54 protein-coding genes (1 of these 54 running past the window's edge) are annotated in these 57,671 nt (G+C 45.1%); 35 read left to right on the top strand and 19 right to left on the bottom strand.

The annotated features are described in order from the left end of the window. From ACLTWA_RS17375 to ACLTWA_RS17360, 4 genes are all read left to right on the top strand, one after another. Positions 1 to 1,432: the 3' portion of a DHH family phosphoesterase gene (locus ACLTWA_RS17375; protein ID WP_412329160.1), read on the top strand. The gene continues 629 nt to the left of window position 1, outside the view; only the last 1,432 of its 2,061 coding nucleotides appear in the window; its start codon lies beyond the left edge, outside the window; its stop codon occupies positions 1,430 to 1,432. Beyond that, positions 1,432 to 1,878: a 50S ribosomal protein L9 gene (gene rplI / locus ACLTWA_RS17370; protein WP_412329159.1), complete on the top strand. Its 447-nt coding sequence runs from the start codon at positions 1,432 to 1,434 to the stop codon at positions 1,876 to 1,878. The genes ACLTWA_RS17375 and rplI overlap by 1 nt, the downstream gene beginning before the upstream one ends. Positions 1,879 to 1,889: 11 nt before the next feature. Then, positions 1,890 to 3,224, top strand: coding sequence for a replicative DNA helicase (gene dnaB / locus ACLTWA_RS17365; protein WP_412329158.1), 1,335 nt, complete (start codon positions 1,890 to 1,892; stop codon positions 3,222 to 3,224). A gap of 182 nt (positions 3,225 to 3,406) precedes the next feature. After that, on the top strand, positions 3,407 to 4,066 hold the full coding sequence (locus tag ACLTWA_RS17360) for a helix-turn-helix domain-containing protein (protein WP_412329157.1): 660 nt from the start codon (positions 3,407 to 3,409) through the stop codon (positions 4,064 to 4,066). Positions 4,067 to 4,161: 95 nt separating this feature from the next. On the opposite strand, the gene ACLTWA_RS17355 is transcribed toward ACLTWA_RS17360, so the two are convergent. From ACLTWA_RS17355 to pflB, 6 genes are all read right to left on the bottom strand, one after another. Next, positions 4,162 to 4,878, bottom strand: a complete 717-nt coding sequence (locus tag ACLTWA_RS17355) for a gamma-glutamyl-gamma-aminobutyrate hydrolase family protein (RefSeq protein WP_412329156.1) — start codon at positions 4,876 to 4,878, stop codon at positions 4,162 to 4,164. Positions 4,879 to 4,970: 92 nt separating this feature from the next. After that, entirely contained in the window at positions 4,971 to 5,141 is a 171-nt protein-coding gene (locus tag ACLTWA_RS17350; protein ID WP_077613191.1) for a DUF362 domain-containing protein, read from the bottom strand. 95 nt (positions 5,142 to 5,236) lie between these two features. After that, positions 5,237 to 6,004 (bottom strand): pyruvate formate-lyase-activating protein, encoded by a 768-nt coding sequence (gene pflA / locus ACLTWA_RS17345; RefSeq protein WP_412329155.1) that lies wholly within the window; start codon positions 6,002 to 6,004, stop codon positions 5,237 to 5,239. 26 nt (positions 6,005 to 6,030) lie between these two features. After that, the gene (grcA3, locus tag ACLTWA_RS17340) at positions 6,031 to 6,276 is read right to left on the bottom strand and encodes an autonomous glycyl radical cofactor GrcA3 (RefSeq protein ID WP_412329154.1); all 246 of its coding nucleotides are present in this window, start codon (positions 6,274 to 6,276) and stop codon (positions 6,031 to 6,033) included. 36 nt (positions 6,277 to 6,312) lie between these two features. Next, complete coding sequence (locus ACLTWA_RS17335) at positions 6,313 to 6,540, bottom strand: hypothetical protein (RefSeq protein ID WP_412329153.1); 228 nt, start codon at positions 6,538 to 6,540, stop codon at positions 6,313 to 6,315. 12 nt (positions 6,541 to 6,552) lie between these two features. Then, a complete protein-coding gene (gene pflB / locus ACLTWA_RS17330; protein ID WP_412329152.1) occupies positions 6,553 to 8,613 on the bottom strand; it encodes a formate C-acetyltransferase in 2,061 nt (686 codons plus the stop codon). Positions 8,614 to 8,861: 248 nt separating this feature from the next. Between pflB and ACLTWA_RS17325 the strand changes: the two genes are divergently transcribed. Next, the gene (locus tag ACLTWA_RS17325) at positions 8,862 to 9,062 is read left to right on the top strand and encodes a DUF1858 domain-containing protein (RefSeq protein ID WP_412329151.1); all 201 of its coding nucleotides are present in this window, start codon (positions 8,862 to 8,864) and stop codon (positions 9,060 to 9,062) included. 9 nt (positions 9,063 to 9,071) lie between these two features. Here ACLTWA_RS17325 and ACLTWA_RS17320 read toward each other — a convergent pair whose 3' ends face one another. Both ACLTWA_RS17320 and ACLTWA_RS17315 read right to left on the bottom strand, forming a co-directional pair. Further along, complete coding sequence (locus tag ACLTWA_RS17320; RefSeq protein WP_412329150.1) at positions 9,072 to 9,980, bottom strand: AraC family transcriptional regulator; 909 nt, start codon at positions 9,978 to 9,980, stop codon at positions 9,072 to 9,074. Then, complete coding sequence (locus tag ACLTWA_RS17315) at positions 9,973 to 10,143, bottom strand: hypothetical protein (protein ID WP_412329149.1); 171 nt, start codon at positions 10,141 to 10,143, stop codon at positions 9,973 to 9,975. The genes ACLTWA_RS17320 and ACLTWA_RS17315 overlap by 8 nt, the downstream gene beginning before the upstream one ends. A 178-nt stretch (positions 10,144 to 10,321) precedes the next feature. On the opposite strand from ACLTWA_RS17315, the gene ACLTWA_RS17310 reads away from it, so the two are divergent. The 7 genes from ACLTWA_RS17310 to ACLTWA_RS17280 all read left to right on the top strand — a co-directional run bounded on the left by ACLTWA_RS17310 (position 10,322) and on the right by ACLTWA_RS17280 (position 18,566). Continuing rightward, entirely contained in the window at positions 10,322 to 11,662 is a 1,341-nt protein-coding gene (locus tag ACLTWA_RS17310; protein ID WP_412329148.1) for an ABC transporter substrate-binding protein, read from the top strand. A 21-nt stretch (positions 11,663 to 11,683) separates the two neighbouring features. After that, complete coding sequence (locus tag ACLTWA_RS17305) at positions 11,684 to 12,589, top strand: carbohydrate ABC transporter permease (RefSeq protein WP_412329147.1); 906 nt, start codon at positions 11,684 to 11,686, stop codon at positions 12,587 to 12,589. A 15-nt stretch (positions 12,590 to 12,604) separates the two neighbouring features. After that, positions 12,605 to 13,435: a carbohydrate ABC transporter permease gene (locus tag ACLTWA_RS17300; RefSeq protein WP_412329146.1), complete on the top strand. Its 831-nt coding sequence runs from the start codon at positions 12,605 to 12,607 to the stop codon at positions 13,433 to 13,435. A 14-nt stretch (positions 13,436 to 13,449) separates the two neighbouring features. Next, positions 13,450 to 15,660, top strand: coding sequence for an alpha-galactosidase (locus ACLTWA_RS17295; RefSeq protein ID WP_412329145.1), 2,211 nt, complete (start codon positions 13,450 to 13,452; stop codon positions 15,658 to 15,660). Between the two features lie 135 nt (positions 15,661 to 15,795). Beyond that, the gene (locus ACLTWA_RS17290) at positions 15,796 to 16,245 is read left to right on the top strand and encodes a MarR family winged helix-turn-helix transcriptional regulator (RefSeq protein WP_412329144.1); all 450 of its coding nucleotides are present in this window, start codon (positions 15,796 to 15,798) and stop codon (positions 16,243 to 16,245) included. An 8-nt stretch (positions 16,246 to 16,253) separates the two neighbouring features. Beyond that, positions 16,254 to 17,642, top strand: coding sequence for an MATE family efflux transporter (locus ACLTWA_RS17285; RefSeq protein ID WP_412329143.1), 1,389 nt, complete (start codon positions 16,254 to 16,256; stop codon positions 17,640 to 17,642). A gap of 33 nt (positions 17,643 to 17,675) precedes the next feature. After that, a complete protein-coding gene (locus ACLTWA_RS17280) occupies positions 17,676 to 18,566 on the top strand; it encodes an alpha/beta hydrolase fold domain-containing protein (protein ID WP_412329142.1) in 891 nt (296 codons plus the stop codon). 76 nt (positions 18,567 to 18,642) lie between these two features. Here ACLTWA_RS17280 and ACLTWA_RS17275 read toward each other — a convergent pair whose 3' ends face one another. After that, entirely contained in the window at positions 18,643 to 19,362 is a 720-nt protein-coding gene (locus tag ACLTWA_RS17275; protein WP_412329141.1) for an adaptor protein MecA, read from the bottom strand. A 570-nt stretch (positions 19,363 to 19,932) separates the two neighbouring features. Between ACLTWA_RS17275 and ACLTWA_RS17270 the strand changes: the two genes are divergently transcribed. The 6 genes from ACLTWA_RS17270 to ACLTWA_RS17245 all read left to right on the top strand — a co-directional run bounded on the left by ACLTWA_RS17270 (position 19,933) and on the right by ACLTWA_RS17245 (position 26,439). Further along, on the top strand, positions 19,933 to 21,387 hold the full coding sequence (locus ACLTWA_RS17270) for a serine/threonine protein kinase (protein WP_412329319.1): 1,455 nt from the start codon (positions 19,933 to 19,935) through the stop codon (positions 21,385 to 21,387). Continuing rightward, the gene (locus ACLTWA_RS17265) at positions 21,384 to 22,001 is read left to right on the top strand and encodes a hypothetical protein (protein WP_412329140.1); all 618 of its coding nucleotides are present in this window, start codon (positions 21,384 to 21,386) and stop codon (positions 21,999 to 22,001) included. Before ACLTWA_RS17270 ends, ACLTWA_RS17265 begins: the two co-directional genes overlap by 4 nt. Before the next feature lie 86 nt (positions 22,002 to 22,087). Further along, the gene (locus tag ACLTWA_RS17260; RefSeq protein WP_412329139.1) at positions 22,088 to 22,333 is read left to right on the top strand and encodes a hypothetical protein; all 246 of its coding nucleotides are present in this window, start codon (positions 22,088 to 22,090) and stop codon (positions 22,331 to 22,333) included. A gap of 199 nt (positions 22,334 to 22,532) precedes the next feature. Further along, positions 22,533 to 24,194: a glycosyl hydrolase family 18 protein gene (locus ACLTWA_RS17255; protein ID WP_412329138.1), complete on the top strand. Its 1,662-nt coding sequence runs from the start codon at positions 22,533 to 22,535 to the stop codon at positions 24,192 to 24,194. Positions 24,195 to 24,278: 84 nt separating this feature from the next. Continuing rightward, the gene (locus tag ACLTWA_RS17250; RefSeq protein WP_412329137.1) at positions 24,279 to 25,664 is read left to right on the top strand and encodes a metallophosphoesterase; all 1,386 of its coding nucleotides are present in this window, start codon (positions 24,279 to 24,281) and stop codon (positions 25,662 to 25,664) included. Between the two features lie 79 nt (positions 25,665 to 25,743). After that, positions 25,744 to 26,439 (top strand): N-acetylmuramoyl-L-alanine amidase, encoded by a 696-nt coding sequence (locus ACLTWA_RS17245; protein ID WP_412329136.1) that lies wholly within the window; start codon positions 25,744 to 25,746, stop codon positions 26,437 to 26,439. A gap of 138 nt (positions 26,440 to 26,577) precedes the next feature. Here the strand turns inward: ACLTWA_RS17245 and ACLTWA_RS17240 are convergent, their stop codons facing one another. After that, positions 26,578 to 27,279 (bottom strand): hypothetical protein, encoded by a 702-nt coding sequence (locus ACLTWA_RS17240; RefSeq protein ID WP_412329135.1) that lies wholly within the window; start codon positions 27,277 to 27,279, stop codon positions 26,578 to 26,580. A gap of 112 nt (positions 27,280 to 27,391) precedes the next feature. Then, on the bottom strand, positions 27,392 to 28,399 hold the full coding sequence (asnA, locus tag ACLTWA_RS17235; protein ID WP_412329134.1) for an aspartate--ammonia ligase: 1,008 nt from the start codon (positions 28,397 to 28,399) through the stop codon (positions 27,392 to 27,394). Positions 28,400 to 28,568: 169 nt separating this feature from the next. Between asnA and ACLTWA_RS17230 the strand changes: the two genes are divergently transcribed. The 11 genes from ACLTWA_RS17230 to ACLTWA_RS17180 all read left to right on the top strand — a co-directional run bounded on the left by ACLTWA_RS17230 (position 28,569) and on the right by ACLTWA_RS17180 (position 39,208). Continuing rightward, entirely contained in the window at positions 28,569 to 29,633 is a 1,065-nt protein-coding gene (locus ACLTWA_RS17230; RefSeq protein ID WP_412329133.1) for an L-threonylcarbamoyladenylate synthase, read from the top strand. Positions 29,634 to 29,645: 12 nt separating this feature from the next. After that, on the top strand, positions 29,646 to 30,140 hold the full coding sequence (locus ACLTWA_RS17225) for a deoxycytidylate deaminase (protein WP_412329132.1): 495 nt from the start codon (positions 29,646 to 29,648) through the stop codon (positions 30,138 to 30,140). A 1-nt stretch (position 30,141) separates the two neighbouring features. Beyond that, positions 30,142 to 31,911 (top strand): B12-binding domain-containing radical SAM protein, encoded by a 1,770-nt coding sequence (locus tag ACLTWA_RS17220; protein ID WP_412329131.1) that lies wholly within the window; start codon positions 30,142 to 30,144, stop codon positions 31,909 to 31,911. Further along, entirely contained in the window at positions 31,881 to 32,543 is a 663-nt protein-coding gene (gene nth / locus ACLTWA_RS17215) for an endonuclease III (protein ID WP_412329130.1), read from the top strand. The genes ACLTWA_RS17220 and nth overlap by 31 nt, the downstream gene beginning before the upstream one ends. Positions 32,544 to 32,560: 17 nt before the next feature. Continuing rightward, positions 32,561 to 33,268, top strand: coding sequence for a PolC-type DNA polymerase III (locus ACLTWA_RS17210; RefSeq protein ID WP_412329129.1), 708 nt, complete (start codon positions 32,561 to 32,563; stop codon positions 33,266 to 33,268). Positions 33,269 to 33,448: 180 nt separating this feature from the next. Continuing rightward, complete coding sequence (locus tag ACLTWA_RS17205) at positions 33,449 to 34,951, top strand: VanW family protein (RefSeq protein WP_412329128.1); 1,503 nt, start codon at positions 33,449 to 33,451, stop codon at positions 34,949 to 34,951. 1 nt (position 34,952) lies between these two features. Then, the gene (locus ACLTWA_RS17200) at positions 34,953 to 35,519 is read left to right on the top strand and encodes an AIR synthase (RefSeq protein WP_412329127.1); all 567 of its coding nucleotides are present in this window, start codon (positions 34,953 to 34,955) and stop codon (positions 35,517 to 35,519) included. 28 nt (positions 35,520 to 35,547) lie between these two features. Further along, the gene (locus tag ACLTWA_RS17195) at positions 35,548 to 36,030 is read left to right on the top strand and encodes an Lrp/AsnC family transcriptional regulator (RefSeq protein ID WP_412329126.1); all 483 of its coding nucleotides are present in this window, start codon (positions 35,548 to 35,550) and stop codon (positions 36,028 to 36,030) included. Next, positions 36,027 to 37,196: an aminotransferase class I/II-fold pyridoxal phosphate-dependent enzyme gene (locus tag ACLTWA_RS17190; RefSeq protein WP_412329125.1), complete on the top strand. Its 1,170-nt coding sequence runs from the start codon at positions 36,027 to 36,029 to the stop codon at positions 37,194 to 37,196. The genes ACLTWA_RS17195 and ACLTWA_RS17190 overlap by 4 nt, the downstream gene beginning before the upstream one ends. A gap of 5 nt (positions 37,197 to 37,201) precedes the next feature. Further along, entirely contained in the window at positions 37,202 to 37,699 is a 498-nt protein-coding gene (trmL, locus tag ACLTWA_RS17185) for a tRNA (uridine(34)/cytosine(34)/5-carboxymethylaminomethyluridine(34)-2'-O)-methyltransferase TrmL (RefSeq protein WP_412329124.1), read from the top strand. A 147-nt stretch (positions 37,700 to 37,846) separates the two neighbouring features. Continuing rightward, positions 37,847 to 39,208, top strand: coding sequence for a PhoH family protein (locus tag ACLTWA_RS17180; RefSeq protein WP_412329123.1), 1,362 nt, complete (start codon positions 37,847 to 37,849; stop codon positions 39,206 to 39,208). A 93-nt stretch (positions 39,209 to 39,301) separates the two neighbouring features. Here the strand turns inward: ACLTWA_RS17180 and ACLTWA_RS17175 are convergent, their stop codons facing one another. From ACLTWA_RS17175 to ACLTWA_RS17165, 3 genes are read right to left on the bottom strand one after another with little or no spacing between them, the layout of a single operon-like run. Further along, on the bottom strand, positions 39,302 to 40,708 hold the full coding sequence (locus ACLTWA_RS17175; protein ID WP_412329122.1) for a sensor histidine kinase: 1,407 nt from the start codon (positions 40,706 to 40,708) through the stop codon (positions 39,302 to 39,304). Further along, complete coding sequence (locus tag ACLTWA_RS17170) at positions 40,709 to 41,419, bottom strand: response regulator (RefSeq protein ID WP_412329121.1); 711 nt, start codon at positions 41,417 to 41,419, stop codon at positions 40,709 to 40,711. Positions 41,420 to 41,439: 20 nt separating this feature from the next. Beyond that, the gene (locus tag ACLTWA_RS17165) at positions 41,440 to 43,833 is read right to left on the bottom strand and encodes an endonuclease MutS2 (RefSeq protein WP_412329120.1); all 2,394 of its coding nucleotides are present in this window, start codon (positions 43,831 to 43,833) and stop codon (positions 41,440 to 41,442) included. 231 nt (positions 43,834 to 44,064) lie between these two features. Between ACLTWA_RS17165 and ACLTWA_RS17160 the strand changes: the two genes are divergently transcribed. From ACLTWA_RS17160 to nagA, 5 genes are all read left to right on the top strand, one after another. Then, a complete protein-coding gene (locus ACLTWA_RS17160) occupies positions 44,065 to 45,375 on the top strand; it encodes a S1C family serine protease (RefSeq protein ID WP_412329119.1) in 1,311 nt (436 codons plus the stop codon). 46 nt (positions 45,376 to 45,421) lie between these two features. Beyond that, complete coding sequence (locus ACLTWA_RS17155; protein ID WP_412329118.1) at positions 45,422 to 46,366, top strand: 3'-5' exoribonuclease YhaM family protein; 945 nt, start codon at positions 45,422 to 45,424, stop codon at positions 46,364 to 46,366. A 266-nt stretch (positions 46,367 to 46,632) separates the two neighbouring features. Then, positions 46,633 to 47,346 (top strand): response regulator transcription factor, encoded by a 714-nt coding sequence (locus tag ACLTWA_RS17150; RefSeq protein ID WP_412329117.1) that lies wholly within the window; start codon positions 46,633 to 46,635, stop codon positions 47,344 to 47,346. After that, entirely contained in the window at positions 47,318 to 49,564 is a 2,247-nt protein-coding gene (locus ACLTWA_RS17145; RefSeq protein ID WP_412329116.1) for a sensor histidine kinase, read from the top strand. Before ACLTWA_RS17150 ends, ACLTWA_RS17145 begins: the two co-directional genes overlap by 29 nt. 119 nt (positions 49,565 to 49,683) lie before the next feature. After that, positions 49,684 to 50,823, top strand: a complete 1,140-nt coding sequence (gene nagA, locus ACLTWA_RS17140) for an N-acetylglucosamine-6-phosphate deacetylase (RefSeq protein ID WP_412329115.1) — start codon at positions 49,684 to 49,686, stop codon at positions 50,821 to 50,823. Between the two features lie 266 nt (positions 50,824 to 51,089). On the opposite strand, the gene phoU is transcribed toward nagA, so the two are convergent. From phoU to ACLTWA_RS17115, 5 genes are all read right to left on the bottom strand, one after another. Continuing rightward, on the bottom strand, positions 51,090 to 51,752 hold the full coding sequence (phoU, locus tag ACLTWA_RS17135; protein WP_412329114.1) for a phosphate signaling complex protein PhoU: 663 nt from the start codon (positions 51,750 to 51,752) through the stop codon (positions 51,090 to 51,092). 35 nt (positions 51,753 to 51,787) lie between these two features. Next, positions 51,788 to 52,552, bottom strand: a complete 765-nt coding sequence (pstB, locus tag ACLTWA_RS17130; protein WP_412329113.1) for a phosphate ABC transporter ATP-binding protein PstB — start codon at positions 52,550 to 52,552, stop codon at positions 51,788 to 51,790. After that, a complete protein-coding gene (pstA, locus tag ACLTWA_RS17125; RefSeq protein ID WP_412329112.1) occupies positions 52,549 to 53,457 on the bottom strand; it encodes a phosphate ABC transporter permease PstA in 909 nt (302 codons plus the stop codon). Before pstA ends, pstB begins: the two co-directional genes overlap by 4 nt. After that, entirely contained in the window at positions 53,450 to 54,385 is a 936-nt protein-coding gene (gene pstC, locus ACLTWA_RS17120) for a phosphate ABC transporter permease subunit PstC (RefSeq protein ID WP_412329111.1), read from the bottom strand. The genes pstA and pstC overlap by 8 nt, the downstream gene beginning before the upstream one ends. A 78-nt stretch (positions 54,386 to 54,463) precedes the next feature. After that, a complete protein-coding gene (locus ACLTWA_RS17115; RefSeq protein ID WP_412329110.1) occupies positions 54,464 to 55,378 on the bottom strand; it encodes a phosphate ABC transporter substrate-binding protein PstS family protein in 915 nt (304 codons plus the stop codon). Positions 55,379 to 55,765: 387 nt separating this feature from the next. Between ACLTWA_RS17115 and ACLTWA_RS17110 the strand changes: the two genes are divergently transcribed. Next, entirely contained in the window at positions 55,766 to 57,331 is a 1,566-nt protein-coding gene (locus tag ACLTWA_RS17110; protein ID WP_412329109.1) for an IS1096 element passenger TnpR family protein, read from the top strand. Positions 57,332 to 57,671: the final 340 nt, after the last annotated feature.

The following is a 57,671-nucleotide window of genomic DNA, read 5'->3' as shown; positions in this document are numbered from 1 at the left end:
GATCTATCTGGATAATTACGAGGAAGCTTTAGAAAGCGTGGAGGAAGTCCGCCGTTCTCTGCTTACGGCTTTGATTGACCGTAAGATTACAAAGTACATCACCAACTTAAACGGAATTGTAAAAAAGCTGGAAAAGGATAAATACTTTATCGCCATAAAACAGTCCTATATGGAGGAACTGAAAGAAAACCGTTTTTCCATTCTGGAAGAGGTTAAGGCCGTCAACATCGGCAATGAGATGGCAGTTACCTTAAGCATTGGCCTTGGTATGAACGGAGACAGCTATTACCGGAATTACGATTTTGCAAGAATTGCCATCGATATGGCTCTGGGACGGGGCGGAGACCAGGCCGTTGTCAAAGACGGTGAGAGGATCCAGTTTTTCGGCGGAAAAGCGCCCCAGGTGGAAAAGACGACCCGTGTAAAAGCCCGTGTAAAAGCCCATGCTCTGCGGGAACTGATGGAGACCAAGGACCGTCTTTTGATTATGGGACACCGTCTGACCGACGTGGATTCCTTTGGAGCGGCAGTTGGTATTTACCGTATTGCCACGGCTATGAATAAAAAAGCCAATATTATTATTAATGAAGTGACTACCTCCGTACGGCCCATACAGGAACGGTTTATCGGCAATCCGGATTATCCGGATGATATATTCTTAACCGGAGCAAAAGCGGCGGAGCTGGTAGATGCCAATACGATTTTGGTCGTAGTGGATGTGAACCGGCCAAGCATCACCGATGCGCCGGAGCTTTTGCGCATGGTTAAGACCATCGTGGTTCTGGATCATCACAGACAGAGCAGTGAGATCATTGACAATGCGGTTCTGTCTTATGTGGAACCGTATGCTTCCTCTGCCTGTGAGATGGTTGCGGAAGTCCTTCAATACATTGCTGACGGAATCAAGATCAAATCAGCAGAGGCAGATGCGCTCTACGCCGGAATCGTCATCGATACCCAGAACTTCACCAATCAGACCGGAGTGAGGACCTTTGAGGCGGCTGCATTTTTAAAGAGAAACGGTGCAGACGTGGTTCGTGTAAGAAAGCTGTTCAGGGATAATATTAACGATTATAAAGCAAAGGCGGAAGCGGTTCGTGAAGCAGAGATTTTTGAAGGCTGTTTTGCAATCAGCGTATGCCCCTCAGAAGGAATCGGAAGCCCCACGGTGGTTGGGGCCCAGGCAGCCAATGAGCTGTTGGACATTTCCGGGATCAAGGCCTCAATCGTCATGTCTTATCATAACAATACGGTGTATTTAAGCGCCCGTTCCATTGATGAAGTCAATGTTCAGGTCATGATGGAAAAACTGGGAGGCGGAGGCCACCGGACCATTGCAGGCGCACAGCTTGCAGATGTCACCATAGAAGAAGCAAAAAAACGCTTGAAAGCGGTTATTAAAGAGATGATAGAGAAGGGAGACGTATCATAATGGATATTGTATTATTAGAAGACGTAAAAGCATTGGGAAAAAAAGGACAGATTGTTAAAGTAAACGACGGTTATGCAAGAAATTACATTCTCCCGAAAAAGCTGGGAATTGAAGCTACTTCCAAGAATTTAAACGATTTGAAGCTGCAGAAGGCCAATGAAGCCAGGATTCTGGCAGAGCAGCTGGAAGCTGCAAAAGAGCTTGCGAAAAAAATCGGGGAATCCTCAATCACCTTGTCCATACGTGCAGGAGAAGGCGGAAGAGCGTTTGGTTCCGTATCAGGAAAAGAGATTTCCCAGGCAATCCAGAGCCAGCTTGGCTTTGAAATAGACAAAAAGAAACTGATACTTCCGGAACCGTTAAAAACATTTGGTTCTCATGAAGTTCCTATCAAACTGCATAAAGAAGTAACTGCAAAGCTGATTGTTAAAGTAGTGGAAAGCTAGGAGGAAAAATCATGGATGATGCCCTGATCAAACGGGTGCTCCCCCACAGCATCGAGGCGGAGCAGTCTGTGATCGGTTCCATGCTGATGGACCGGGATGCGATCATCGCGGCTTCCGAAATCGTTTCTGCAGGAGACTTTTACCAGCACCAGTATGGCATCATGTTTGAGGCCATGCTGGAGCTTTTTAATGAGAATCTGCCGGTGGACTTAGTAACCCTTCAAAACCGGCTAAAGGCAAAGGACGTCCCGCCGGAAGTGTACAGTCTTGAATTCGTAAGAGACATCATCACCACAGTTCCTACCTCAGCCAATGTGAAGTCCTATGCGAACATTGTAAGGGAGAAAGCGGTATTAAGGCGGTTAATCAAGGTAAATGAAGAAATCGCCAACACCTGTTATGCTGGAAAAGAGTCTCTGGAAACCATTATGGCGGTAACGGAAAAGACCATCTTTGATCTTCTTCAGAACCGTAACTCCGGTGAATTTGTTCCGATCCGGCAGGTTGCCATGAATGTATTGGAGAAGATCGAGGAAGCATCGAAAAACCAGGGTACCGTAACGGGTATACCAACGGGCTTTATTGACTTGGACTACAAGACCTCCGGTCTGCAGCCTTCGGATTTCATCTTAATTGCTGCCCGCCCTTCCATGGGTAAGACGGCATTCGTACTGAACCTGGTGGATCATGTAGCTGTAAAAAAGGGGCTGCCGGCCATGGTATTCAGCTTGGAGATGTCCAAGGAGCAGCTGGTAAACCGTATGTTAGCCATGGAATCCAATGTAGATTCCCAGAAGCTGAGAACCGGTACCCTGTCGGATACCGACTGGGATGCGGTTGTGGAAGGAATCGGAGTCATCGGCAACTCCAAGCTGATCATCGACGACACGCCCGGTATTTCCATTATGGAGCTCCGTTCCAAATGCCGGAAGATGAAGCTGGAATACGGTCTTAGTGTGGTGATTATTGACTACTTGCAGCTTATGAGCGGAAGCGGAAAAGGCGGAGAAAACCGCCAGCAGGAGATCTCGGAGATCTCAAGGTCCTTAAAGGCCCTTGCAAGAGAATTGAATGCCCCTGTCATCGCTTTGTCCCAGCTCAGCCGGGCCTGCGAAACAAGGCCTGACCACCGCCCCATGCTGTCTGACCTTCGAGAATCCGGAGCCATTGAGCAGGATGCGGATGTGGTCATGTTTTTATACCGTGATGATTATTATAACAAAGATACTGATATGCCCAATATTGCGGAAGTCATCATTGCAAAACAGCGTAACGGTCCTATAGGTACTGTGAATCTGGTCTGGAGACCGGAGTATACGAAGTTTGCAAACATGGCCCGGCAATAAACCGGATAGAAAAAAAGCCAAGGTTAAGGAAAAGCAAATTTATCTGCTTATCCTTAACCCTGAAAATTTATTCCAATCTCCTGAAAAATTTCCATATAATATTCATAATCTGTATCAAACCAGCATATGATATAAATAGTAAGGTTATGAAAACTAAACGAACCAAAGGAGAGGATATAGCTATGGCTGAGATACATTACTTAATATCGGATGCATCGAGAAAGGTCGATGTGGAATCCCATGTCCTTCGATACTGGGAGGACGAGCTTCAATTAGACATTCCCAGAAATGAGATGGGGCACCGGTATTACACGGAGGCACACATCCATTTGTTCAAGCAGATCAAAGACTTGAAGGAAAAGGGATATCAGTTAAAAGCCATTAAAACAGCGCTTGATAAGGTCATCGAGGACAGTGAAGACCCCATTATCCCCGACGATTTACTGGAGGGCCAGATTACCCAGGAGTTAAAAGAGGGTAAGATATCTGGTCAGGAAGGCGAGACGGGCCTGGACGTACATAATACAGCGCAGGTTTCCATTGCTCAGAATAAAATGGAACAGTTTCAGGAAATCATGAATCACATCATTGGACGGGCCTTAGAGGTGAATAACGAGCAGCTGAGTCAGGATGTGAGCTGTCTGGTCAATGATAAGGTCATTAAGGAAATGCAGTACTTAATGAATTTAAAAGAAGAAAAAGAAGAAGAGCGTTATAAGCAATTGGACGAGCTTTTAAGAACCTATCAAAAGGATAATAAAGGCCGTGCAGAAGCAGCGGCTTCAAAGATCCCATTTTTTAACCGTAAAAAAAAGTTCGGGAGAAATGGAAAAAAGCTATAATCTCACACTACTTTCAGATAAAAGAAGCAGATAAACCTGCCAAGGCAAAAATCCGCAGTTGCCACTGAAAGTGTAAACTGCGGATTTTATGCAAATCAATTATTTTTACAAGCTTCTACGAAATTCTGAAACAGTCGAAACGCCATTTCATCTTTCTCCCAAAGATATTCCGGATGCCACTGCACTCCAAGAAAAAAAGGATACCCGGGCATTTCCACGCCTTCCACCATCTGGTCAGGAGAATAAGCCGTAGCTGTCAGACCCGGAGCAACGTCCTTTATTGCCTGATGGTGCATGCTGTTGACCTTTAAGGTCTTTTCTTTGGCAAGCTTTGAAAGAAGGCTGCCTTCTGTTAAAGTAACCGTGTGGCTGGGCAGGTTGTAGCGGAAAGGCTGGGAATGGGCGATGGGGAAGTCCTGCTTTACCTGAGACGGTATATCCTGCCAGATATTTCCGCCAAGGGCGATGTTAAGGATCTGGATTCCCCGGCAGATGCCAAGAACCGGCTTTCCAAGGTTCATGATGAGAGGGAGCAGGGAAAGTTCCATCTGATCTCTTTCATAAGAAACATTACCACAGTGTGCCTGTGTTTCCTCTCCAAATAAAAACGGGTGAACGTCAGGGCCTCCGGTGAACAGGAACCCGTCAAATGTCTCTGCAAGCTGCCTGAAATCATCTTCGGAAGCATCTAAGGGCATTACCACAGGAATGGCTCCAGCGGCTTTTAACGCCTTTAGATAGGTAGGACGCATTTTAATATCATGAGTATCGGTATCGTGAATAGGGGTCAGACCAATGAGAGGCTTTCTCATATAAAAACCATCCTTTCTTTTATCACGGCAGAAGACCGGGAGATACAACAAAATGCCTCTCCCAAAAGGGAGAGGCATTTATGTATTCATAATTAAGCTTCAGAAATTGCTCCAGTTGGACATACGCCTTCGCAAGCGCCGCAATCGATGCAGGAATCAGCATCAATAACAAACTGAGAATCACCCTGGCTGATTGCACTTACTGGGCACTCACCTTCGCAGGTTCCGCAACTAACACAAGCATCACTAATAACACGTGCCATGATAAATAACCTCCTTATATTCTATACATTTTTCTATATTTTATACTATTAATAAAAATTAATCAAGTAGAAAACACTGCATTTCATGTATAATTTTAGGAGCAAGAAGGGTTAGGTTTGCCTAATCGTGTGTCCCTGATCCCGCTTAAGATGATTTTCTTCGCTGCAATGCCTTCTTCCTGTGATAACGGGGGGACATCCTTTAACGGATAGTCCATTCCAAGGCTTTCATATTTCACCTTCCCCATGTCATGGTAAGGAAGAACATCCAGTGCTTTGACGTTCTTAAGCTCTCCGATGAAACGTCCAAGCCGGTATAGATCGGAAGCATGATCCGTAATTCCCGGAACAACCACATGCCTGATCCAGACCGGAACAGACTTCTCGTCTAAATACCGTGCAAAGTCCAGGATATTATCATTGGAATGTCCAGTCAGCGGCTTGTGTTTTTCGCTGTCAATGTGTTTCAGATCAAGCATGACAAGACTGGTGGATTCAAGGAGCCGCTCCATCTTTTTCAGGAGCTCTTTGTCATCCCGCCGGAATGTCACCCCTGAGGTGTCTAGACAGGTATGAATGTCCTTCTTTCTTGCAGCCTCAAACAGTTCCGTTACAAACTCAAGCTGCATGAGAGGTTCTCCGCCGGTGGCCGTCAGGCCGCCGCCCCGGTAGAAGTTCCGGGACGACTCATATTGCTTTAAAATTTCTTCAACCGTCATTTCCGTACCGCCTGCCATCTTCCAGGTATCCGGATTATGGCAGTACTGGCAGCGCATGGGGCAGCCCTGGAAAAAGACTACCATGCGCACACCCGGTCCGTCAACGGTACCAAAACTTTCAATGGAATGGATACGTCCTGTCATGATTGATCCGCCTTCTTTACTTTTGTTTATATTCTGTCGTGGAACGTACGGGAAATGACTTCATCCTGCTGTTCCTTTGTCAATTTGATAAAGTTTACTGCGTAACCGGAGACACGTACCGTAAGCTGCGGATAGTTTTCCGGATGCTGCTGTGCATCTAAAAGTGTTTCACGGGTGAAGACGTTGACGTTTAAATGATGTCCGCCTTCTTCTACATAACCGTCTAATAAGTTTACAAGATTGTTGATCTGAGATGTGCTGATATTTGCCATTGTGTTATCCTCCTTATTTGATTCGTCTGTGTGTTGTTAGTCTTCCTGGTCCAGACCGAGGAACAGGGTAGGCACTTTACATGCCTGGTCTCCCTCCCCGCAGTCTGTGGAATTCATGGTAGTTACTGTTTTCGCCATTGTTTTATCGGCGTTTATGGTACCGTCTTCTGTAACCTTGATGTTCATATGTCCGCCGTTACCGGTCATGAATTCATCAAGCATGGAGACAATATCATCAATCTGTTTGCTTTTCGGATCTGCCATAACAGCCACTCCTTACTTCTGGTCTTCGCTGAGAGCCAGCTCTAAATCAACCTCTAAATCTCCTGAGAAAATCTTGTCTTCCTTACCAAGAGCACCTGGAATGATGGAGAAGGTATTGGAGATACCATCCTGAGCATCCTTAAATGGAAGCTTTGCAACCGATGCCAGGGAAGCGACAGCACCGTGAGTATCTCTGTGGTGCATTGGGTTTGCACCAGGTGCAAAGGCATCGCCCTTCTTACGTCCGTCAGGAGTTGCGCCTGTGTTCTTACCATATACTACGTTAGAGGTAATTGTCAGGATAGAGGTTGTAGGAATACCATTTCTGTAAGTATGGTTTTCCTTTACATAAGTTAAAAATGTGTGAACCAGATCATGGGCAATTTGGTCAACACGGTCATCATTGTTGCCGTATTTCGGGAAATCACCTTCTACTTCATAATCAGTGACAATGCCGTTTTCGTCGCGGATTGTTTTTACCTTTGCAAATTTGATTGCGGAAAGGGAATCTGCTACAACGGAAAGTCCTGCGATTCCGGTTGCAAACCAGCGGGTTACTTCTTTATCATGAAGAGCCATCTGAATGCGCTCATAGCTGTATTTGTCATGCATGTAGTGAATGATGTTCAATGTGTTTACATAGACAGAAGCCAGCCACTTCATCATCTGCTTGTAGGATTCCATCACTTCGTCATAATCCAGGTATTCAGAAGTGATCGGACGGTATTTTGGACCTACCTGCTTCTTTGTGATCTCATCGACACCGCCGTTAATTGCGTATAAAAGACATTTTGCAAGGTTGGCGCGGGCACCGAAGAACTGCATCTCTTTGCCGACTCTCATGGAAGAAACACAGCAGGCAATGGCATAATCATCGCCATGGGTCACTCTCATTAAATCATCGTTCTCATACTGGATGGAAGAGGATTCAATAGAGGTCTTAGCACAGAAACGTTTAAAGTTTTCCGGAAGTCTTGTGGACCAGAGAACGGTTAAGTTCGGTTCCGGAGCAGTTCCAAGGTTGCTTAAGGTGTGCAGATAACGGAAGGACATTTTTGAAACCAGATGACGTCCGTCGATACCAACACCGCCAATGGATTCTGTTACCCAGGTAGGATCTCCGGAGAATAAATCATTGTATTCCGGTGTACGGGCAAATTTCACAAGGCGCAGCTTCATAATGAAGTGATCCACAAATTCCTGAATCTGTTCCTCGGTAAAGGTTCCTTCTGCCAGATCTCTTTCTGCATAAACATCAATGAAGGTGGAAGTACGACCAAGGGACATGGCAGCACCGTTCTGTTCCTTAACAGCAGCTAAGTAAGCCAGGTAAGTCCACTGAATGGCCTCCTGTACGTTTGCTGCCGGCTTGGAAATATCAAAGCCGTAGATGGAACCAAGCTTCTTTAAATCCTTAAGCGCACGGATCTGCTCGGATAATTCTTCTCTGTCCCGGATAACGTCAGCGGTCATTGCGCTCGGTGTGGTATTCTTCTGTTCTTCTTTGTCTTCAATCAAACGGTCGATTCCGTAAAGAGCCACACGGCGGTAGTCACCGATGATACGTCCACGGCCGTATGCATCCGGAAGTCCTGTGATGATATGGCTGGAACGGCAGTCACGCATTTCCTGAGTGTAGGCATCGAAAACGCCTGCATTGTGTGTCTTTCTGTGTGTGGTAAAGAATTCCTTGATTTCAGGATCAAGGGTATATCCGTTGTCGGCACAGGCCTTTTCTGCCATACGCACGCCGCCGTAAGGCTGCAGGGAACGCTTGAATGGCTTATCGGTCTGGAAGCCTGTGATCTTTTCTGTTTCCTTATTTAAGTAACCTGGACCGTGGGAAGTGAGAGTGGAAACAACTTTTGTGTCCATATCCAGTACGCCGCCGGCTTCTCTTTCTTTTTTCGATAACTCCAGGACCTGTGCCCATAGCTCTTTCGTTGCTTTGGTTGGTCCTGCAAGGAAGGAATCATCGCCGTCATAGGGAGTGTAATTCTTCTGTATAAAGTCTCTGACGTTGATTTCACGTTCCCAGGCGCCGCCTTTAAAGGATCTCCATTCTGATCTCATAGTAGTGTACCTCCATAAAAGTTCTTTTATTTTTATTGATATGAAAAAACAGGTGTCAGCAAAGATTATATTTCCTACAATCTTTGTATGAATACATTATATATGAATACTGTATACAATGTCAATCCTTATTATTGAGAAAAAGTTACCAAAAGCAAAACGTGTCAATTCAAATAAGTCTTGCGTATTAGGAGGAAAAGTATTATATTATAAAGACAATATGTACATTTTTTAAGGAGGTATACAATATGCAAATTGATAAAGATATGTTAATTGGCTCATTGCTTCAGGTTGATGACTGTATCGCACCGATTTTAATGCGTTCAGGAATGCATTGCCTTGGCTGTCCTTCCTCTCAGGGAGAATCTTTGGAAGAAGCCTGCATGGTTCATGGAATAGACTGCGATGTTCTGGTTTCCCAGATCAACGAAGTGCTGGCAGATAGATAATGAATTTGCTTAAGGAGGCGGTCCGTAAGGGCTGGCCTCCTGTTTTTTGCTTTCCCTTTTCTTTTCCCGGTAATGTCTGGGACTCATTCCATATTCCTGTTTAAATATCTTTGAAAATGTGAAAGGATTATCGTATCCGATGGCGGCAGCGATCTCCTGAATGGATAACGAGGTTTCTGTCAGCTGACTGGCGGCGATGTTAAGTTTGTATCTCATTAAATATTCCTTTGGTGACACATGGAGCTTCTTTTTAAAAATAGCTGTCAGATAGGAACGGTTGATTCCAATATAATCTGCGATGTTCTGGACGGTGATGTGGTCGTAATGGGATCTGATGTACTGGAGGGCATATTCCACATAAGTATCAATGGAATAATCGTATTGTTTTTTCCGGCTTTTTTTTAGGGAACTCTGCATTTCAATCAAAGTGGATAAGATTTCATATAAATATCCAACACGCCGGATCTCATTGACAAAGGTCAGCTGGTTTAGATCCAGTATCTTCTGGATCATGGGCATGTAGACCTGGGTGGGAATCTGGGAATGAATGGCAGGTGTTCCGGCAGATAAGCCGGCATAACTTAAATAGGCTTTTGCCATCTCTCCGTCAAAGGTGATCCACATATATTCCCATGGGGTTTCGTAATCCGCATAATAGCGGATAGGGATTCCTTTGGGAATTAAAAAGATATCATCGGTTTTTAAATCATACTGTTTTTCGCCGACAATCAGAGTGCCTGCTCCATCAAGAATGAAGTGAAGATGGTATTCGTTGGGAATCTTGTGATCATAGGTGTAGCCCTTTGAGCACTTTTGTATCCCGCAATGGACTAAAAACAGATCATTGGTCTGCCGCTTGATATTTCTTAAACAGCGGAATCCTGCAACATTTTTGTAGGTCGTTTGTTTTTCAGTCAATGAAATGCCACCTCCGTTCCGTCAGACATTTTTCTCCAATATCTATTGGGCCTATGATACCCAAAGCCGTTATGACCTGCAAATTATATATAAGAAAAGAAAGTCTTAATATGCCTGCTCCCATGGTCTCTACAAGCGTAAGAGCTGCGTCTTTCATATCCATAGCAGCTCAAAAGTGAAAATTGAAAAACGCAACAAAATGCCATGTAACCGCCACATAAAACTATATTATTTGTATAAATGTTTTTATATAATTATAGTATAACATAAAAAACATACAAAAAGTATTGGATTTAAAAAGAAAAACTATATAAAATAATAAGTGATTGGGAGGTAGCAAAATGAAACGTAAATGGGGATTTACAGTGGCTGCGGCAGCAATTGCTGCGGCAGTGCTTATGGGCTGCACCAGCCGGCAGGCTGCAAAAGATCCGGTATCTTCCGCTTCCGGGAATGCAAAGCAGGAGGCGGATAACTCCAAAGAACCGGCAAAGGCCCCAGGGGCAGGGACTCTTACGGTAGCAATCTGGGATAAGAATCAGGAGCCGGGGCTGACAGAGATAATGAATGACTTTACCAGAGAGACCGGGATTAAGGCTCAGATTCAGGTGACTCCATGGGAACAGTACTGGACCATGCTGGAAGCAGGAGCAACAGGAGGTTCCCTTCCGGATGTGTTCTGGATGCATTCCAATGAGATCGCTAGGTACTCCCAGTACGAGATGCTGCTTGATTTGACGGACAGGATCAAGTCCAGTGACAGACTTGAGATGGATAAATTCCCAAAAGAAATCGTGGAAATCTATAACTGGGAAGGGAAAAAGCAATATGCGGTTCCAAAAGATATTGATACCATTGCCCTCTGGTACAATAAGACCATGTTTGATGAAGCAGGAATTGGTTATCCGGATGAAAGCTGGACCTGGGATACTTTTGCAGAAGCTGCAAAAAAGCTGACCAAACCCGATGGAAGCCAGTATGGATTTGCCATCAGGCCCACCAATGACCAGGCAGGCTGGAACAACATTGTTTACGATATGGGTGGTTATGTAATAAGTGATGACAAGAAAACCTCCGGATTCAGTCAGGAAGGGACCATTAAAGCCCTGACCTTTCTGACCGATCTTATGAGGGCCGGTTATGCACCGCCTTATGAGGTGATTGCTGAGAATACGGAAGAGGCATTATTTGAAGCGGGAAAGGTGGCCATGATCACACAGGGCTCCTGGATGCTTGCGGAGCTTTGCAACAATGACTATGTAAAAGCTAATTGTGACATTGCCGTACTTCCAAAGGGTGGGAAAACCGGCAGAAGAGCCACCATCTACAACGGGCTTGGCTGGGCCGCATCGGCCAACACTTCCATGCCGGAGGAAGCCTGGAAGCTGATTGAATATATGGGCTCCAAGGAAGCGCAGCAGAAGCAGTCAGACCTTGGTGTGGTTATCTCCGCATACAAAGGAACCACAGAAAACTGGGTAAAAGCCTATCCGGACTTTCACTTAAAGGCCTATCTGGATATGATGGATGATCTGGTGATCCGTCCGTATTCAAAATCCACTCTTGCATGGAGCAACATGATTCATGAGAAGCTGATCGATGCCTGGAACGGAACAAAGAGCACAGAGGAGGTGTGTAAGGAGATCGATCAGGAGATGAATGCCATTCTGGCGGAGGAGTAGGAAAATGCAAGGAGGAGCTGCATGAATATAAAATTAAAGGGATCCAGGCGGGCCAGAAGTGAATTTTTATGGGGGTGGCTGTTTTTGCTTCCCACCATGGCCGGTCTGGTGATTTTAAACATCATCCCGATTTTCCAGACCGTTTTCCAGAGCTTTTTTAAGACCGGTGCATTTGGGAAAGGCAATATTTTCATTGGATTTCAAAACTATGAAAAACTTTTCAAAGATGCCGCCGTATGGCAGGCGCTTATAAATACCTGTAAATATGCTTTGGTGGAGGTGCCCGTTTCCATCGCCGCCGCACTTTTGCTGGCCGTATTGATGGATGGAAAGATAAAGGGAAAATCGGTATGGAGAACCATATACTTTCTGCCGATGGTGGCAGCTCCGGCAGCAGTTGCCATGGTGTGGAGGTGGCTTTATAATTCGGAGTTCGGGCTGTTGAATCATTTGCTTGACCGTATGGGGATTTCTTCCGTAAACTGGATATCCAATCCGCATATCGCCTATATATCGGTAGCAGTCGTAGGAATATGGTCTGTAATCGGCTATAACATGGTGCTTTTTATTGCAGGGTTAAAGGAGATTCCAAGAGATTATTATGAGGTGGCCCAGATTGACGGTGCAAGCGGAGTGAAACAGTTTTTTTATATCACCCTGCCCCTGATCTCCCCGACCATGTTCTTTGTGACAGTAACCAGAGTGATCGGAGCCATGCAGGTATTTGACAGCATCTATATGATGATGGACAAAAGCAATCCGGCACTGGAAAAGACACAGTCTCTGGTCTATCTTTTCTATAAATATTCCTTTATAGAAGGAAATAAAGGGTACGGCTCATCCATTGTCATGCTCCTTCTTGCGGTCATTCTTGTCATTACGGCAATTCAGGTGGTGTGTCAGAAGAAGTGGGTAAATTATGGGTAAGGAGAGGAGAAAAGGATGGATAAGAGCAGAAAATTAAAGGCAAGCCTTATTTACGTGATTCTTTTTGCAGGGTCCGTCATTATGCTGGTACCTTTTCTATGGATGATATTAACGGCTTTTAAGAGTACTTCGGAAGCAACCCAGATGAATCCTTTTATCATCTTTCCGACCATTTGGAGAACGGATGCATTTCTGTCGGTTACGGGGAAAATGAACTTTTTCCGTTTGTACTGGAACACGTTAGTATTGATTGCAGGACGGGTCTTCTGTGCTGTTTTTACAGCCACTACGGCAGGGTATGCCTTTGGACGGCTTCATTTCAGAGGAAAAAATCTTGCGTTCTCCCTGGTTCTGTTCCAGATGATGGTTCCCACCCAGATTTTTATTATTCCTCAGTATTTAATGGTAAGCAGGCTTGGAATGTTAAACAGCTGGTTTGGCCTTCTATTTCCGGGGCTGGTAACTGCTTTCGGAACATTTTTACTCCGGCAGGCATACATGGCGCTGCCGGCTTCTCTGGAAGAAGCCGCAAGACTTGATGGATGTAATATCGGGCAGACCTTTCTTTATATAATGGCGCCCCTTACAAGATCTTCTATGGTGGCGCTGGGGATATTTACCGCATTGTTTGCATTTAAGGATTTAATGTGGCCTCTGGTGGTCAATACGGAGCAGAACACCATGCCCTTATCAGCTGCCCTTGCAAAGCTGCAGGGACAGTTTGTAACAAATTATCCGGAATTGATGGCAGCGTCATTGCTGGCCTGTATTCCCATGATCATCATATACCTCTTATTTCAGAAGCAGTTCATGGAAGGAATTGCAACATCCGGAGGAAAATTGTAAAAGGAGCTTACACTATGCCAATTATTTACCACGAAGAAGCCAGACAGTTCCATCTGTCCAATGAATATTTCAGCTATATCATTCAGATTATGGGGAATGGACAGCTTGGCAATCTCTATTATGGAAAACGCATTACGGACAGGAATTCCTTTGCTTATTTATTTGAAACGGGAGAGCGTCCCCACGCGGCCATCAGCTGTTCCCGGCCGGTAGACTTGTGTCTCCAGTACACAAAGCAGGAGTATCCGGCTTACGGCACCGGAGACTACCGGTATGGAGCCTGTGTGATCAAGCAGGAAAATGGCAGCAGGATCACTGGCTTTACCTATGTGTCACATTCCATAGAAGATGGAAAGCCGTCCATCGAACCCCTGCCCTCCACGTATGTGGAATCGGAAAAAGAAGCTGAGACCTTAAAGATCCTGCTGCATGATGAGGTAATGGATACAGACCTGATTCTTACGTATACCATATGGAAAGATATGCCGGTACTTACGAGAAATGCCCGGTTTGACCACAGCGGGAAGGAATCCATTGTTCTGACAGCGGCAATGAGCGGTGGGGTGGATCTGCCTGACAGTGATTATGATATGATCCAGCTGTCGGGTGCATGGTCAAGGGAGCGGTACGTAAAGAGACGTCCGCTGGAACAGGGGATCACAGCAGTCTACAGCATGAGAGGAATCAGCAGTGCAGAGCATAACCCGTTTCTGGCCCTTGCCAGAAGGGAAACCACGGAACACAGCGGAGAAGTATACGGGTTCAGCCTGGTATACAGCGGCAGCTTTCTGGGGCAGGCGGAGGTCTGTTCCCATGACACCACAAGAATTCTTATGGGAATCCATCCGGATACCCTGGAATGGCCGTTACATGCCGGGGAGTCCTTTCAGACGCCGGAGCTCGTTATGGTTTATTCGGAACAGGGCTTAAACTTTATGAGCCAGGTCTATCACCGCCTGTACAGAACAAGGCTTGCCAGAGGATATTGGAGAGACCGGGAACGGCCGGTGCTTTTAAATAACTGGGAAGCCACCTACATGGACTTCAATGAAGAAAAGATATTATCCATTGCCAAAAAGGCAAAAGAAACCGGTGTGGAGCTGTTTGTCTTAGATGACGGCTGGTTTGGAGAACGCAACGACGATGACAGAAGTCTGGGCGACTGGTTCGTCAACAAGGAAAAGCTTCCTGGCGGCATCCGCGGCCTGTCTGAAAAAATTGAAGCCATGGGCTTATCCTTCGGGTTATGGATTGAACCGGAGATGGTCAATAAAAACAGCCGTTTTTATGAGGCCCATCCAGATTGGATATTATCTGTTCCCGGACGGTATGAGACTCCAAGCAGGCGGCAGCATGTGCTGGACTTCTCCAGAAAAGAAGTGGTGGATGCAGTTTATGGCATGTTAAAGGAGGTCATTGGTAATGCCCGGATTTCCTACATCAAGTGGGATATGAACCGGTATCTGACAGAGTGCTATTCCAAAGGAACCGATGCCGGAAGGCAGGGAATGGTGATGCACAAATACATTCTCGGAGTCTATGACCTGTACACAAGACTGATCCGGGATTTCCCAAAGATCCTGTTTGAGTCCTGTGCCAGCGGCGGCGCCAGATTTGATCCGGGAATGCTTTTCTTTGCGCCCCAGGCATGGTGCAGCGACAATACGGATGCCGTGGACCGGTTAAAAATCCAGTATGGAACCAGCATGGTTTATCCCATATCCAGTATTGGCGCTCATATTTCTGCTGTACCAAATCACCAGGTCCACCGTATGACTAATTTAAAAACCAGAGGAGATGTGGCCTTTTTTGGAGCGTTTGGTTATGAGCTGGATTTAAACCGCTTGACGGATGAGGAAATAAAGGTAGTAAAGGAACAGATTTCCTTTTATAAGGCGAACCGGAAGCTTCTGCATCAGGGGGTATTTTACCGGCTGAAAAGTCCTTTTGAAGGAAATGATACGGCATGGATGGTGGTGTCGCAGGAAAAGGACCGTGCCATTGTTTCTTATTATCAGGTATTGAACCCTGCAAACGGAGGCTGGTTAAAGCTTAAGTTAAAGGGGCTTTGCGAAGAAATGCCATATAAGGTTTCCTTATGGGGTAAAGACGGAATCTTTTATGGAAATCAGCTGATGTATGCTGGAATTCCTATAGACAGAGCTCTTTTTTCAAAGGATATTGGAGATTTTGCTTCACTCCTTTTTATGATTGAAAAAGCATAATATAGAAAAAACCGGATGAAATCGTCCGGTTTTTCTTGTGAAAAATAATGGTTGCGAATGCAACTAATATGTGATATGCTGTTTATCACCATTTGCGAAACAAGGCAGAATACAGAATGGCTGGAGGTGACATACATGAGCCAACACAGAGAAATCGGGAAATATATCTCGATGCTCCAGAGGCTGAATAATATGTACTATGCAAACGAATTATCACTGTATCAGATTGGCTGTGGACAACAGTTTTTTTTATTGCAGATTTATAAGAATCCAGGTATGAATCTGCAGGAGCTGGCGTCTTTTGGACATTTTGATAAGGCTACGGCTACACGGGCAGTCCAGAAGCTGGAGGAAGAGGGGTATGTTCTGACAGAAACGGGGACAGAGGACAAGCGGGTGCGCAGGATTTTTGCGACGGAAAAAGCGGAGCCGGTGGTAGCAAAGACATGGGAATGCGTGGAGGATTGGGAAAACGTAATTTTGGAGGGTTTTACAGAAGAGGAGCGTGACGGGGCACAGCAGATTCTTAAGAGAATGGCGGAGAATGCCCGGAATCACATGATAGACCGAAAAGGAAAGGAATAACATATTGTATGGAACAAAATAAGATAACACAAGGGGACAACCCCTTGGGATATAAACCAATCGGACAGCTTCTGATGCAGTTTGCCATGCCGGCAATCATCTCCATGCTGGTGAATTCAATTTATAACATCGTAGACCAGATCTTTATCGGACAGGGAATCGGATATCTGGGCAATGCAGCGACTACCATCGCATTTCCCATCGTCACCATTGTTTTGGCTTTGTGCACCCTTTTGGGAGCAGGAGGAAGTGCCTTTGCAGCCATTAAGCTGGGAGAAAAAAAGGAAGAAGAAGCAGAAAAGACCCTTGGTACGGTATTTGTGCTGACCGTTATATCCAGTATCGTTGTCATGGTTCTTGGCTTTCTGTTTCTGGATCCCATGCTGAAGCTGTTTGGAGCGTCTGCCAACACCCTGGGATATGCGAGGGAGTATACCTCTATAATGCTTATTGGTACTCCTTTTAACATGATTGCCGTGGTACTCAGCAACATGGCAAGAACCGATGGCAGCCCGGCCCTGTCCATGTATGCAATCCTTGTAGGCGCTGTGTTAAATACGATTTTAAATCCTATCTATATTTTTATCCTTCATTGGGGGGTCGGCGGGTCTGCGTTAGCGACCATAACCTCACAGTTTATCTCCGCAGCATTTTTGGTATCCTATTTTATCCGCAGAGGAAAGAATATGAGATTCCGGAGAAAATATATGCGCATTGATCCTTATATCTTCCGGTCAGCGCTTCCTCTTGGAATATCCAGCGGAATCACTCAGGTGGCTTCCACCATTTTTCAGGTGGTGATGAACAATTCCCTGGTGTTTTACGGAAACCATTCGGAAGTTGGCGGTGATGTGGCATTGAGTGCTATGGGCATTGTCAATAAGATCAGCATGACACTTGTGTCTCTCTGCATTGGTATCGGTATCGGTTCACAGCCGATCCTTGGATTTAACAAGGGAGCAAATAAGCCAAAGAGGGTAAGGAAAACGTTTCTTCTTGCAGCTTTTGCATCTACCGCAGTTTCTGTGGCAGGCTGGCTTGCCTGCCAGTTGTTTCCAGGACAGATTTTAAGTATGTTCGGCACTCAGGAGGTGGAATTTACCCTGTTTGCGGTCAAATGCTTAAAGGTGTATATGCTTGGAATTTTTACTGCCGGTTTTCAGGTAGTGGTGACCAGCTATTTCCAGTCCACCGGACAGCCTTTAAAGGCCTCTGTGTTATCTATGCTGCGGCAGCTTTTGCTTTTGATACCGCTCATTCTGATCCTGCCGCTTCGCTATGGACTTGATGGAGTGCTGTTTGCAGGACCGGCGGCTGATATTGTCTCTGCGTTCATTGTCAGCCAGTTTGTTATATATGAATTGAAGAAGCTCAATAAAGTCTGCAGGAATTCTTAATGCTGTAAATGCGGGAAAGGGGAGTTTTATACCATGAGTTTAAAGGCTAAGATGTCAAAGTTTTTTGCCAGAATGGAAAAAGCGGATAAGAAAATGGCACTTGAGCTGGAACAGCCAAAACGGGGGAGCGGGGAACTGGATATTGGACGTTTTACAAAAAAGGTGCGGGTCAAGACCTGGAACGTGGATGGTTTTTACGGAGTCACTGTCAATGGCAGCTATACAAAAAATACCCATATTTTCATGCTGCCGGGCGGAGCCTACACCCTGGAACCCACAGGGCGGAGCCGGGAAATCGCTGAATATTTTGCCAAAGAAGAACAGATGCGGGTATCCATCTTTCAGTATCCCCTGGCTCCTGAATATACGGCACTTACGGCTCACCAGTGTCTGCTGAATGCCTATAACCGTTTGACCGGTGAGTATCCAGCCGATGAATTTTATCTGTTCGGAGATTTTTCCGGCGGCGGGCTTGCACTTTCCTTTTTGCAGGAGCTGCGGGATATGGGAAATATGCCTATGCCGGTGAAGACGGCAGTGGTATCTCCCTGGCTGGATATCACCTTAAGCAATCCCAGAATTAAAATTGCCCAGAAAACGGATTACATTCTTCCGGTTGAAGCATTAAAGGCAGCAGGAGCCAGATACTGCGGCCCCTTAGAGCCGGATCATCCTTTTGTATCTCCGATTCATGGGGACTGGAATCATCTGGGGCCGATTCTTATATTTTCCGGAACCGAGGAGGTGCTTACGCCGGATTGTGAGTTACTGGCGGAAAAGGCAGGAGCGCTGGAGGGAACAGAAATCATCTACAAGAAAGGTGCCGGAATGGCCCATAACTGGATTATGACTGCCAGCAAAGAAACGGATGCCACGTTAGAGTTAATATCCTCCTTTTTTCAGGAAGAGCATATAGAATTTTAAAAATGAGGTTCGCCCCTTTTTCAAGGGGCGAACCTCATTTTGATGTGTGATGAAGTACTATGAACAAAGGAACGGGTTAAAGTTTGGAGAGAGACTGAAGGGCATGGCCTTCAATCAGAACCTCGTAATGTTCCTTGTAGTACGCTTCAGAAGCGTAATCCTGCCGGATCTTGGAACCGTATTCTGCAAGCAGGTTGCAGACGCGGCTGAAATCCAAAGATTTTTCAGGAGAGTTGCGAATCACCAGGTAGTACTGTCTGGTACCCGGCTTTTTATATAATGTATTCTCGCCATCGTAAACCTGTCCGATAGCCCTTGCGGCATTAGATATCTGATCTAAACTTTGAAAACAATAGATTCTTATTGAGGAAGCATATGACGATTCTTTTGGTTTTTGTGCTTCCGGTTCCTCTTTTTTATCGATTCCCAAAAGACTTAAGAGGCCGTCAGCACCTTCCAAAAGCTCGTTTGCCAGATCTCCTGGCATAGAATCCAAGTCTTCGTCGGTTGATGGTGAAAATTTAGCAAACCTTGTATCTAATTCTTCCGGATCGTCGATTTTTGTAATGACTAACATCACACTTTCGTTGGATAACGGAATTGCTTCTACCATGAGAGGAATGTCTTCTGCTTCAAATCCCACTTCGTTAGAGGCTTTCTGAATCATCTCGCGGAACAGGTTGCGGGCTTTTTCACTGCCGTAAGCAAGCTCGCCTAAATTAAGGTTTCTGGCACTTAAATCAAAGCTGGTAAGCGTACAACGGATCTGATTTTCACTGATACGTTCTATCTTCATAGGATCACTTCCTGTTCTTTTAAAAATGGTGGATAATATTACATACTTCCTCAAAATAACTATACTATATAATATAGCAAAAAGGCAATTACTATGTGAAAAAATTTATATAAATTTAAGGTTTATATGCAAAAAACCGGGTATCCTATGTATTTCATGGGATTTTCATGTTTTATTTTTTACATGATACTGATTTGATACTAATTCCTGTATTTTCTCTGCAGCTTCCATGTGGCGGTTTGGGTATCAATGGTTATGGATCGGAATATCCGTTTCCAAAAGTAAAATAAACCACAAGGAGACAGCGGGTAAAGGAATAAAGGCGAAAAAAAGCAGCAGAACGGTTATTGGGCCGACTGCCTGGAATAGTAATTACACGTTAAAATGGGATATGTTACCATAGTGATATGAGATAACCGTGTATAAGGTGGTGGGCCTCCCTAAGAAGGGAGGTGACACTAAATCCAGTGCACCAATAAAAATTTTATAAAGTAGTTGATAAAAAAGAAAGAATGAATTAGAATGTATTTCAAGAGATGATATTGGACAGGCAAAAAGGAGGTGGCTTAAATCAGCGCCGTTCTGTTTGGCAAATATCAGATATGCGGCATCTTGGGAACCGGCCGGGCAGGTACAGTCTTTCTGGCGGTTCATCTTGGGCTTGAGGAATACCGTGCGGTCAAGCGGGTACCCAAAAGCTTTCTCAATTATGATCATTTCAGAAAGGAAGCACTTGTTCTAAAGGAGCTTCGTTATCCCGGAATCCCCATTGTTTATGACGTAGAAGAAGACGAAACCTATAGTTATTTAATTGAAGAGTATCTGGAAGGAGAATCTTTATTTGACCTTGTAAAACGGCAGGGTCATTTGTCTAAAGAACTGACCATATTCTATGGAATTCAGTTGACAAACATCATTCATTACCTGCATCTCGCAGGACCAAACCCTATTTTACATTTGGATTTACAGCCAAAGAACCTGTTGTTGTGCCATGATACCGTAAAACTGATCGACTTTGGCCTGGCTGCGTCTCTTGACGAGGCAAATATACCCGGAGAACGGTATGGAACCGTTGGATGTGCAGCGCCGGAGCAGTATAGAAAAGACGGAATCCTTGATGAGAGAACAGACATCTATGCCATTGGTGCTATCCTTCATTATTTATATACAGGATCTTTTCCAAAGCTGCCTTACAAACCGGACCGGTTTATGGATTCCGATCTGTCTGCGGTCATTAAAGGGTGTATCAAAGAGAAAAAGGAAGAACGTTATTCATCCGCACAGGAGCTGGGGGAAAGGCTTTTACAGCTTCATAACATGGGAACGGCTGCAAAAGACCGTCTGCAATCATCATCTCTTACAATTGCTCTGTTCGGGAGCAAATCAGGGGCCGGAACGACTCATATTGCCGTCGGCCTGTCTGTTTATCTTAGAAATCAAGGATATCCCAACGTATTTGAAGAAAAAAATGATTCCGGCATGGGAATCGGACTTTCAGACTACGCAGGTGTCAAGCGGGACCAGTATGGCCTTTTGCGGTACCGTAGTTTTGTGTGGAAACCTTTTTATGGTCAGGGGGTAAAGCTAAAAGCACCTCCTGCGGCAGTAAAAATTCAGGATTACGGAAATTGGGGGGAAGGCGTTTTTCTGGAAGGGCCTGACGTGGTGATTCTGGTATGTGACGGAAGCCCCTGGAGCAGAATGGAGTCGGAACGTGTGGCGAGTGAGGTGGCCGCAAAAGGATTGCCTTACGTAATTGTCTACAACCATGCGTCTTTTAGTAGCAAAATCCATTTACCGGAAGGGGTACTGGCATCCCGTTGTTTTCGGGCGCCTTATGATCCTGATCCATTTGCCTTAAACAGAGAGTCCGTAGTATTTTACAAAGCACTGACAGCCAGAATCCTGGAAGAAAAAAGTTTGATAATACCAGGGCTTGAAAGGTCTGTGAATTGGCTGAAACAGCTGGTGTTTTGGATGTTAAGGAAGAAAAGGAAGACTTTCAGAAAGGATAGAATCTCATGATGGGAAAGAAAAAATCCATATGGTCCATACGAAAACACCGCAAAAATACGGAAAACCAGCAGGTCATCGGCATAATAGGCACAGGCAGATGTGTTGGAGTGACTCATTTTGCGGTCATGACAGCAGGATATTTAAGCGGCGTGCAAAGAAAGCGTTGTGCGGTTCTGGAATGGAACAGCCATGGAGATTTTGCCGGTATGAGAAAGGTCTGCACGGAAGAAAAAGGGAAGGCCGGAGTATTTCGTGTTCTGGAGGTGGATTATTATGGACAGGCGGGGATCAATACCCTTTTGCTGTGTAAAAAGTCCGGCTGCCAGACGGTAATTGTGGATTACGGAACGGTAGGAGAAGGAAATCTGGAAGAATTTTTAAGATGTGACAGACAGTTTGTTCTGGGGAGCTTAAGTGAGTGGCAGATGGAAGCATTTCTGGAGTTTGAAGGGAAAGGGAAAAAAGCGGAGAAAAGCTGGGAGACCTTCGTGTGCTTTGGAAGCGAAGAAGCCAGAAAAAATATGGAAAAGAGGCTGAAACACCCGGTCCGGAGAATTCCAGTTTCAGTAGATGCGTTTGTTGTCACAGCAGAAGTGCTTAAGTTTTACCAGAGGTTATTTTAAGGCAGGGAGAGGCGGTTGTCACGAATAAATCCTTGTGGTCCTCTCTTGCGCCTCCATACAAAAGAAAAGATACAGGGGAGATACAGATGAAAAAAGAAGATGCCAGAGAGCGGGAGAAGAGTTCAAAAAAAGACCAATATCTGGAAGGGCTTAAAAGATACCGGGAACAGGGAATTACCATTTTAATTGATGGGGAGGAACTTCCCGAGGAAGACTGGAGTAAGATTTTTGAGGTAAGGGAGGATGATTGCGTTTATATGGCCGATTATATTCCGGATGAAAAGACCGGAAAGCTGCAGGAAATAAGATTTGATAAAATCTATAACCGCTAGCTTTCGGCAAAAAAAGGGATGTGTGGGTTCGGATGCCGTCTTCAGCCTGAAACTGGCTTTGCGCGCACATCAGGGTGGGATCAGGGGATATTTAACGTAATGAAAATGTAAATTTCAAAAATGAAGAAGTGTGATATAATCTAAAAGAAAATCTACTACAAAGATAAAATGATACGATCCAATAGCAGGAGGAAAGCTGATGAATAGGAAAGCTGTGCCCGTTCTCGCGGCGCTGGGATTGATTTTGCTGGTAATTGCCGGCTTTTTCGGAGTCCGGTTTTTAGAACGCTATATCCCCACGGATGAGCAGGCCGACAGGACAGAACTGCTTGGCGTAAAGGACAATGAAGTAGCCCTTTATTTAAATGAAGAATTACAGGAAGCAAAAGGGATTTTTAAGGAAGGGCAGACCTATCTTCCTATTGATTGGGTGAACAGTACCTTGAATGAACGGTTTTACTGGGACACCAGTGAGAAGCTATTGGTATATGCATTGCCGGATTCCATTGTATATGCAGATCATACCACGAAGGGAACCACTGGAAAGCCTCTGATATGGGTAAGCGAAGACAATGTTTATTTATCCGTGGGACTGGTGGCCAATTATACAGATATCCGTGTGGCAGCCTACGACGGTGCACAGAACAAACGAATGTTTATTAATAACAAGTGGGATTCCATAAATGTGGCAACGGTTAAGAAAAATGGCAATATCCGGGTCAAGGGAGGCGTGAAGAGCCCTGTTGTGACATGGATATCAAAGGGGAGTAAGGTCACGGTTTTAGAATCCATGAAACGCTGGGATAAGGTCCGGACAGAAGATGGCTTTGTTGGTTATGTGGAACACCGCCGTCTTGGTAAGCTCAGTAGTGAAAATCCTGTCAGCACGTTTGAAGCTCCTGTTTATAAAAATATTGTTATGGATGAGCCGGTGTGCCTTGCCTGGCATCAGATGACTACTCCCGACGGGAATGCCTCCTTTGACCGCGTAATCGCCAATACAAAAGGGGTCAATGTCATATCACCCACATGGTATGAGCTTACAGATAATGAAGGCAATTACCGCTCCCTGGCTGATGCGGAGTACGTAAAAAAGGCGCATAACAAAGGTCTGAAGGTGTGGGCCCTTATCAGCAATTTCAGTAAGGATGTAAATACAGAGATTCTTTTGTCAAAGACCTCCACCAGACGCAGGCTCATTGAGTCTTTGATGGCGGAAACAGAAAAATATGGATTTGACGGAATCAATCTGGACTTTGAAGGAATTAAAGAAGAGGCCGGAGTTCCTTATATCCAGTTTATCCGGGAGTTGTCCGTTTCCTGCAGAGAGAAAGGGATAGTCCTTTCCGTAGATAACTATGTTCCAATGCCGGGCAACCAGTTCTATAACCGGAAGGAGCAGGCAGTCGTGGCTGATTATGTGATCATTATGGGATATGATGAGCATTACGCCGGAGGAGATGCCGGTTCTGTAGCCTCCATCGGATATGTCAGAAACGGAATCAAAGATACGCTTTTAGAGGTGCCTAAAGAAAAGATTATACAGGCAATTCCCTTTTATACCAGAGTATGGACCCTGGACAGTGACAATAAGACCTCTTCCTCCTCTTTAGGCATTGCAAAAGCCAAAGAATGGGTCAGTGAGAATCAGGTGGAGCTTAACTGGCTGGAGGAATCCGGACAGTATTATGGGGAACTGCAGACAGAGGAAGGTCTTAAAAAAATCTGGATGGAAGAAGAACGCTCCCTCGGGCTTAAGATGGATTTGATCAGACAGTATGATCTGGCAGGAGTGGCCTGCTGGAAGCTGGGATTTGAACCGGCAGATATATGGGACGTAGTTCAGCTGGAAAAGAAATAAGCAGAAGACAGTAAGAAATGAATCATAAGAAACAAATCATAAGAAACGAATTATTAAGAAACGAATAGACAGGAAGGTCAGGTCATGAAAAACAGGTTCCTATTGGCAGCGTTGTTCGCAGCCATATGTGTGTCCACCGGGTGTTCGGACGGGCAGCAGGTATCGGAAACTCCTGCTGCCACCCGGTCCCAGGCCACAGAAGCCATTGTTAAGCCCACGGAAAGCCCGGCAACGGAAGCGGCTTTAGAGAAAGAAAGCGCAAAAATCATGGTTGCTTCGGATATGCATTATCTGGCAAAGGATTTAACGGATTTACAGGAAAGCTTCCAATATACAGTGAATCACGGCGATGGAAAGGCCATGCAGTATATCTGGGAGATCACAGATGCGTTTATTGCAAAGGTGAAGGAAGAACATCCCGATATTGTAATTCTCAGTGGAGATTTAACCTTTAATGGCGAAAAGGAAAGCCATAAGGAATTTGCAGAAAAGCTTCATGAGATAGAAGCTGCCGGGATTCCTGTCATTGTCATGCCCGGAAATCATGACATTAACAATCCTCTGGCTGCCCGGTTTACCGGTGATACTTCCCAGCAGGCACAGTCGATCACCTCTCAGGAGTTTGAAGAAATATATCAGGATTTCGGCTACAATGAAGCAGTCAGCCGGGATTGTGCGTCATTAAGCTATGTTTACCAGATCAATGACTCCACCAGAGCTATGATGCTTGATACCTGCCAGTATGAGCCAAAGAATCTGGTCGGCGGAATGGTACGGGACGATACCTATGACTGGATTGAAGAACAGATGGAAGCAGCTTATGAGCTGGGAATGAAGGTGATTCCCGTAAGCCATCATAATCTTCTTGATGAAAGTGAAGTTTATCTGCAGGACTGTACCATAGAACACAGTGAGCAGTTGATTGACCAGCTGGAAAGCTGGGAGGTGCCTTTGTATCTAAGCGGTCATCTGCATGTCCAGCATTATAAGCGGTCATCGGAGGATTCCGGAATCTATGAGATAGTTACCGGTTCCTTATCGACGCCTCCATGCCAGTATGGAGTATTGAACTATGATGAGGATGGCAAATTCCGCTATCATACCCAGGCCCTTGATATGAAGGCCTGGGCTCAGAGTACAGGAAACACCGATAAAAATCTTTTGAATTTTGAAGATTACGGAAAGAGGTTTCTAAGCAAGGTCTTTTATAATGAAGCTCAGGATGAATTTGACCGGCTGGAATCCATGAAAGGCCTGACCAGATACCAGAGAGACCAGATGGCAAAGGTCTATGCGGAACTGAGTGCTGCCTGCTCTGCAGGAAAAGTAGTGGATATACGGGAGAATGCCATGAAAAAGACAGGGTATAAGATGTGGATGGAGGAGGGATACCAAAGCATTTTGTCCCAGTATCTGGAGTGGATTACAGCTGATGGAATCAGGGACTACAATGTATTGAATGCAGAATGATGGGAAAGTCGTCTTAAACAGTTCTTTTTTATTTCACTGAAAGATATAATTCATTAAGAATAAGTGTCAGGTAGAGAATGTGAAATTAAAAAAATGGGAACCGTTTATGGCGGTGATTTTGCTGGTATTGGTCTATGTAATCTCAAGCCATGCCGGGAAGATGACGGCAGGGGTCAGTGTAAAGGCTGGAAAAGAAAAACCAGTCGTTGTGATCGATGCCGGACATGGTGGAAATGATCCGGGAAAGATCGGGATCGATGGAACTCTGGAAAAGGACATCAATTTACAGATCGCAAACCGGCTGAAAAAATATCTTGAAGCATCTGATGTGGAAGTTGTGCTTACAAGAAAGAATGATAATGGACTTTATACGGAAAAAGACAACAGAAAAAAGATGGCCGATATGACAAAACGGTGTGATATTATCAATGAAGTCAACCCGGCTCTTACTGTCAGCATTCATCAGAACAGCTATCATCAGGAGGAGATTTCCGGAGGACAGGTATTTTATTATAAGAAATCGGAAAAAGGGAAACGGCTGGCTGAGATTTTACAGGAACGGTTTGATTATGTTCTGGGAGAAAAAAACACCAGACTGCCGAAACCTAACGATAATTATTATCTGCTCCTTCATGTAAAATCTCCGATTGTAATTGTAGAATGCGGATTTTTGACGAACTGGAAAGAAGCGGCTTTATTAAAGTCTGATGAATATCAGGACCGGGTGGCATGGACCATTCACATGGGTATTATGGAATATTTAAATGGAAAATAAGTGGATTACATAACAATTCCTGCCCCATAGGAAAAGAGGCAGAAGAGGAATGGCATCTCTTCGAGATTATGTGGATGCCTCACCCCTTCTGCCTCTTTTCTGGTTGACATAATTGAAACCGGCATTTATTAAATACTGTTATTTATCGGACACGGTAGAGGCTACAGGAACTTCCTGGCTGCCAGGTTCTGACGCATCCTCAGTCATTGCAGTAATAGACTCCATAGATTCTCCTAATTTGTCTGCGATTTCAGATGGCAGTTTTTTGGACTGGCGTTCCAAAGCCATAATTTTTTCTATCTTAGATGAAGTATTACCAAGCCCGTAATGAATTTCAGAACTCAGGACACTGATATTTCCGTCAATTCTATTTTTTACTGAGGCAATAACCTTTGCCTGATTCGTTCCATTGGACAATGCGTTCAGATTACCTAATTGTTCCTTTTGAATATCTTCTTTTGTTTTAGGTTCTTTGTAACCCGTATCTGCCTTGTCATCCTCTTTTTTGCCTGTCATGTCGTCGGTTTGAAGCTCATTAATCTGCTGGTCAATGTCTTTCATCTGCTGTTCATAATCCTTTAGCTTTGCGTCAAGACCGGAAGCTTTGCTTTCCGCTGCGGAATTTAGCAGGGATTGTTTTTGTTCCTGTAATAATTCCTTTTGTTTTAGCAACTGTTCGATCATACTCTGCTTTTTTCCTGTGGATGAAATTGTGACCGTATCGATATGAGTATTTTCCTCTTTTTTACCATTTAAAACACGGTTTTTAAGTGCAGCTGAACGGTTTATGGACTGGATATGCAAATCCCCAGACGATGCACTCAATTTTCCAATGTACATAACATGTCCCCCCCCCTTTGTATTTTCTTTATAATATATCGGTCCGTAATGACTTTATATAAGAAAAATGAGGAAATGATAAATTACCAATGGTAAATCCTTTTAAATGAAATTATAAAAGAAATATCTTGTTTTTCCTACAGATCTCCCTCATTTCCTCCGGCCAGATGCTGGCCTGTACCTCACCCACATGGGCCCGGTCAAGGAGAAGCATACAGAGCCGTGATTGTCCGATGCCTCCTCCAATGGTGCAGGGAAGTTCTCCGTTTAAGAGCATTTTGTGGTAAGGAAGCTGGCTGCGGTTCTCGCAGCCGGCCTTTTTCAGCTGTTCTGCCAGAGAAGTCTCATCCACACGGATGCCCATGCTGGATATCTCCAGGGCACAGTTTAACTGTTCAAACCAGAACAGGATATCCCCGTTTAACTGCCAGTCATCGTAATCAGGAGCTCTTCCGTCATGAGGCTCTCCGCTTTTTAATTTGTCACCGATCTTCATAAGGAAGACACAGCCGTATTCTCTGGTGATTAAGTTTTCCCGCTCCTTCGGTGTTTTTGATGGGTAGCGGTCCTCCAGTTCCTGGGAGGTGATAAAGGTAATGTCTTCCGGGAGATGTTTTACCGCGTTGGGGTATTTGTACCACACTTCATGTTCCATATGCTTGATGATCTTAAAGATGGTTCTTACGGTCTGCTTTAATGTATCCGGATTGCGTTCCTCTCTGGTAATCACTTTTTCCCAGTCCCACTGATCCACGTAGCAGGAGTGCAGGTTGTCAAAGTCTTCATCTCTCCGGATGGCGTTCATGTTTGTATAAAGTCCTTCGCCGGGCTGAAATCCATATTCATAAAGGGCCATGCGCTTCCATTTGGCCAGAGAATGGACCACTTCCATGGTTTGTCCCGGAATCCCGGCAAGATCAAACTGCACCGGCCGTTCTACTCCGTTTAAGTTATCATTTAAGCCGCTGTTTCTGTCTACGAACAGGGGAGCCGATATTCTCTCTAAGTTCATTTCCTTTCCAAGTTCCTTCTGAAAGGTATCTCTTATGTATTTGATGGCTTCCTGTGTTTCACGAACGGTCAGCCTGGGGTCATAGTTTTTCGGTATGATCAGTTTCAAGGTGTATCCTCCCAAGTAAAGTGTTTCTAACATGGTACCATTTTTAGGAAAAGGCTGCAACAATTGTTTCTGTTTTCACAGGCTGCAGGCCCCTTCTCTGTCAGCAAAGAAGTTGCATGGTGACTGGGCCTGTGATATGATAAATGGAAGTGAAAAGGAGCAATGTCATATGGTAACAGAACGAATTTATATAGAAGATAAGGAGCATCCGGAGGAAGAGCAATTAAAGAAACCTGCGGAGATATTAAAAGCCGGCGGATTGGTGGCATTTCCCACAGAAACCGTATACGGACTGGGAGCCAATGCGTTAAATGAAGAGGCAGCTAAAAAAATATATGCGGCAAAGGGAAGGCCATCGGATAATCCTTTAATTGCCCACATTGCAGATTTTAAGGACCTGCCGGAGCTCGTGTTACAAGTTCCGGAGGCTGGTAAAAGGCTGATGGAAGCTTTCTGGCCGGGGCCTTTGACACTTATTTTTCCAAAGAGCCGTCTGGTTCCCTACGGGACTACCGGGGGGCTTGATACGGTGGCAGTCCGTATGCCGTCTGATCCGGTGGCCAATGCGCTGATCCGTCTGGCAGGTGTGCCCATTGCAGCACCCAGTGCCAATACTTCAGGCCGGCCCAGTCCCACCACCGCAGATCATGTGTGGCAGGATATGAATGGAAAGATCGAGATGATCGTAGACGGCGGAGCGGTAGGCATCGGTGTGGAGTCCACCATCATTGATGTGTCCGGCAAGGAGCCCATGATCTTAAGGCCCGGAGCCGTCACAAAGGAGATGGCATCTAAGGTTCTGGGACGGGAGATCCGTCTCGATCCTGCCATTATTTCCGGCCCTATGAGCCCGGAGATGAAACCAAAGGCACCGGGAATGAAGTATAAGCATTATGCCCCGAAAGCGGATCTGACCCTGGTGGAAGGGGAACGGGAGGCTGTGGCAGAGACCATAAACCGTTTAGTAAAAGAAAAGTTATCAAAGGGATTCCGGGTAGGAATCATCTGTACGGAGGAAACCAGGGAATACTATCATGACGGCCTGATAAAAAGTATGGGATTGCGTACAAAAGAAGAAACGATCGCACATAACCTTTATGCGGTATTAAGGGATTTTGATGATTGGAATGCAGATTTTATCTTCTCTGAGAGCTTTGCAGACACCCATTTGGGACAGGCTATTATGAACCGGCTGGTAAAGGCCGCCGGTTATCATATCATACAAACCGATTAGGAGGAAATTTTTATGACTGGAAAGAGAAAAGATTATATTACATGGGATGAATATTTTATGGGAGTTGCAGTCCTTTCCGGAAAACGTTCCAAGGACCCAAGCACCCAGGTAGGTGCCTGCATCGTAAGCGAGGACAATAAGATATTATCCATGGGCTACAACGGGTTTCCCATGGGCTGTTCTGACGATGAGTTCCCATGGGGAAGAGAGAATGAGGAGGACGATCCTTACAATACCAAATATTTCTATTCCGCTCACAGTGAATTAAATGCTATTCTTAATTACAGGGGAGGAAGTTTGGAAGGGTCCAAGCTTTATGTCACTTTATTCCCCTGCAACGAATGTGCAAAGGCGATCATCCAGGCAGGTATCAAGACCGTAGTATACGCCTCAGATAAGTATGCCGGAACGCCTGTGGTCAATGCATCAAAACGCATGTTAAATGCGGCAGGAGTCCGGTATTACCAGTACCAGCCTACCGGAAGAAAAATAGAGATCGAGGTTTAGCATGGAATTTTTACTGGCGGCGCTCAATGCCAAATACATCCACTCCAATCCGGGGATTTACAGCCTGAAGGCCTATGCAGAAGCGTATGTGGAAGAACCGGAATTAAAGGATGGAAGATTTCAGATCGGGATAGGAGAATATACCATCAACAACCAGCTTGATGATATCTTAAAGGATATCTATTTAAGAAAGCCGGATGCAGTGGGATTCTCCTGCTATATCTGGAATATGGCTTATGTTTTGGAACTGGTCCGGGACCTTCCAAAGGTTCTCCCCCAAGTGGAGATCTGGCTGGGAGGTCCTGAAGTATCTTACGATGCAGCAAAGATCCTTCGCCGGGAACCGGGAGTTTTCGGAATCATGATGGGAGAAGGAGAAGAGACCTTTAAAGAAGTGGTGCGCCGCTATATAAAAGGCAGTCCCAGGGATTTTACCGGTATAGACGGGATTGCCGTAAGGGATAAAAACGGGATTCCGGTGGAAAGTCCGTTAAAAAAGGCGGTGGATATGAGCCGGATTCCATTTTTCTATGAGGATCTGTCCGGGTTTGAAAACAGGATCATCTATTATGAAAGCAGCAGAGGCTGTCCGTTTTCCTGCAGCTACTGTCTATCTTCCATTGATAAATCCGTACGTTTTCGTGATACCCAGATGGTCCTGAAAGAACTGGATTTTTTCCTTCAAAAGAAGATTCCTCAGGTAAAATTCGTGGACAGGACCTTTAACTGCAACCACCAGCACACCATGGCGGTCTGGCGTCATCTGCTGGAGCACGACAACGGAATCACCAACTTTCATTTTGAGATTTCCGCAGATCTATTGACCGAAGAGGAACTGGAACTGATGTCACGGATGAGACCTGGGCTGATACAGCTTGAAATCGGTGTCCAAAGCACCAATCCGGATACCATAAAGGAAATCCGGCGAAGCATGGATCTTTTAATCTTAAAGGAGATTGTAAATAAGATCAACCGGTTTGGAAATATCCATCAGCACCTGGATTTAATTGCGGGACTTCCTTATGAAGATTATGAAAGCTTCCGCAGGTCCTTTAATCAGGTCTATGACATGAAGCCGGAACAGCTGCAGCTTGGATTTTTAAAGGTTTTAAAAGGTTCCTTTATGTCTGAAAAGGCAGAGGAATACGGCGTAAGATTTAAGGAACAGGCGCCCTATGAAGTACTTTCTACCAGTTGGCTTAATTACGGAGAAATCTTAAAATTAAAAAATCTGGAAGAAATGTTAGAGGTTTACGGAAACAGCGGCCAGTTTCGGACGACCATGAATGAACTTATAAAAGAATTTTCATCCCCTTTTGATATGTTTGAGGCTCTTGCCGAATACTATGATAAACAGAAGCTGACAGGTATCAGTCACAGCCGTATGGCACGTTATGAGATTCTGGAACGATTCATCAAGCAGCTAATACCGGAAAAGCTTCCCATGTATCAGGATCTTCTGGTATATGATTTATATTTAAGAGAAAATTTAAAAAGCCGTCCCCGTTTTTCTGCGGATCAGGAACCGTATAAAGAACGGATAAAAGTATTTTTTACAGAGGAAGCAAAAAGCCTTGCTTATTTAAAAGAGGGATATGAAGGATATGAGGCCAGACAGTTGATGAAGATGGCGCATGTGGAGGTATTCCGGGACGGACGGGCGGTGCTTTTTGACTATAAAAAGCGGGATGCCCTGACCCATAATGCGGCTGTTTATGAAATCGGCATTTGGAGGAATGAATGGCAGGAAAAGAAACGAAAGCAGAATTAAGAGAACGGGTGACAAAGGTCCTTGCAGCGCTTGACCGGGAATATGGAACGGAATATATCTGTTATTTAAACCATGAGACGCCCTGGCAGCTGTTGATTGCCGTTATTTTAAGCGCCCAGTGTACCGATGCCAGAGTAAACATGGTAACAGCAGATTTATTTAAGAAATACGATTCTGTGGAAAAGTTTGCAAACGCAGATCAGAAAGAGCTGGAAAAAGACATACATTCCCTCGGCTTTTTCCGCATGAAAGCAAAGAATATTATCGCCTGCTGTCAGAAGCTGATGGAACGGTTTGGCAAAGAAGTGCCCAGGACCATAGAGGAACTGACCTCCCTTGACGGAGTCGGAAGAAAGACGGCCAATGTCATCCTTGGCAATATATATAACGAACCCAGCATTGTGGTAGATACCCACGTAAAGAGGATTTCCAGAAAGCTGGGATTTGCAAAATCAGAAGATCCGGAAAAGATCGAATATGAGCTGATGAAGGTTCTTCCCAGGGATCATTGGATCTTATGGAATATACAGATCATTACACTTGGCAGATCCATCTGTGTCGCCAGAAATCCTAAGTGCAGGGAATGCTTTTTAAAGGAGCTCTGTCCCGGCGCCCAGGAAAAGATCTCTTAGGAGAGGGGAATAAAAACGTGGTTTCATCCTATGTTGCGTTAGATTTGGAAACAACAGGTCTTGATCCGAAAAAAGATAAGATCATGGAGATCGGCGCCGTTTTGGTCATTGACGGAGTCATAAAGGATACTTATGAAACCTTTGTCAATCCTTACCGGAAGCTGGAAGAGCGGATATCGATGCTCACAGGGATAAGGGATGACCAGCTTTACAATGCTCCGGGAATTGAAGCGGTGATCGGCGAGTTTTTGGATTTTGCCGGGAACCTGCCGGTACTGGGCCATCATGTGATTTTTGATTTCAGTTTTTTAAAGCGTGCGGCAGTCAATGCAGGACGTGGATTTGAACGGCAGGGAATCGATACCTTAAAGCTTGCCAGACGGTTTATGCCGCCGGAAGAAAAGAAAAATTTAAAAAATGCCTGTGAATTTTTTGGAATCAGACAGGAATCAAGCCACCGTGCACTGGCTGACAGTAAGTCCGCTCATCTTCTGTATCAGGAGATGAAAAACAGGTACGGCAGCAAAGAACCGGAAGCATTTGGATTACAGCCCTTGATTTACAAGGCAAAAAAGGAACAGCCAGCCTCAAACAGGCAAAAAGAACACTTGCAGGATTTATTAAAATATCATAAAATAGTTTTATCTGTGCAAACGGATCATTTATCCAGAAATGAAATATCGAGGATTACGGATAAAATCATATCACAGTATGGAAGAATATAAGAGAGGTGGGATACAACATGATTAACTTTAACAATAAAAACAACAGAAAATTAATGTCAGCGATTTTAATTGCAGTGGTAGTTTTATTAATTATTGCGATGGTACTTCCTATGATGCTGAGCTTTATGTAGATCATCGGGGGTTAATCACATCATACACAACAGAGCATGAGGAATGAATATGAAAAAGAAAACTTTATCCATAACCCTGGCGGCTGTCGTAATGGCGGCGGGAATTGGATTTCTCTCTCCGGTATATGTTATGGCCGATACCCTTCCGGATGGAATTTATGTCGGGGAGTATAATTTAGGAGGTATGACGGAAGAAGAAGCCAGTCAGAAGATTCAGGAACTGGTAAATGAAATGGAAAATCAGAAGATTACATTGATGGTTGACGGACAGCCCATGGAGACAACGGCAAAAGAACTGGGATTCCATTGGAGCAATCCGGAAGCGGTGAATCAGGCTGCATCCTCCTGGCAGGGAGGAAACTTAATCAAGCGGTATCTAAATAAAAAGGATATCGAAAAAAACCATGTGATCATTCCGTTAGAAACAGCTCTTGACGATGGAAAACTGGAAGCCTTTATCAATGAAAAATGTGCTTCCGCTGTGGTTCAGCCCCAGAATGCCACCATTGTCCGTAATAATGGTGCTTTTGAAGTTACCCCGTCCGTCACTGGAAAGAATGTGGATATTGCTGCGACAAAAGATGCCCTTAATGCCGCTCTTGCCAACGGGCTTAAGGAGCCTGTAACAGCAACTGCGGTAGTTTCCGAGGTGAAGCCGGGGATTACCACAGAAGATTTATCCACCATCCATGATGTGCTTGGAACATTTTCCACCAGCTTTTCTTCCAGCGGAGCTTCCCGTTCCAAGAATCTGCAGGTAGGTGCCGGAAAGATCAACGGCCGTGTTCTTATGCCGGGAGAGACGTTATCCGGGTATGAGTGCATGCACCCATTTACTGTTTCCAATGGATATGCGACTGCGGCTGCATATGAAAACGGTCAGGTAGTAGACAGCGTTGGCGGCGGGGTGTGCCAGATATCCACCACACTTTATAATGCCGTACTCCGTGCCGAGTTAGAGGTCGTTCAAAGACAGAATCATTCCATGCTGGTAAATTACGTAAAGCCTTCCCAGGATGCGGCCATTGCCGGAACATATAAGGATTTAAAGTTCAAGAACAATTACAGCACTCCGATTTATATAGAGGGGTATACCTCAGGGAAGACGATTACCTTTACCATCTATGGAAAAGAGACCAGGCCGGCAAACCGCACCTTTGATTTTGTATCAGAGACTTTAAGTGTCACCAATCCGGGGGCTCCAAAAGAAGTGGTAGATCCTGCCATGGCTCCGGGGACCAGAAAGCAGGTTCAGTCTGCCCATACAGGTATCAAATCAAGACTGTGGAAGGTCATATATATTGACGGTGTGGAACAGAGCCGTGAAATCCTTCATACCGATACTTATAACCCTTCAAAGGCAATCATAAAGGTAGGGCCTGCAGCACCTGCCTCCGTAACACCGGTACCGAACCCGGCAGAGCCCCAGGAGACCCAGCCGCCAGTACCGGAAACCGAATCTCAGCCGGCAGAAACCAGTGCTCCTGTCACAGAAGGACCTGCCGCCCCAGAAGAAACGGTTTTGCAGGGACCTGGAGTACAGGCAGAATAACATGAAGCGGATTGAAAGAGAAAATACCGGGTCAATAAGGCCCGGACAGGATCTGGTAGTGGCCGGTTTTGCCGGCCTTTCCGGAACCCTTAAGATTGTGGAACATAAAAAAAATGAACTGTATCAGTGGTTTTCCAAGGACTATGTGGACCGGATTCAGGAACTGGAAGAAAACCTTCCAAAACCGGATTTAAAAGTATGGGAAAAGTTCGGTGCCACGGAATTGGAGCCTTCCGGAGAAGGCGGGATCTTAAAGACCCTTTGGGATTTATCCGGTGCCTATATGACAGGAATCCGGTTTTCCCTCCGCCGGATTCCAATCAGACAGGAAACCATTGAGATTTGCGAGCGGTACGATTTGAACCCGTACCGCCTTTTCTCCGCCAGCTGCCTGCTTCTTACGGCTGATAACGGGGCAGACCTGGTGACTGCCATGAAAGAACAGCAGATCCATGGAGCTGTTATCGGGAAGGTGACAGAGGGCATCGGGCGGATCATCGACCATGGAGATGGTGTCGGATATCTTGACCGTCCGGTAGAGGATGAGCTTTACAAGGTTCTAAAATGATGCCTAGAAAAAAACAGGAGGTAAGGATATGAGGGAAAAGATATTGGCAATCATAGAAAAAAACAGCAGGATAGACCTAAAGGATTTAGCCATTCTGCTGGGGGAAAGCGAGACTGCTATAGCCAATGAGATTGCTGAAATGGAAAAAGAACATATCATTTGCGGATACCACACGCTGATCAACTGGGATAATACCAGCGACGAAAAGGTTGTGGCCCTGATCGAGGTAAAGGTAACACCTCAAAGAGGTATGGGGTTTGATAAAATTGCGGAGCGTATCTATCAGTATAATGAAGTCAATGCCGTTTATCTGATGTCCGGTTCTTTTGATTTTACGGTATTCATTGAAGGAAAGACCATGAGACAGGTGGCCCAGTTCGTTTCTGAGAAGCTGTCTCCTATGGAATCTGTTTTAAGCACAGCCACTCATTTTGTCCTTAAAAAGTATAAGGACCACGGAACCGTTCTTGCTGAAGAGACGCCGGATGAAAGGATGCTGATTACACCGTGAGAAATCCATTATCAGACCGAATCGTAGAGATTCCTTCTTCCGGAATCCGTAAATTTTTTGACATTGTCAGTGAGATGAAGGACGCCATATCCCTGGGGGTCGGCGAGCCGGATTTTGATACCCCCTGGCATATCAGAGAAGAAGGAATCTATTCTCTGGAAAAAGGCCGTACCTTTTATACCTCCAATGCAGGACTCCGGGAACTGAAAGTGGAAATCTGCAATTACTTATGCAGACGCTTTGAAGTTACCTATGACCCGGACCATGAGGTCATAGTTACTGTAGGCGGCAGCGAAGCCATTGACATTGCTCTTCGTGCCATGCTCAATCCCGGCGATGAAGTATTGATTCCTCAGCCAAGCTATGTATCCTATGTGCCATGTACCATTCTGGCCAACGGCGTTCCGGTCATCATTGATCTGGAAGCAAAAGATCAGTTCAAGCTGACCAAAGAGAAGCTGTTGGAAAAAATCACAGAAAAGACAAAGGTGCTTGTGCTGCCATTTCCCAATAACCCTACAGGCGCGGTTATGACGGCGGAAGAACTAAAGGATATTGTGGAAGTTGTCATAGAAAAAGATTTATTTGTAATATCCGATGAGATTTATGCGGAACTGACTTACGGCGGTGAACATACTACCATTGCGGCATTTCCGGGAATGAAGGACCGTACCGTATTAATCAATGGATTTTCCAAATCCTACGCCATGACCGGCTGGAGACTTGGGTATGCGGCAGCTCCCAGAGTGATCTCAGAGCAGATGTTAAAGATTCATCAGTTTGCCATTATGTGCGCCCCCACCACCAGCCAGTATGCGGCCGTAGCGGCACTGCGTGACGGGGATAAAGATGTGGAGGCAATGAGGGAATCCTATGACCAGAGAAGACGGTATCTGATGCATGCCTTTGAGGAGATGGGACTGGAGTGTTTTGAACCTCACGGAGCCTTTTACACATTTCCCAGTATCAAACGGTTTGGCATGACGTCTGATACGTTTGCCACCAGGCTTTTACAGGAAGAAAAAGTAGCGGTCGTACCGGGAACAGCATTTGGAGACTGCGGAGAAGGCTATCTTCGTATTTCCTATGCATATTCCTTGAAGAATTTAAAAGAGGCCTTAGGCCGTATGGAACGCTTTATTAAGAGACTTGACGGAAAGGCGTAAGAGATATGAATATCGTATTATTAGAACCGGAGATGCCTGCCAATACCGGCAACATCGGGCGGACCTGCGTGGCTACGAACACTAAGCTGCATCTGATAGAACCTCTTGGGTTTAAGCTGAATGACAAGCTTATCAAGCGTGCAGGACTGGATTACTGGGATAAGCTGGATGTAACGGTTTACAGCGATTATCAGGATTTCCTGGACCGGAATCCAGGCGCAAGGATTTATATGGCTACCACAAAAGGACTTCATGTCTACAGTGATGTAGAGTATGACCCGGACTGCTTTTTGATGTTCGGCAAGGAAAGTGCAGGGATTCCCGAAGAGATTCTTCTTGGGAACCAGGACCGCTGCATCAGGATTCCCATGTGGGGAGACATTCGGTCCCTGAACCTATCGAACTCTGTTTCCATTGTACTTTATGAAGCCTTGAGACAGAACGGGTTTGAACATATGACCATGCAGGGAGAGCTTCATCAGCTCCACTGGAAGGAATCATAAGCGTCTTAGACAAGCTCCCTGTATTTTCCAAAAAGCTGCATTGGTTTTTACATGGCCTTTACTATAATATGGTGACAGGATTTTTTTTCTTTCGATATAATCAGAAGTGCAAATCTATATTTCTGGAAAGGAAAAGGAATCCGCTAAATGATAAAAACCTATGTTGTGGATACGAATGTACTGATTCAGGCCCCTTACGCCCTGTATTGTTTCGATGACAATCAGGTGGTTCTTCCGGTAGTGGTTTTGGAAGAATTGGATAATTTGAAAAAGGCAGAAGGAGAAAAAGGAGCCAATGCCAGAACAGCAATAAGGATTTTGGAAACGCTTCGCCATAAAGGGGATCTGCTGTCCGGAGTGAAACTGGAACACGGCGGGACTCTGCGAGTCGAAAAGAATTGTGTGGATGTGGAGCTTCCGCCGGATTTGCCGGATGATAAGATGGATAACAGGATATTGAAGGTCTGCAAGGGACTGGAAGGCGATGTGGTTCTTGTGACCAAGGATATCCTGCTGAGAATCAAGGCGCAGATCATCGGCGTCAAAGCAGAGGATTTTACAACGGAACAGGTACCTGAACGGGAAGAACAATATCCCGGCAGAGCCGAGGTTTATGTGCCGGAAGATAGTTTTAAGGAGTTCAAGAAAAAAGGAATCCCATCGGAATGTGTTTATATAATGGATGAAGCCGGGGAACGAAAGATACCACAGCTGCAGCAGAATGAGTTTGTGATCTTAAAAGCAGACCAGTCCAATAAAAAGACTGTTTTGGGAAGAGTCAGCGGCAGCCGGATCCTACCTCTGGAATATGGAAAACAGAAGCCTTATGGAATATCACCAAGGAATGCAGGGCAGTATTTTTTACAGGAAGCGCTGATGCAGCCGGCGGAAGCAGCTCCATTGGTGATCGTAAAAGGCATGGCAGGAACGGCTAAGACCTTTTATTCCCTGGCCGTAGGTTTGGAGAAGCTGTTGAACAATCCTACCGGTGAATACCGGAGAATCATCGTCAGCCGCCCCAATGCCCAGTTTGATTCCGATATCGGATTTCTTCCGGGAGATGAGCAGGAAAAGATATCTCCCCTGATGCGTCCGGTCATCGATAATCTGGAGCAGCTCATTGATTCCAACGAAGAGAAACGGTATGAAAAGGAAGAAGAACTGGCGGGAAAAATCGATGAGATCTTTGACCGGGGATTGATAAAGACCGAGGCTTTGAATTATATCCGAGGACGCTGTATCGTACAGACGTATTTAATCATTGATGAAGCACAGAATATGACTCCCAATCAGGTAAAGGGGATCATTACCCGTGCCGGAAAGGGAACAAAGATCATACTTCTTGGCGATCCAAACCAGATCGACCGTCCATTCTTAGATGAGAGGACCAATGGACTCAGTTATGCGGCAGAGCATATGAAAGGTAGCTCCCTGTGCTGGCAGATCACCCTGACAGCCGAGGAATGCGAACGCTCCTTACTGGCCATGGATGCGGTAAAAAGGCTTTAAAAAGTGATTGGAAATCAGATAGAAAAGCTGCATAGAGGAAGAAACAAAGAAAGAAGAGGCTGGCCTGCTTTCGGGCATCCTCTTCTTTCTTTGTTATAGATTCGTAGATTTTGGAAGGCTGAAGATAAATTCCGACCCTACCCCTTCTGTGCTGATCACGTCGATGTTCTCCCCATGAGACTGAATGACTTCCCGGACAATGGCAAGCCCAAGGCCGGTACCTTTCTTGTCCTTTCCTCTGGATACATCGGTCTTGTAAAAACGTTCCCAGATTTTTTTGATGCTGTCTTTAGGAATTCCGATTCCCTTGTCCTTCACAGATATAAAGATCTTCTCATATTTGCCGGAAGCCTGAATGTAGATGGTGGAATCCGTATGGCTGAATTTAATGGCATTATCAATGAGATTATAAAGAACCTGCTGGATTTTTCCAAGGTCCGCATAAACCATCTGTATGCTGTCGGAAAACGTCAGGTCAAAGGTGATGTTCTTTTCCGTACAGGTTCCCTCAAAGGAAGCCGCAGTGTCCTTGATTACCCGGTTGATATCAAAGTTGGTGCGGTTTAGATATCCCTTGCTGTCCAGGGAGTTAAGCGTCAGCATGCCCTGGGTCAGCTTGTTTAACCGTTCTGTTTCTGAAATCACCCGGTTTAAATATTTTTCCTGCATCTGTGGCGGAATGGTTCCGTCTAAGATGGCTTCCAGATACCCCTTGATGGAAGTAAGGGGAGAGCGGAAATCATGGGAAACATTGGCAATGAAGTTTTTTTGGTATTCCTCCATTTTTCCCAGCTCACTTGACATATAGTTTAATGTAGCGGCCAAATATCCCATCTCGTCTCTGGTATTTACCCCAATATGATAGGTCAGATTTCCCTGTGCGTATTCATTGGCACCGGCAGTGATCTTTTTTAATGGAACATACACGTTCTTCGTAAATACAAGAAGAATGATCAGAGATAAGCCGAAAATCACGGCAGCACTGATGTAAACAATGTTTAAAATGCCGTCCCTCTCCATTTGCAGAAATGATAAGGGAAGGTGAATCACCACATAACCGTAAGTGGTATAATTTCCGGTAATGGGAGCATGAACACTTAGCACATCATAGGAAAACTGGTTGTAGTAATTGCCGATGGTATAGGATTTATTCCCCATGGAGGTAGGATCAAAGTTATCAATGATCTTGCCTTCTTTGTCAGCGGCAGCACTGTCAGCAACAATTTTTCCCTGTCGTTCCACGATCCATATCTGGGCGTTTAAATAATCTGCCTGGTGGACAAGCTCCGGATAGGAAGAGGAAACGTCGATATTTTTTCCGTGATACATGCCGCTGTAGGAGGAGGCAATCTTATTGGCTTCATCGTACAGGCTTTCGGAATGCTGCTTTAGTAAGTACTGGTTTGTTATTTCCGAAGAAAAGGTGGCAATGGTAATAAACCCAAGAAGTCCAAACAGCAGATAGCCCAGAATGAACTTGGTATAGAGAGAATGTGTCATTTAACGCTTCACCTCAAACTTGTAGCCGATTCCCCACACCGTAGTCAGCGCCCAGCCTGCATGATCCTTGATCTTTTCCCGCAGCCGTTTGATGTGGACATCTACGGTTCTGGTATCTCCGATATACTCATATCCCCAGATATGGTCTAACAGCTGCTCTCTTGTAAACACCTGATTGGGAGAGGAGGCCAGAAAGTATAAAAGCTCCAGTTCCTTTGGCGGCATCTCAATGGAATGCCCCATATAAATGACGGAATAGTTGGTCAAATTAACGATCAGATCCGGATATTCCACATAATCCCCCTGCTGGTCCGCATGGGCGGCAGCCTGGGAAGGAACGGTCTGGTAACGTCTTAAAACTGCCTTTACACGTGCCACCAGTTCTTTGGAGTCAAAGGGCTTGATCATATAATCATCAGCACCCAGCTCCAGTCCCAGGACCTTATCAAATACCTCCCCCTTTGCAGACAGCATGATGATGGGAACCTGGGATAGAGCCCGGATCTTCTGGCAGACCTGATAGCCGTCCATACCCGGCAGCATCAGATCCAGTAAAACCAGGTTGGGCTTAAACTCCGGAAATACCCGGAGCGCCTCTTCCCCGTCCCCCACAATCTCTGTGTCATAGCATTCCTTTATTAAATATAAGGAGATCAATTCAGCGATGTTGCTGTCATCATCTACGATCAATATCCGCTGTTTCTCTGCCATAATAGACTCCATTTCTAAAATTATTTAAATGAAACAATGGTTACACCGGAATCCCCTTCCCCAAAGGCACCGAGGCGGAATTCCTTTACATATTTCAGTTTCTTTAAGTGCTTATGCACCGCATTTTTCAAAGCACCGGTTCCACGTCCGTGAACCACCCGGACCTGGGGAAGGTGAGCCAGATAAGCATCATCTAAATACTTGTCTAACTGAGGAATGGCTTCATCCGTTGTCATACCGATTAGATTGATCTCCGGAGATATGGACAGGGATTTTGAGATTCGGGTGGAGCTGCTTCCGCTTCCGCCCCTTTTTGAGTTCCCGTTACCGCCTGGAATTGAAACGGATTCTTCATGAAGAAGCTCCAGATCCGACAGATTCACCAGAGATCTTAAAATACCCATCTGAACATAAAGATCCCCTTTGGCATTGGGAAGAGAGCTGACCGTTCCGTTCAAGTTCATGCTAAGGACCTTGACGCCGTCCCCCAGTTTCAGCTTTTTCGGATCGATCCCCTTTTGGGACCTGCTCTTTTCTTTTCGTAAGGCAAGAGAAGAATCCACATCCTTAAGCTTGCTTCTTAAGCGGCTTCTTTCGGCCTCTAATTCCTTATTTACGCCGGAGTCCTTTGCCAGCTTGTTGATCTGGCGTATGGTCTGGTCTGCCGTGTCTTTGGCCTCCCTTAAGATTCTCTGGGCCTCTTCCCTGGCGCTGCGGATCATCTTATCCCGGTTTTCGTCAAGGCGTTCCTCCTTCTGGGTCAGACGGTTCTTTAACTGCTCCACTTCCCGTTTGTAGGCCTCAATCTTGATGCGTTCCTTTTCAATGGTGACCCTGTTTTCCTCCAGATGAGTCAAAAGATCCTCAAATGTCTCATCCTTTGCTTCCAGATGAGTCCTTGCATCTTCAATAATATAATCCGGAAGACCCAGTTTCTTAGAAATCGCAAATGCATTGCTCTTTCCGGGAATTCCGATTAAAAGCCGGTAGGTGGGCCTTAGAGTTTCCACATTGAATTCACAGCATGCATTTTCTACGCCGGGAGTGGTTAAGGCAAAGACCTTTAACTCACTGTAGTGGGTGGTAGCCATGGTACGGCATTTCATGTTGTGAAGAAACGTCAGGATGGAAATGGCAAGGGCTGCGCCTTCCGTAGGATCCGTTCCTGCACCAAGTTCGTCAAAAAGACAGAGAGAATTGCTGTCCGCCTGATTGAGAATCTGGACAATGTTGGTCATGTGGGAAGAAAAGGTACTGAGGCTCTGCTCAATGCTCTGTTCATCTCCGATGTCCGCAAACACTTCTTCAAAAACAGCCAGCTCAGACCCGTCAAAAGCAGGGATGTGAAGGCCCGCCTGTCCCATTAACGTAAACAGGCCAACCGTCTTAATGGAGACCGTCTTACCTCCCGTATTCGGTCCTGTTACAATCAGAAGGTCAAAATCCCGTCCAAGATGGACATTGATAGGAACCACCTTTTCAGGGTCCAGGAGCGGATGGCGTCCGTCCTTAATATTTATGATCCCTTTGGTATTGAAAACAGGTTCGCTCCCTTTATAATGCTTTGCCAGGGCAGCTTTTGCAAATATAAAATCCAGCTTGGTAATGATATTAAAGTCAGCTTCCAGTTCTTCCAGATAAGGCGCCAGCTGATTGCTTAAGTCGGCCAGGATCATCTCGATTTCCTTCTGCTCCTGAATCTCCAGGGTGCGGAGGTCGTTGTTCAGCTTCACGATGGCCATAGGCTCAATAAACAGGGTGGAGCCGGTGGAAGACTGGTCATGGACCATACCGGAAACCTGAGACTTGTGCTCCGCTTTTACAGGCAGGCAGTACCTCCCGTCCCGCATGGTAATGACTGCATCCTGAAGGTAGGAACGGTTACCATTTAAGATGGAGTTCAGCTGCGTGTGGATCTTATCGTTGATGGAACGCATGGAACGCCTTACCTGGTGAAGTCCCGGGCTTGCATCATCACTGACTTCCTCCTCGGAGATAATGCAGCGCTTGATCTCTGTATTGACCGGAGTAAGCGGTTCCAAAAGCCGGAAAAATTCTTCCAGAGAATCATCCGGCAGTTCCGAGTCCTCATGCCGTCCGTAAGCCTTCGCACGGGCAGAGGCGGTAAGCAGAGAACTGATGGATAGAATCTCTCCGATACTTAAAGAACTTCCCACCTCCAGTCTCTTAAGTGAGGGGCGGATATCCTTTACTCCGCCAAAAGAGAGGTTCCCTTTCTGCCGTACCCTTGTTACGGCATCGGTGGTCTCCTTCAAAGATAACACGATTTCGTGGTAATCCGTAGAGGGGACCAGATTCCTGCAAAGCTCTTTTCCGGAATCGCAGGAGGCATATTCCATAAGCTTTGCAATGATTTTATGATATTCTAAAGTTTTTAATGCTTTCTGATTCATATATTATCCTTTTTTTCAATGACTTTCTTTCCAATTGTTGATTCGTGCATCGTTTACAGTATAGCATACGTGGGATAAAAACTGCAATCCTCAGGTTGTTTTTCATGGCTGTAAAATAAAGTTTCAAAGTGTTCTTTAAGCCCCGTTTTTTGGGGTTTCACAGGTTTTTCTTGCATTAAGGCGGGAAGAACCTTATAATAGTACATAGGTCTTCTGTAAAGGAGGGTAAGTATGCCGGATCATAACGGGCCAGATGATAAAAAGACGGAGCCCCGTCGGTTTATCAATGAAAAGATCGTAAAGCAGTCCATGTCAAAAGAGGACATGTTAAAAAGGATTTTGGGCCTTTTGCTGACTGCAGTTATTTTCGGATTTGTTGCGGCGGTTACATTTGTCATATCAAGACCAGTTGCTGAGCGATGGTTTCTAAGAGAATCCACCACAGAGGGGACTCCGGTAACCATTCCAAAGGATGACCCTGAGGCCATGCCCTCTGAGTCTGAAACAGCCACTACGGCAGCAGAGACAGAGCCGATTGAAGAATTATTAAAATCAGCCATGGAGAAATATCCTTTTTCTATGGAAGATTTCAATACGCTGTATGGAAACTTGAAAACGGTGGTCCAGAAGGCGGACAAGGGAATCGTAACCGTTCATTCCGTAAAGACCCAGACGGACTGGTTTGACAATCCTGTAGAAAATTCCGGTTTGTTCGCAGGTGTCATCATCTCCTCAGCCAACCAGGAATTACTGGTGCTGACCCCTGATGGCGCGGTGGAAGATGCGGAAGCTATCCGTGTGGCATTTTCCGATGGTACGGAAGTGCAGGGAACCATCAAGCAGACGGATAAGATTTCAGGGATGGCGATTGTCAGTGTCTCCACAGAAGGTCTTGGAAGAACTGTTTTAGAAGAAATCAAGGTTCTTGAACTGGGGAATTCTTACTCGGTAAAGCAGGGAGATCCGGTCATAGCCGTAGGCGGCCCTGCAGGTATGGTTCATTCCTCCGGGTATGGATTTATCTCCTATATTACAAAGAATGTCCAGGTGACGGATGGGATGACCCGAATCCTTTATTCGGATGTGAAAGGGAATTCCGGAACCGGTACATTCCTTATGAATACCTCCGGCCAGATCATCGGCTGGGTGACAGATGCCTATAAGAATGAAGGAAATAAGGATATGACAGCAGCCATGGCCATATCCGATTATAAGACAATTCTGGAAAAGATGAGCAATGGAGCACCATTCCCCTATTTTGGAATCAAAGGGCAGGAAGTCAGTGCTGCCATGAACAGCAGCGGCATGCCTTTGGGGGTTTACGTGGTAGATGTGAATGCAGACGGCCCCGCATATAATGCAGGGATTCAGTGCGGCGACATCATCACTTCTGTGGGTGAGGAAACCATTGTAACCATGAAGGATTTCCAGGTGGTTTTGGAGAATTCCACACCAGGCCAGGTGATACCGGTGACGGTTTCCCGCAGCGGCAGGGATGAATATAAAGAGATACAATTTCAGGTAACCATTGGAGCCAGGTGATCTTCCTGGCTCCCTTATTGCCTAAGACATCATATGGAGGAATAGAATGAGGTATATTGAATCATTCCGTGAAGGAATGCATGTTTCAGACGTGTTTTTGTGCAAAAACAGACAGATCTGCCTGACAAAGTCGGGAAAGGAGTATGGGAATGTCATACTGCAGGACAAGACAGGCACCATAGATGCCAAAATATGGGATCTGGGATCTCCGGGAATCGGAAATTTTGAAACTTTGGATTATGTATATATAGATGCGGATGTTACGGTATTCCAGAACTCCAATCAGCTGAATATTAAAAGGATCCGGAAAGCGGAAGAGGGAGAGTATGTTCCCGGTGATTACCTTCCGGTATCCTCAAAGAACATCGATCTTATGTATGAGGAGCTTCTTGGTTTTATCAGGTCTTTAAAGAATCCGTATTTAAAAAAGCTGCTGGAAAGCTTTTTCGTGGAGGACCCTTCATTTGCAAGGACCTTTAAGTTCCATTCCGCAGCAAAAAGCGTACATCATGGTTTTGTTGGAGGACTTTTGGAACATACGTTAAGTGTGGTAAAGCTTTGTGATTATTATGCCGGTTATTATCCGGTCCTCAACCGGGATTTACTCCTTACCGCAGCCATTTTCCATGATATCGGTAAGACCAGAGAGCTTTCCGTTTTTCCGGAAAATGATTATACCGATGACGGCCAGCTTTTAGGCCATATCATTATCGGTACGGAGATGGTCGGAGAACGAATCCGCACCATTGCAGGCTTTCCGGAAAAAACTGCTTCCGAGCTGAAACACTGTATTTTGGCCCATCACGGAGAACTGGAATACGGATCTCCCAAAAGGCCGGCGCTTATCGAGGCATTGGCTCTTAATTTTGCCGACAATACAGATGCAAAGATGGAAACCATGATAGAGGTTTTAAAGGGAGCAGGAGATAATAACGGTTGGCTTGGTTTTAACAGACTGATGGATACCAATATCAGAAAGACAACCGAATAGAATAATCAATAATAGACGATATAAAAACAGAGGATTATGAATTATGGATCCTCTGTTTTTATTTATAATAACTATTTACGGATCAAAAAAGTTTATTTAGAATTTCTTTCGGTTTCTTTGTCAATCATTTTAAGAATGGTTCACTATCCTAATATTAGGAAGAGACTGTTGTTTGGATAGAGCAACAATGATAAAATCAACATAGAAGAATTTGGCTTTTGTCATAGACGTAAGAGTGGCGGGCCTTGTCATAAAGGAGAGATAACATGGAAGCAAATCACATTTTACTGGTGGAGGATGACAAAGAGATCCGGGAAGGCATTGAAATTTATTTAAGAAGCCAGGGGTATGAAGTGTATCAGGCAGCCGACGGGCTGGAAGGCTTAAAGATCCTTGATCGGGAGGAAATACATCTTGCCATCGTAGATGTCATGATGCCCCGCATGGATGGAATCACCATGACCGTAAAGTTAAGGGAAAAGTATGATTTTCCGGTCATTATATTATCTGCAAAGTCAGAAGAAGTGGATAAGATCATGGGCTTAAACATCGGTGCCGATGATTATGTATCAAAACCGTTTACCCCCATGGAGCTGCTTGCGAGAGTGAATTCCCAGCTTAGGCGCTATAATAAATATATGGAGATGTTAGAGGCAAAGGAGCAGAAGGAAAAAAGCAATGTTTATGCCATCGGCGGTCTGGAGTTAAATGAAGATACGGTGGAAGTGTTCGTAGACGAAAAGCCTGCCAGGCTGACCCCTATCGAATTTAAGATACTGGCACTTCTCATGAAAAATCCCGGAAGAGTATTTTCCGCAGAAGAGATCTATGAGCGGGTATGGAATGAACGTGCAATCAATACAGACACCATCATGGTGCATGTGCGCAAGATTCGGGAAAAGATCGAGATAAATCCGAAGGAGCCAAAATATTTAAAGGTGGTGTGGGGCGTTGGATATAAAATTGAGAAACAGGCATAGAATCAGCCTTTTTATGGCCGCAGCGGCAGTATTCGCCGCCGCAGCCATAATGGTCGGACTCTATCCCTTCTTTAAGAATGAGTCTGCCAGGGATAAAGAACCGGTCTATCAGGAGCAGGCATTTTTAAAATATCTGGTGTATGGCAATTATGTACTTTCCATAGAGCAGGCCCAGTACCAGCAGGGGAATATGTTATCACCGTTCCAGTTTTTCTTTCCTCAGGCGGCACAAGAGCTGAAAAACCAGTCGTCCATTCAGTCCTCAAATCAGGATGATATAACGTTTAATAAAAATATTACTATAGAAATCGCAGGGGATCATGAGAGTGACGGAATCAAAGGGCGTCAGGATTATATAAAGGAACTGCGCCGGAACTGCAACCATGAATTTGACAGCTGGAACCGGTATTTTGGAGTCATCCGGAACTCTCTGGATTATCAGATCCTTGATGAAAGCGGGCAGGTGATATCCGATCATTCCGGAGGCCGCTCCATACCAGACAGCAAAGACTATGTATTTAAAGCAGTGCTTCATTATGATGATATGGGGAGAATGAAGGTTATTTCAACAAGCGGAGAAGATACTTCAAGGCTGGTGACCAAGCTTCAGGACTACGGCGATGCGGACCCTATGAAGGGTTATTATTGGGATATGTATTTATATGAGCCGGAATTAAAGCTGATGAATCCCAGGAATACCACCTTTGCCTATGGAATGACGCAGCAGCAGATGACTGTGCTTAAGGAAACAGGAGCTGGCTCTTTCGGTTCCTATGAGAATACGGAAGGTGTCTTAAAAATCTTTCTCGGCCTTGTCTGTGCAGTTGCCATTGCTGCATTTCTTTTCTCCTGCATAGATGTGACGTGGGCGGAATCCAACCGGATTTTAAGAACTCCTTTTGAGATTGTGATCAGTGTGCTATGCGGCGGAGTCGCATTTGGAGCCGGTTTGACAAAGCTCGTGGCGGTGACCAATCAGGGAGAATTATATGAAACCCTTCTTCGGGCTAATTTTCTGCCAGGTGTGTCGGTAGTTATGGTAAGGCTCTGGAATCTTCTCTGGTGGTCTGTGCCCTTTGCAATCGTTTACTGGGCGATTCTTTCCATGCGAGATGTGTTTCACATCGGCCTTAAGCGTTACCTTCGGGAACGAACCCTGCTTGGCTGGTTCTGTGCATGGGTAAAGTGCTGCTGCATAAAGGTCTATCATTATGTAGGAAACATCAATTTAAAGGAAAGATCGGACAAAACCATCTTTCGGATCGTTGGTATCAACTTTATCATTCTGGCGGTGCTCTGCAGCCTTTGGTTCTTTGGAATCGGAGCCTTGATTTTGTATTCGATCCTCTTATTTTTTGTCATGAGAAAGTACTACAAGGATTTAAGTGAAAAATACCGGATACTTCTAAAAGCTACCAACCAGATAGCGGAGGGAAACTTAGAAGTGGCTATTGAGGAGGATTTAAGTATATTTGAGCCGTTTAAAAAGGAGATACAGAAGATACAGAGCGGATTTAAGGTAGCAGTGGATGAGGAAGTAAAAAGCCAGAAACTAAAGACGGACTTAATCAGCAATATGTCTCACGATCTAAAGACACCGCTGACGGCAATCATCACATACGTAAATTTATTAAAGGATGATCATGCCACACCGGAGCAGAAAAAAGCCTACATTGACATTCTGGAACAGAAATCCATGCGCTTAAAGTCCTTAATCGAAGATTTGTTTGAGATCAGTAAGGCCAACAGCAATAATGTGACGCTGAATCTGGAAGAGGTGGACATTGTAAGCCTGTTAAAGGAGGTCAGCCTGGAGCTGAGTGACAAAATTGAAGAATCCACCATTGATTTCCGCTGGAATCTGCCCGATGAAAAGATCGTGCTTCCTCTTGACGGGCAAAAGACTTACCGGATCTTTGATAATCTTCTGACGAATATCATCAAGTATGCCATGCCAAACACCAGGGCTTACATTGATATGAAAAAAGAAGATGGGTATGTGGTCACCAGCTTAAAGAATGTATCTGCAGCAGAGCTTACCTTTAATCCTGAGGAAATCACGGAACGTTTCGCCCGAGGAGACCAGTCCCGCAACACCGAAGGCTCCGGCCTTGGTATGGCCATCGCCAAGAGCTTTGTGGAACTTCAAAACGGCAAACTTCTGGTGGAAGTGGAAGCAGATTTATTCCGGGTCATTATCCGCTGGCCCATCAGTTAGAATAAAATTTTCGGGAACAATATAAAAAAGAAAATATTTTTATTAATCCTTGAAAACCGGACCGGAACTGATTATACTAAGAGAAAGAAGTGTTCGTTCGGAGAGAGAGGATAACGATTATGATTATACAAAGCAGGCGCATCTGGATAGCCGGCCAGTTCATTCCGGCACAGCTTAAAGTGGAAGAAGGGAAGATTACAGCCGTATTTGCTTATGAAACCGAAGCCTGGGATCAGGACTATGGCAATGACCGGATTGTCCCGGGGTTTATCGATCTTCATACCCATGGAGCCTATGGGTTTGATACCAACGATGGGCAGCCGGAGGGGCTGCGTGAATGGATGAGGAGAATCCCTGAGGAGGGGGTGACTGGAATCTTACCAACTACAGTGACCCAGTTTCCAAAAGTGCTTCAAAAAGCCGTAGCCAATGTTGCTGATGTGGTGGAAAGCGGTTATGAAGGAGCAGAAATACTGGGGATTCATTTTGAAGGACCTTATCTGGATATGAAATACAAGGGAGCCCAGCCGCCGGAAGCTATTGCCAGTTCTACGGTAAAGGAGTTTCAGGCATACCAGGAAGCCGCCAGAGGGCTGATCCGGTATATTACCCTTGCTCCCGAGCATGATAGGGATTATGCACTGACCAAATACTGCAAAGCTACGGGAGTGGTGGTCAGCATGGGCCATTCTTCTGCTACCTATGAGGAAGCGCTTATGGGAATTGCCAACGGTGCCACCTCCATGACTCACGTTTACAACGGAATGACACCTTACCATCACCGCAATCCGGGCCTGGTAGGGGCTGCGTTCCGGGTAAGAGATATTTACGGAGAGATCATCTGTGATGGCTGCCATTCCCATGTGGCGGCGCTGAACACCTTTTTTACTGCCAAAGGAAGGGATTTTGGAATTATGGTAAGTGATTCCCTGCGGGCAAAGCACTGTCCGCCCGGCGGTTCTTATCATCTGGGAGGGCATGAGATCGAGATACGGGAGAATGGGCTGGCGTATTTAAAGGGAACGGAGACGATTGCCGGCAGTACCCTGAATATGAATAAGGGGCTGAAAATTCTGGTGGAAGAAGCCATGGTTCCTTTTGATACTGCGCTTAATTCCTGTACTGTGAATCCGGCAAGATGCTTAAGGGTCGATGACCGCAAGGGGAGGCTGGCAGCAGGGTATGATGCGGATATTGTAGTGCTGAATGATTTTTATGATGTGGTGCAGACGTATTGCAGAGGGAGGGCTATGTTGTAAAGATAGGGGGGCGGTTTTTGGGGCTGTTCTTGCTTCAGCGGTTTTGTGAATGGTTGCAGTTTAGCTGATTTATGATGTTTTGGAGTACTGAGTAAGCTGGTAATGAGGGGAGGGGGCTGCCACAGGTCCGCAGTGCCAAGCTCGAATCCGCTGCGCTCCTTCTCGCTTGACGGCTGGCGCCGTATGCCCGAGAAATCAAAAGTGGTCAAAAGAATGCTCGCATTCTTTTGACCACTTCCGCTTTTTCGGGCGCACTGCTTGTAGCTTTACAATATCCTCACATTTTTTAAAGCTCCGGTTTTGGAAAATTCTGTCCATTCACATACATTGACTGCATGGTCTCCGATACGCTCTAAGTATTTGGCAATCATCAGAAGGTCGATGCACTGATCGACATGTTCGGTAGAGCCTTTCAGTAACTCGACTACGTCTAATTTTACCTTGGTAAATAATTCGTCAACCACATCATCCTGCTTTTCGATCTGCTTGGCAGTTTCCACGTCCTGGTGGATAAATGCCTCTATGGAGCTGTGTACCATTTCACGGGCAGCAACAGCCATTGCAGGGATATGACGGACTACGTGGTAGATATGTTCGCCTTTGATCCGCAGAATCAGCTCTGCGATATCAGAAGCATGGTCGCCGATACGCTCTAAGTCCGTTACCACTTTAAGGGCGCTGGATACCACCCTCAAATCGCCCGCAACCGGCTGCTGGCGAAGAATGATGGAAAGGCAGCGGGCCTCAATGGAACGTTCCAGATCATTGATGGTGCGGTCCCCCTTGATGATATCCTCCGCTTTTTCAAAATCCTGATCTTCAAATGCGATAAAACATTGTTCAATGGAGCTTTCCACCATATGTCCCATCTCTTTGATATCATCATTTAAGAGATTCAGTTCATGCTCATAATTTACTCTTGTTGTCATTGCTCTTCTCCTTTATAGTTCTGAATCAGACTCCATCAGCCGAAACGTCCGGTAATATAATCCTCGGTTCTCTTATCCTTAGGTACGGTAAACAGTTCTGTGGTCGAAGCGAATTCCACCACTTCTCCTACCAGGAAAAAGGCTGTGTAGTCTGCAATTCTGGTTGCCTGCTGCATGTTATGCGTAACGATGGCAACCGTATATTTTTCTTTTAACTCATCCATTAAATCCTCGATCTTTAATGTAGAAATAGGGTCCAATGCGGAAGTGGGTTCATCCATTAACAGGACTTCCGGTTCCACCGCCAGTGCTCTGGCGATACAAAGACGCTGCTGCTGTCCGCCGGAAAGACCTAATGCAGATTTCTTTAAACGGCTTGATACTTCATCCCAGAGGGCTGCGCCCTTTAAGCTTTTCTCCACAATGGCATCCAACTCTGATTTGTTCTTGATGCCGTGAATTCTGGGACCATAAGCCACATTGTCGTAGATGCTCATTGGAAATGGATTCGGCTGCTGGAATACCATACCGATCTTTTTACGGAGCAGAGTCGTATCAACTCTTGCGTCATATATATTTTCTCCGTCAAGAAGAACTTCACCTTCAATTTTAACGCTGGGAATTAAGTCATTCATTCGGTTCAGAGTCTTTAAAAATGTAGACTTACCGCATCCGGAAGGACCGATAAAGGCTGTGATCTTGTTTGTATAAAGCTCCATATTGACATCCTTTAACGCATGATTGGTGCCATAATATAAATTTAAGTTGCTGGATGAGATTTTAACGGTATTAGTATTCACGATTCTTTGACCTCCGTATTGAATTTATGGGAAAGGAATTTTGCGAGTCCGTTAATAGCAAGTACAATGACTAGAAGGACTACGGCAATTCCAAAGGCTTCTCCGTATTTCGCCTTTTGCATACATAAGTAAAGCTGGATCGTTAAGGTTCCGCCGGATTCAAAGATTTTTCCAAAAAAGTCTTTGGGAAGAAGATATCCGCTTCCTGCCGTGAACAGAAGTGCGGCCGATTCTCCTACGATACGTCCGATCGCAAGAATAATACCCGTTACAATACCAGGCATGGCACTTGGAAGCAGGATCGTACGGATCATATACCATTTGGTGGCACCAATGCCCAAAGCACCGGAGCGGTAGCTTTCAGGAACCGTTTTTAATGCCTCCTGGGTGGTTCTTGTAATCAGGGGAAGGACCATAATGGCTAAAGTAAGCGCGCCGGTCAAAATAGAATATCCAAGTCCCAGTGTATTTCCAAAAAACACATAACCGAACAGACCAAAGATGATCGAAGGAATTCCGGATAAGGTTTCCGTGGTGAATTCAATGATACGAACTATTTTACCACCTTTTGCGTATTCATTCAAATAGATTGCAGCACCCACCCCGATAGGTGTGGCAATAAGTAAAGTAATAGCAACAATATACAGAGTATTTACAATATTTCCAATAATTCCAAATGTTCCTTTAATGGTACTGGGAACCGTGGTCAAAAATTCCAGACTGATCTGGGGAATTCCCCGGACAAACACATATCCCATAATACCAATCAATAACAGAATCGAAATAAAAGCGCACAGATAAATGAGAATCAGTAACACAGAATCGGAAATTCTTGTTTTCCGGTTATAAATGCTGTTTGTTGAAGTAGAATTGGTGGGAACAGGCACAACAACATTATTAGTCATGATGTGCGTCTCCTTTCTTTAGCAGATTGTTCAGTGAGATATTGATAATCATAATAAAGGCGAACAGGACAAGTCCGATCGTGAAAAGAACCTGCTTGTGAAGGCCCTGGGAATAAGACATCTCAGAAACAATCGCAGTGGTCAGGAAGCGGACTGAGTTAAACGGAAGGGGAATATTTACCGCGCTGCCGGACACCAGACTGATGGCCATTGCTTCCCCAATGGCGCGCCCGGTTCCCAGAACAATGGCTGTAATGATGCCAGATTTACCAGCCGGAATCACCACATGGAAAATAGTCTGTATTTTTGTAGCACCAAGGGCAAGAGAAGCACTCCTTAAATGGTCAGGAACAGAACGGAGTGCGGTCTCACTGATGTTGATAACCGTAGGAAGTATCATTAAGGAGAGAACCAAAACGGCGGAAATCAGGTTCGCACCACCGGTAAACTGATGCGTGGTAGAACCTTCAAATATTTTTAGCTCCAGTTTATACATCAAAGGATTTAAAACCAGGATTCCCAAAAGACCGTAGATAACGGAAGGAATACCAGCCAGCAGTTCTACCGCCGGACGTACGATTCTGGTAAGTTTCGGGGGAGCCACTTCAGCCAGAAATACGGCAGTCATGACACCAATGGGAACTCCGATCAAAATGGCCATGGCAGTACCTACAATAGAAGTTAAGATAACATATAAGATTCCAAAACTAGGAGAAGCGGCAGTCGGTCTCCAGGTAGATCCGAACAGAATATCCAGAATTCCTACCTTAAACAGAGACGGAGTGCCGCTGATGAGCATGTACAAACTAATGGAGGCCACAGCCAGAACAGCAAAGAAGCCGCAGATTGTAAAAATAATCTCTGCAGCGCGTTCTACTCCGGATTTACTTCCATGGCCACTGAATATGGAATATGTCTTTGGTCGCATACAAGAAGCTCCTTTCAAAAAAAGGGGACGCAACGTAGATCATCGGCTGCGTCCCCAGAAAATGTTATTACCAGTCAATTAGTTTGCCGGGATTAAACCAACGGATTTTACTAATTCTTTTCCTTCGTCTGAGTAGATGTAGTCAAACAATGCTTTCACTAAATCGCTCTGCTCGGAAACCTCTCCTTTGGTAGCCATTACGAACGGACGGCTTAAGAAGTAAGAACCAGCTTTGATATTTTCCGGAGTAGGCTCTGTACCTTCCAGACTTATGGTCTTTACTGTATCATCAAGAACATCGAGGGAAACATAGCCGATAGAACCTGGTGTTGATGCTACCTTTGCCATAACGGCACCGGTACTGTCAAGCTCGTTGCTGTATTTGCAGGCATCTTCAAGCTCTAATAATTCTTCAAAAGCACTTCTTGTACCGGATCCGGCTTCACGTCCGATTACTACAATCGGCTGATCAGCGCCGCCTAAGTCTTTCCAGCTGGTAGTAGTGCCGTTGTAAATGTTAATCAACTGATCTTTTGTTAAGTCTCCAACTGTATTGGCTGGGTCAGTAACAACTGCGATTCCGTCGATAGCTACAATATTTTCAGCAATGCCTTTTGCTTTTTCTTCATCTTTTAAATTACGGGAAGAGTTACCAATGTCTGCAGAACCGCTTCCAACGGCTTCGATCCCTGCACCTGAGCCAACGAATTCAGCTTGTACGGTAACCCCCGGATTAGCTTCCATAAAAACTTCACTTAAAGCAGTTGCAAATTTTTCCATAGAGGTTGAACCTACCATGCTGATAGAACCTTTTAAGTCAGCAGCGGCAGCGGTTGTAGCTTCTCCAGCGGTTGTACCACTTTCAGAGCTTGCAGCAGTAGTAGAATCAGAAGCTGTTGTCTCAGTAGTTTTGCTTCCGCATCCAGCCAGAGCACCCATTGCAAGAATTGCTAATCCTGTTAATGCCAGTGACTTCATATAATTTTTTTTCATAATTACTCTCTCCTCTTTTCTCTACAAAATTGCTTTCGCTTACATGTTGGAGTATATCAGCCGTCCAGCATTCTTGATATCATGTTTTTGTATAAGTATTGTAAAGGTTGTGTAAAGAACTGAAAATTCTGTCTCTTCTATATAGTAAAGTATTAGCGTTTTTTAACCTGGAGATTCCTTGTTTTCCTTAAGAAAATACCTTAGAAAGGGAAAAATATGCTTAAATAAAAAAATCAGGTATCTGCGATGTTAAAAAATGCGGAATAGACTGGACAGAACTGGATAAAGTGTGGTAAATTGGAACGTGCGCTTTAATAAGAAAGAAACCGCAAACATATTCCGTAAGTCAAGAACGGATACGAAAGACACGAGACAGGAGGACGTTTCATGGGAGCATATCAACTGAAAATCACGATCAAAGGCAGTAAGCCACCGATTTGGAGAAGAATTTTGGTACCGGAGGGAATTACCTTTGCCAAATTACATCAGGTGATCCAGACCGCATTCTCCTGGAGCAATGAGCATCTCTATCAATTTGAATTCCGTTCCCAAGGGGTTCGGGTAGTTCCTTTTGAAGAAAAAGAATCCAGGAAATTTCAGTATATAGTAGCAGAAGAGACCATCGATGCGCTGGTATCGGGTGCCGGTAAATTTACCTACACCTATGATTTCGGTGATAACTGGGAACATGTCATTACCGTGGAAGATGCAGTTCCTGATTATAAAGAAAGCTATGCCCAGGTGATTAAATATAAAGGGGATGTCATTCCGGAGAACTGCGGAGGTCTGGCAGCGTTTTATGAACTCCTTGAGAAATCTCCTGAGAATATAGAAGAATACGATATGGCTTCTGTCAACGAGGCATTCAGCCAGAACGGGCAGGTAGCAAAAGAAGAAGTTCATATTGCTGAGATCTATAATTACTACGATAAAGACAGTATTATGGAGATTGCTAAGAGACATGGTATGAGCGGACTCACGAAATTAAAAAAAGAAGAGCTTGCAGAGCGGACAATTTCCCATATATTAAAGAAAGAAGTTATGAGACGCTATTTCCTTTGCGTCCGTGATTCAGAAATGAAATTATTTGAACAGATAACAGAAGGCAATACGGAAATTGCTTCTTTTGATATAGAAGAAATGGATTTTCTGTATGCAGGCGGCTATTTGACTTCCGGAGCTGATTCGCAGTTTATGGTAGCAGAGGAAGTGGTCAAAGCATATCAGGAGTTCAACACTCCAAAATTCCAGGAAGAACGCAGCCGGCTCAGTACAATCGGAGACTATCTCTGTGCCGCCAATTCCCTGTATGCCGTTACCCCGCCTTCTGTATTACTGGAAACCTTCAATAAATACGAAACGAAAAAACTTACTTTAGAAGAACTTCTCCACGCTTATGAATGCCTGGAACCTTATCGCTGCCTTGTTGCATACATTGACGGCGCCTTTGTAGATGCCGCATTAGCAGAGCAGAAGAGCTTCGAGAATCTGCTTCGCATGCAGAAGAAAGTTCCTTATTATATTCCGACCCAGCAGGAGATCCGTTTCATGGCAGACAATGAAGGGTTCCTGATGACTCCTGAATTACATCAGCTCGGCAAGTTTTTAAATGAAGAAATGAAGGTTGCCGAGGATATGGTTCCATACAACCTTCGCCAAATTCAGGCGGAGATAAGTCTTGGCGGACAGCTTCAGGAAGTCATAAATGATATGGAAGCATCGGGCATTATTTTCGATGAAGCAGAACATATGGAACGGTTTGCCAGCATTATCACTGATGTATGGAATCATACCAGAATGGTATTGAACCGGGGCCATAAGCCATATGAGATGGTGATGAAAGGGCTGGAAGAGGTATCTGCTCAGCGTAAAGTCCCCCAAAAAGTATATCCAAACGATCCCTGTCCCTGTGGCAGCGGCAAGAAATACAAAAAGTGCTGCATGAAAAAGTAGCTGTTAGATGTAAAAGGGAGTCCAAACCAGAAAAGAGTTCGGACTCCCTTTCTCTTTAATAAATTGGAGACCTATAAAAGAGAAGGTACTTCTGGAAGAATGCACACACCAATTATAAGGAAGTTGTTCATAAAGCAGCAATGAAGCAATACCAGCGCCTGTCAGATAAGGCTCCAGCGTGTCTTTAAATTGTTGCAAAAATCATAATATTCGTAAAAGATAAAAAAGTTTAAAAAATATGTTGACTTTTGTCGTCTGCTTTGGTATGATATAACTCGCCGCTGAAAACGGCGGCAAAAACTTCTTCCAAAACACATCGTGAACCGATGAAAAAGTTTTG

Source organism: Lacrimispora sp., assembly GCF_046972725.1.
GTDB lineage: Bacteria > Bacillota > Clostridia > Lachnospirales > Lachnospiraceae > Lacrimispora.
Note: the sequence above shows the minus strand (reverse complement) of the source record. Positions and strands in the feature narration are given on the sequence as shown.

Coding starts and splice junctions, on each gene's coding strand:
- rplI (WP_412329159.1), top strand. CDS start 1,432: ATGGATATTGTATTATTAGAAGACGTAAAAGCATTGGGAAAAAAAGGA.
- dnaB (WP_412329158.1), top strand. CDS start 1,890: ATGGATGATGCCCTGATCAAACGGGTGCTCCCCCACAGCATCGAGGCG.
- ACLTWA_RS17360 (WP_412329157.1), top strand. CDS start 3,407: ATGGCTGAGATACATTACTTAATATCGGATGCATCGAGAAAGGTCGAT.
- ACLTWA_RS17355 (WP_412329156.1), bottom strand. CDS start 4,878: ATGAGAAAGCCTCTCATTGGTCTGACCCCTATTCACGATACCGATACT.
- ACLTWA_RS17350 (WP_077613191.1), bottom strand. CDS start 5,141: ATGGCACGTGTTATTAGTGATGCTTGTGTTAGTTGCGGAACCTGCGAA.
- pflA (WP_412329155.1), bottom strand. CDS start 6,004: ATGACAGGACGTATCCATTCCATTGAAAGTTTTGGTACCGTTGACGGA.
- grcA3 (WP_412329154.1), bottom strand. CDS start 6,276: ATGGCAAATATCAGCACATCTCAGATCAACAATCTTGTAAACTTATTA.
- ACLTWA_RS17335 (WP_412329153.1), bottom strand. CDS start 6,540: ATGGCAGATCCGAAAAGCAAACAGATTGATGATATTGTCTCCATGCTT.
- pflB (WP_412329152.1), bottom strand. CDS start 8,613: ATGAGATCAGAATGGAGATCCTTTAAAGGCGGCGCCTGGGAACGTGAA.
- ACLTWA_RS17325 (WP_412329151.1), top strand. CDS start 8,862: ATGCAAATTGATAAAGATATGTTAATTGGCTCATTGCTTCAGGTTGAT.
- ACLTWA_RS17315 (WP_412329149.1), bottom strand. CDS start 10,143: ATGGATATGAAAGACGCAGCTCTTACGCTTGTAGAGACCATGGGAGCA.
- ACLTWA_RS17310 (WP_412329148.1), top strand. CDS start 10,322: ATGAAACGTAAATGGGGATTTACAGTGGCTGCGGCAGCAATTGCTGCG.
- ACLTWA_RS17305 (WP_412329147.1), top strand. CDS start 11,684: ATGAATATAAAATTAAAGGGATCCAGGCGGGCCAGAAGTGAATTTTTA.
- ACLTWA_RS17300 (WP_412329146.1), top strand. CDS start 12,605: ATGGATAAGAGCAGAAAATTAAAGGCAAGCCTTATTTACGTGATTCTT.
- ACLTWA_RS17295 (WP_412329145.1), top strand. CDS start 13,450: ATGCCAATTATTTACCACGAAGAAGCCAGACAGTTCCATCTGTCCAAT.
- ACLTWA_RS17290 (WP_412329144.1), top strand. CDS start 15,796: ATGAGCCAACACAGAGAAATCGGGAAATATATCTCGATGCTCCAGAGG.
- ACLTWA_RS17285 (WP_412329143.1), top strand. CDS start 16,254: ATGGAACAAAATAAGATAACACAAGGGGACAACCCCTTGGGATATAAA.
- ACLTWA_RS17280 (WP_412329142.1), top strand. CDS start 17,676: ATGAGTTTAAAGGCTAAGATGTCAAAGTTTTTTGCCAGAATGGAAAAA.
- ACLTWA_RS17275 (WP_412329141.1), bottom strand. CDS start 19,362: ATGAAGATAGAACGTATCAGTGAAAATCAGATCCGTTGTACGCTTACC.
- ACLTWA_RS17265 (WP_412329140.1), top strand. CDS start 21,384: ATGATGGGAAAGAAAAAATCCATATGGTCCATACGAAAACACCGCAAA.
- ACLTWA_RS17260 (WP_412329139.1), top strand. CDS start 22,088: ATGAAAAAAGAAGATGCCAGAGAGCGGGAGAAGAGTTCAAAAAAAGAC.
- ACLTWA_RS17255 (WP_412329138.1), top strand. CDS start 22,533: ATGAATAGGAAAGCTGTGCCCGTTCTCGCGGCGCTGGGATTGATTTTG.
- ACLTWA_RS17250 (WP_412329137.1), top strand. CDS start 24,279: ATGAAAAACAGGTTCCTATTGGCAGCGTTGTTCGCAGCCATATGTGTG.
- ACLTWA_RS17240 (WP_412329135.1), bottom strand. CDS start 27,279: ATGTACATTGGAAAATTGAGTGCATCGTCTGGGGATTTGCATATCCAG.
- ACLTWA_RS17230 (WP_412329133.1), top strand. CDS start 28,569: ATGGTAACAGAACGAATTTATATAGAAGATAAGGAGCATCCGGAGGAA.
- ACLTWA_RS17225 (WP_412329132.1), top strand. CDS start 29,646: ATGACTGGAAAGAGAAAAGATTATATTACATGGGATGAATATTTTATG.
- ACLTWA_RS17220 (WP_412329131.1), top strand. CDS start 30,142: ATGGAATTTTTACTGGCGGCGCTCAATGCCAAATACATCCACTCCAAT.
- nth (WP_412329130.1), top strand. CDS start 31,881: ATGGCAGGAAAAGAAACGAAAGCAGAATTAAGAGAACGGGTGACAAAG.
- ACLTWA_RS17205 (WP_412329128.1), top strand. CDS start 33,449: ATGAAAAAGAAAACTTTATCCATAACCCTGGCGGCTGTCGTAATGGCG.
- ACLTWA_RS17200 (WP_412329127.1), top strand. CDS start 34,953: ATGAAGCGGATTGAAAGAGAAAATACCGGGTCAATAAGGCCCGGACAG.
- ACLTWA_RS17195 (WP_412329126.1), top strand. CDS start 35,548: ATGAGGGAAAAGATATTGGCAATCATAGAAAAAAACAGCAGGATAGAC.
- trmL (WP_412329124.1), top strand. CDS start 37,202: ATGAATATCGTATTATTAGAACCGGAGATGCCTGCCAATACCGGCAAC.
- ACLTWA_RS17180 (WP_412329123.1), top strand. CDS start 37,847: ATGATAAAAACCTATGTTGTGGATACGAATGTACTGATTCAGGCCCCT.
- ACLTWA_RS17175 (WP_412329122.1), bottom strand. CDS start 40,708: ATGACACATTCTCTCTATACCAAGTTCATTCTGGGCTATCTGCTGTTT.
- ACLTWA_RS17170 (WP_412329121.1), bottom strand. CDS start 41,419: ATGGCAGAGAAACAGCGGATATTGATCGTAGATGATGACAGCAACATC.
- ACLTWA_RS17165 (WP_412329120.1), bottom strand. CDS start 43,833: ATGAATCAGAAAGCATTAAAAACTTTAGAATATCATAAAATCATTGCA.
- ACLTWA_RS17160 (WP_412329119.1), top strand. CDS start 44,065: ATGCCGGATCATAACGGGCCAGATGATAAAAAGACGGAGCCCCGTCGG.
- ACLTWA_RS17155 (WP_412329118.1), top strand. CDS start 45,422: ATGAGGTATATTGAATCATTCCGTGAAGGAATGCATGTTTCAGACGTG.
- ACLTWA_RS17150 (WP_412329117.1), top strand. CDS start 46,633: ATGGAAGCAAATCACATTTTACTGGTGGAGGATGACAAAGAGATCCGG.
- nagA (WP_412329115.1), top strand. CDS start 49,684: ATGATTATACAAAGCAGGCGCATCTGGATAGCCGGCCAGTTCATTCCG.
- phoU (WP_412329114.1), bottom strand. CDS start 51,752: ATGACAACAAGAGTAAATTATGAGCATGAACTGAATCTCTTAAATGAT.
- pstA (WP_412329112.1), bottom strand. CDS start 53,457: ATGACTAATAATGTTGTTGTGCCTGTTCCCACCAATTCTACTTCAACA.
- pstC (WP_412329111.1), bottom strand. CDS start 54,385: ATGCGACCAAAGACATATTCCATATTCAGTGGCCATGGAAGTAAATCC.
- ACLTWA_RS17115 (WP_412329110.1), bottom strand. CDS start 55,378: ATGAAAAAAAATTATATGAAGTCACTGGCATTAACAGGATTAGCAATT.
- ACLTWA_RS17110 (WP_412329109.1), top strand. CDS start 55,766: ATGGGAGCATATCAACTGAAAATCACGATCAAAGGCAGTAAGCCACCG.